Raw genomic sequence first — 49,116 nt, forward strand, 5'->3', positions numbered from 1 at the left:
CATAATCTTCCCCTTTCTAGATACAGTCTAACAGATTCAGAAACACTTTTGGCACATTTCCTCCATTCTGCACCCTTTAGATCCTCAACTGCACAAAAAAGAGAGGACAAGCCTCTCTCAGGGTTATAATTCTGCAATTTGGTTTAGGTTTACTTCTGCAACTGTGTCATTACCAAACATAGAGATAATCATTTTTACTTTGTTATTATCAATTTCTGTAATCTTACCAGTGTAGTCTGCAAAAGCACCATCAATAATACGTACAGTTTGACCAACCTCAACATCGAAATCAAATTCTTGAACAGTTTGTCCCATAGATACCAAAATGTCACGAATTTCTTGTTCCAATAATGGAGTTGGTTTTGATCTGTTCCCGTGTGATCCGACAAATCCTGTAACATTTGGTGTGTTTCTAACAACAAACCAAGCTTCATCTGTCATGACCATTTCTACAAGAACATAACCTGGAAAGCGATTTTCCTCTACTTCTTTTCTCTTTCCATTTTTTTCAACTTGCACTGTTTGTGTTGGAATTTCAACGCGTAGAATATTATCCAACATATTGTAGGTTTGTGCACGTTGTAATAGATTTTCTTTTACCTTATTTTCATAACCAGAATAAGTTTGTAAGACAAACCATCCTTTATCAAAACTATCCATGATATTTCCTTTCATAAATAGAAGATTTCTAGTGTAATTAACTCCACTAACCTTCTAAAAAATGTTAATAAATCGAATCAAACCTGAAACAATCAACTGGTCAAAAATGTAAATAATTACTACAAAGAAAGCTGTGTATTCCATGATAGAACGAAAATCTCTCCAGCTTTCCTTGCGAGTTGGCCATGTTGTGTCTTTAAGAAGTCTAAAAATATCTCCAATAAAACGCATCGCTCTCTCCTATCTCGTTTCTCTGTGTGTAGTGTACTTACCACAATGCTTACAAAATTTATTTACTTCTAGTCGTGTAGGCTTGGGGGTTCCACTAATCTTGATTGAATAGTTTCTCGAACCACAAACCGCACAAGCTAGGCTTGCTTTTTTTAGTGCCATAACGCCTCCATCTTATCTATTATAACAAGAAAGCTAGGCTTTGACAAGCATCTTAGCGAAATAGATTGACTACCGAATCCCATATTGTTTGAGCCTTTTCCTTAATCTTCGCATCCGAGATAGCCCGACTAGCCTCATCTACTAGACTTTGCGCACGTCCTCGAATATCAGACAAATTATCATCTGTCTGGCTATTATCATTGGTTTGTACTTGTCTTTTTGTATTAGCTGGTGCAATTCCGTTTTTCTTATATGCATTTTCAACTGTGAAGGTACTTCCTGGTGTATAAGGTAAAATGGTATTTGCAATATTCCTAAAGACATGGGCTGCACCGTTTGAAGTAGATCCTGCTAGATAGTGATTTTCATCAGTGATCGGAAAACCAAGCCAATGACTAATCACCACATCCGGAGTATAACCAATCACCCACTGGTCACTTGTGTATTCCGGATTAAAAACAGCTTCGGTTGTACCAGTTTTCCCTGCCATGACATAATCTGCAGGCGATGAACTAATACCGGTTCCGTTGGTGAATGTCCCCAACATCATACTAGTCATCTTGTCAGCTACAGACTTATCAAGCACCCGTTTTTGTGAATTTTTATGGCTAGCAATAACTTGTCCACTAGCATTTTCAATTCTACTAATAAAATGAGCTTCCGGCATTAAACCTTCATTGGCAAAAACAGCATATGCTTGAGCCATTTGAAGTGGGTTGGTTTCGACACCACTTCCCAAGGCAATACCAAGAACACGGTCGACCTTTTCCATGTTGAGTCCAAATTTTTCGCCCGCCTCAAAAGCCTTATCAAGGCCCAAATCATTAACAGTGGCAACAGCAGGTAGATTAAGCGATTCTGCCAAGGCTTGATACATGGGAACTTCTCGACTCGTTTTGATCCCTGCATAGTTATCAACCTTATAGCTGTCATACTGCATGGTATGGTTATCCAAGAGCTTATTCAAAGCCCAGCCTGCTTCAACTGCTGGCGTATAAACAACTAAAGGCTTAATTGTAGAACCAGGGCTACGTTTCGATTGGGTTGCATAGTTGAAATTCCGGAATCCCGTTTTATCATTGCCAGCAACTTGACCGACAACTCCACGAACTCCCCCTGTTTTCGGTTCGAGAGCGACACTTCCTGATTGAGCAAATGTTCCATCCTCTGCCCTCGGAAATAGCACTGTATTTTCATAGACAACCTGCATATTTGCTTGGTAGTTTTGATCCAGCTCTGTGTAAATGCGGTAGCCATTATTGACAATTTCTTCCTCTGTTAGATTATACTTGGAAACAGCTTCATTAACCACCGCATCAAAGTAAGAAGGATAGCGGTAATCTGAGATTTTCCCTTCATACTTATCGTGCAATTGAGAATTCATATCAACTTCTGCAGCTTCGGTTTCTTGGTTTTTATCAATATATCCTGCTGCAACCATATTTTGTAAGACAGTGTCGCGACGATTAGTCGAATCTTGTACGGAATTCAAAGGATTATACAATTCCGGTCCCTTCAGCATCCCTGCCAGAGTCGCAGCTTGATCCAGACTCACTTCTGATGCAGAAACTCCAAAGTATTTCTTACTCGCATCTTCTACACCCCACACACCATTTCCAAAATAGGCATTGTTAAGGTACATGGTTAGGATCTGATCCTTGCTATATTTTTTAGTCAATTCTAAAGCCAAGAAAAATTCTTTCGCTTTTCTCTCAACAGTTTGATCCTGCGACAGATAGGCATTTTTAGCCAGCTGTTGGGTAATAGTAGAGCCACCACCTGAACGACCAGCAGTGACAATAGCCAAGAAGAAACGACCATAGTTAATCCCGTCATTTTTATAGAAGGAACGGTCTTCTGTCGCAATAACGGCATTCTGCAAATTTTTACTGATAGCAGTCAATTCAACGTAGGTTCCCTTTTGACCAGACAAGGCACCAGCCTCCTTTTCTTCACGGTCAAAAATGATAGTCCGAGTTTTCAAGGCGTTTTGCAAATCATTGACATTGGTTGACTTGGCCACAGCAAACAAATAGGTTCCAACTAGCAAGCCTGCACTCAAACCTAGTATAAGGACAATCTTTGTTAGATGATAACGACGCCAAAATTTTCGAATTGGACCTACTTGGGCCAATTTTTTTCGATCACTACGAGAGCGACGTAGGCTAGTAGAATCAGAGTCCTCTAGTTCACTTGTTTCTTTTTTAAAAAGAGAAAGAAATTTCTCGAATAATTTATCTAATTTCATGCGTTTATTTTATCATCTTCATCATAGGAAGACAAGAATTTAGCTATTTCCTATCAAAATAGGGGGTTTTTTGTTACAATATCTGTATGAAATTCACATTTACATTACCAGACTCTCTACCTCAAATGACGGTAAAGCAATTACTTGAGGAACAACTCCTCATCCCTAGAAAAATCCGTCATTTTTTGAGAATCAAGAAACATATTTTGATAAACCAAGAAGAAGTTCACTGGAACGAGATGGTAAGCCCTGGGGATGTTTGCCAGTTGACTTTTGATGAGGAAGATTATCCCAAAAAGGAAATTCCTTGGGGCAACCCAAACCTCGTTCAAGAGGTTTATCAAGATCAACACTTGATTATTGTCAACAAACCAGAGGGGATGAAAACCCACGGTAATCAGCCGAACGAAATCGCCCTTCTTAACCATGTCAGTGCCTATGTTGGCCAAACCTGCTATGTCGTTCATCGTCTGGACATGGAAACCAGTGGTTTAGTTCTCTTTGCCAAAAATCCTTTTATCCTACCTATTCTCAATCGCTTATTGGAGAAAAAAGAGATTTCTAGGGAATATTGGGCACTCGTTGACGGAAATATCAACAGCAAAGAACTTGTTTTCAGAGACAAAATCGGACGTGATCGCCATGACCGCAGAAAGCGAATAGTTGATACAAAAAATGGGCAATATGCTGAAACACATGTAAGCAGATTAAAGCAATTCCAAAACAAGACTTCCTTGGTTCATTGCAAACTAAAGACAGGTCGAACCCATCAAATCCGTGTACACCTTTCGCATCATAACTTCCCTATTTTGGGCGACCCTCTCTATAACAGCAATTCAAAGATAAGTCGGCTTATGCTTCATGCCTTCCGACTTTCCTTTACCCATCCACTTACATTAGAAAAATTAAGCTTCACTGCCCTTTCAGATACTTTCGAAAGAGAAATAAAAAAGAATGGATGATTGTGTCATCCATTTTTCCATATAAGAAAAGCAAGACCAAGAGGCCTTGCTTTTTATCGACTCATGAATTATTTAGCAATTTTTGCGAAGTATTCAAGAGTACGAACAAGTTGTGCAGTGTATGACATTTCGTTGTCGTACCATGATACAACTTTAACCAATTGTTTACCGTCAACGTCAAGAACTTTAGTTTGAGTTGCATCAAACAATGAACCGTAAGACATACCTAGGATATCTGAAGATACGATTGGATCTTCAGTGTATCCGTATGATTCGTTTGAAGCTGCTTTCATAGCTGCGTTCACTTCATCAACAGTAACGTTCTTTTCAAGAACTGCTACCAACTCAGTTACAGAACCTGCTGGAACAGGAACACGTTGAGCAGCTCCGTCCAATTTACCGTTCAATTCTGGGATTACAAGACCGATAGCTTTCGCAGCACCAGTTGAGTTAGGAACGATGTTTACAGCACCAGCGCGAGCACGGCGAAGGTCACCACCACGGTGTGGTCCGTCAAGAATCATTTGGTCACCAGTGTAAGCGTGGATAGTAGTCATCAATCCTTCAACAACACCAAAGTTGTCTTGAAGAGCTTTAGCCATTGGAGCCAAGCAGTTTGTAGTACATGAAGCACCTGAGATAACTGTTTCAGTACCGTCAAGAACGTCGTGGTTAGTGTTGAATACAACTGTTTTAACGTCGTTTCCACCAGGAGCAGTGATAACAACTTTTTTAGCTCCACCAGCGTGCAAGTGTTTTTCAGCAGCTGCTTTCTTAGCAAAGAAACCAGTAGCTTCAAGAACGATTTCTACACCGTCGTTAGCCCAGTCGATTTGTTCTGGATCACGTTCAGCAGAAACTTTGATGAATTTACCGTTAACTTCAAATCCGCCTTCTTTAACTTCAACAGTACCGTCGAAACGACCTTGAGTTGTGTCGTATTTCAACAAGTGTGCAAGCATGACTGGATCTGTAAGGTCGTTGATACGAGTAACTTCAACACCTTCTACGTTTTGGATACGACGGAAAGCAAGACGACCGATACGTCCGAAACCGTTAATACCAACTTTAACTACCATTAGTGATTTCCTCCTTATGAAAATCATGAAATTTTTATTGTGAAAAGAGTAACTTGAATCACTACAAATCACCTTTCAACAAACCTATTATATAACTATTTGAGTTGAATTGCAAGTACGGGCATTGTTTTTCTATGTTAGTTTCTTTTTAAGACTGTAAATCAAGGAAATCCCTTACTATTCATATCGTAGCGATTCTACAGGATCCATTTTACTAATTTTACGTGCTGGGAAGTAGGCTGAGACATAGCCAAGTAAGAGAGCGAAAGCTAGAGTTCCTAAAACAGATAACAAATTTAATTCAAAAACCTTCGTGATGGATGGGTAAAAGTGACTTACAATCACATTCGCCAAACTTCCCACCCCTTGTGCAACCAAAAATGCCAGCAGCAAGGCAATGCCTACAATCCAAATAGCCTCGTAAATAAAAATCCCTTTGACATCGCGATTTTGATAACCAACTGCCTTCATGACACCTATTTCCTTAGAACGTTGCATGATATTGATGTAAATGATGATACCAATCATGACCGCTGCTACCACAATAGCTTGTGATGAAAGTACAATCAACAATCCCTGAATGACACGAATAAAAGTAATCACAATATCAAGAACCTTCTGTTGAGAAAGAACAGTATACTTCTTGTTTTTCTGCAATTCTTCTGTTATCGCTTTTGTTTGTGATGGATCTTTGAGTTCCAAGATAAAATAAGATACAGCTTTTGTAAATCCAGCCTCTTTCAAAATCGTTTCCATTTGATGAGACGGCATGAAACTGTTGCTGTCCTCCAAGTCATCTTCATCATTGATTACACGTACAATCTTTGTTTGAAATTGAGCAGTCTTGCTAGCTTCAGCATCATTTTCTACAATGCTGGCTGAGACTGATTTGCCAATAATATCACTAGCTGTCAGATTTTTTCCTGTCTGTTCATTCCAATTTTTTAGTAAACTGCTTGGAATCGTCAATCCCTGTTCATTTGAATCAGTATAGAGGGAACCGGCTAATACTTTGTCCGCCTCATTACTACTAACAGAGATACTTGTATCCTCATAGAGACTCACCACTTGAGCATAAGAAGGCATCGTTTGACTCAGATCCATTTCTTGACCATCTATAGTAATATTTGACATGATCATCCCAAAAGGACTCTCCAAATATTTAATAGTTTCTTTGCCAACTGTATCCGTGATATAGTTCTTATCATCTTGGTTCAAAAAGCCTCGTCCAACATTTTTTGTGTTTAAAGCAATCTGAACTTGAGAAGGGATTTGACCTCCATTCGTATTTTCATCAATCATCGAAATCAATGCATTTCCCAAGCCGAAAGAAATTAAGACTCCTACAAAACCGATTGAAGTTGCTAGCGCAATCAATAGGTTACGCCACTTTCTTTCCATAAAGTTATTTAAAGAAAGCTTGAATTTATTTTTCAATGATAATCCTTTATTTTTTGACTTCTTCAACGACTTCACCATCCTTCATTTTGATAATCACATCTGCATATTCGGCAACCTCTGGATTATGGGTTACAATCAGTACTGTTTTCCCTGTTTGGGCTAATTTTTTAAATACTTCCAATACCATTTCTTGGGATTGAGAATCCAGCGAACCCGTTGGCTCATCTGCTACAATCATATCTGGCTGATTTACCAGTGCACGCGCGATTGCTACGCGTTGCTTTTGCCCGCCAGAAAGCTGTTTAACATTTTTAGCTACAAAAGGCTCCATGCCTAAGTTACTTAATTGCTCCTTTGCAATCATTGTCATCTCCCTGTCAGATAAATCTTTGACATAGAGAGGTAATTTGACATTGTCCAAGACAGACTGATGAGGAATGAGGTTAAAGTTTTGAAACACAAATCCAATCTTATCTTTACGAAATTGAGTTAGTTCAATCTCTGATAAGTCACGGAGGGATTCCCCTTTAAACTCTAAATCTCCTTCATATTGTCTATCTAAACCACTGATGATGTTTAGTAGACTGGTTTTGCCACAGCCTGACGGACCATAAATCGCTGTAATTTTACCTTTTGCAATCTGCAGGTTTATATTTCTTAGAGCCTGCTCTTGATGTTTACCGTCCAAAGTGTAAAACTTTGAAATATTTTTAATGGATAAAATGGACATTCTTTCCCCCTTATTTAAAACTGTTATCGTCATACATCATAATTATAGAAAAGCCTTCAAGCGACATCAGCACTGATTGCCACTATGAACCTACTGCTTAGAATTTTTTCTCTATTGCCTAGTTTGCTTCTGGATGTATATCAAGTAATACTCTTCGAAAATCTCTTCAAACCACGTCAACGTCGCCTTGCCGTACTCAAGTACAGCCTGCGGCTAGTTTCCTAATTTGCTCTTTGATTTTCATTGAGTATAAAATTCATTGTAACAAAAAAGCGACATTTCCCCAATGACAGAAATGTCACTCCTATAAATCATTTAATAATACCTTTCTAAGTCTTCGCTCCATTCCTTATCTAAACTAACGAGTAACTTCTCATTACCAAACATCCTCGCCATCATTTTTGCTTCTTCATACTTTTGTTTGGCTGTATCATAATCGGTATGAATATAATATTTCCACTCCACCATCAAGACAATCGGTTGCTTTTGGAAATCTCGTGTTTTTTGTCCTATTTTATTTAAGGTCTCGACTGCCCTCTTAAAATAATGAAACAGCCCCATAATTTCTATACAAGCTAAAGAAGCTAACAAGGAATCTCTAAGTAAGTCCAAACAATCGAACTCTATCTTATCAACCTGAGAACTTAGTTTGTCATGAAAACAAAGAATGGTTTCATGCTCAGATTCTTTTATCTCACCCACATTTAAACCGTCCATTAACTGACAGTTGAAATACAGTCTCAGTTTCAACAAGTCCTCGGCTTTATATACATCTCTGGATAGTAAATCTTGAAGACCGTCTTCAATCACACCACTTCCGTATAAGGAATTACTAGTCGCTCTCACTGCATCTATAGCTTGAAGACAATCCACTAGCACTTTCTCATCACGGGGCAGGTCATCATAAAAACACTCAAAAATCTCATCAAAATATTCTTCCTTTTGTTCCTGCAACTCCTCGTCTCCATAGTCAGGATGATGTAAAAGAAAGTACTTTAATTCTTGGTAACGCTTGGGTAATTCCTTATAATCTGGCATCAAGACGTAGGACGGAATTTCTAATCGTTCTGCAATATATTCTAGTGTTTTTATCGTCGGGCGAAATTCTCCTTTTTCAATCCGCACCAACTGACGCACTGATAATTCAGACTCATCCCCGCAAAAAACTGGACGACTAAGTCCTTTCTCCTCTCTTAAAAGTCGCACTTTATCCCCTAACTCATTTATCTTGTTCATTTGCCCCTCGCATGATTATTAAAGATTTGATTTTCAAATAAATATATGCGATGATTATACCATTTTTCAAATAGAATTACAAAAAAAGAGACAGGATTTCTCCTGCCTCTAGGCTGATAACAATTATTTACGGCGTCCTGGTCTTTCTTTGTAACCATAGTAAGAATCTTCGATGATTTCTTGCATGTGGTCAACCATTGGAAGACGTGGGTTAGCTGGTGAACATTGATCTTCGTAAGCAAGGAAGGCCAATTCACGTGAATGTTCTTTCCATTCTTTTTCATCAATTCCTTGTGCTTTGAAGTTCATTTGGATACCTACGCGCTCACCAAGTTCGTAGACAGCTTTTGCGTAAGATTCCACACCTTCTTCTGGAGTAGAAGCTGGAAGTCCAAGCATGCGTGCGATATCTTGGTATTTTTCATCTGCACGGTAGTAGTTGTACTTAGGCCATGTTGCTGTCTTAGCTGGACGTGTACCGTTGTAGCGGATGACGTATGGAAGCAAGATTGCATTTGTACGACCGTGGATTGTGTGGAATTGCGCACCAATCTTATGAGCCATTGAGTGAGAAATACCTAGGAAGGCATTAGCAAAGGCCATACCAGCGATTGTTGAAGCGTTATGCATTTTCTCACGTGAATGGAAGTCTGCGTTCTTAACTGAGCTTTCAAGGTTTTCAAATACAAGCTTGATTGCTTGAAGTGCAAGTCCGTCAGTGTAGTCGCTAGCCATTTGTGATACGTAAGCTTCAGTCGCGTGGGTCAATACGTCCATACCAGTGTCCGCAGCAACAAATCCAGGAACTGTCAATACCAAAGCAGGGTCTACAATTGCCACAGTTGGTGTCAATGAGTAGTCAGCGATTGGGTATTTACGGTTATTTGCTTTATCAGAGATAACGGCAAATGGAGTTACTTCAGATCCTGTACCAGATGTAGTTGGGATCGCGATGAATTTAGTCTTCTTACCAAGCAATGGGAATTTGAAGGCACGTTTACGGATATCCATGAATTTTTGGACAAGGTCACGGAAGTCCACTTCTGGTTGTTCGTAGAAGAGCCACATTACTTTAGCAGCATCCATTGGAGATCCACCACCGAGAGCGATGATTGTATCTGGTTTGAAGGCACGCATAATCTCAGTACCACGATTTACAGTTGTGATATCTGGATCTGGTTCTACATCAGCAAAGATTTGGTAAACAACCTTATTGCGACGAAGGTCAAGTTGTTCGATGATACGATCAAGGAAACCAAGCTCTACCATGGCATGGTCAGTAACGATCATGACACGTTCAACGTCACGACATTTTTGAAGGTATTGAATTGAATCGCGTTCAAAGTATGTTTTTGAAGGAAGTTTCATCCATTGCATGTTATTTCTCCGTCTTCCGACTTTTTTGATATTCAAGAGGTTAATGGCACTAACGTTATCCCCAACTGAGTTGCGTCCGTAAGAACCACATCCAAGTGTCAATGATGGCAAGAAGGCATTGTAAACGTCCCCGATACCACCGAAAGTAGAAGGTGAGTTACAGATAACACGAATAGCTTTAACAGCTTTACCAAATTCTTTAGTCAATTCTTCGTCAGCTGTGTGGATGGCTGCTGAGTGCCCAAGACCGTTAAATTCAACCATTTGACGAGCTTTGGCAATACCATCTTCGCGACTTTCAGATTTCAAAACTGCGATAACTGGTGACAATTTTTCACGAGTCAATGGCTCATTTTCACCAACTTCTTTACATTCTGCAGCAAGAATGTTTGTTCCTTCTGGAACTGTAAATCCTGCTTGTTCTGCAATCCAAGTTGCTGGTTTACCAACGATGTCAGCGTTCAATTTTGCACCCGCACAGTTTTTGCTGTTTGCTTTCACGCCGAAGCAGAACTCTTCAAGAAGTGCTTTTTCTTTTTTGTTTACAAAGTAAGTGTGGTAAGATTTGAACTCTGCTACAAATTCATCGTAAATTTCTTTATCAATGATAACCGCTTGCTCTGAGGCACAGACCATACCGTTATCAAATGATTTAGACATGACGATATCGTGTGCAGCTTGGCGGATGTTAGCTGATTTTTCAACATAAGCTGGAACGTTACCGGCACCTACCCCAAGAGCTGGTTTACCACATGAGTATGCGGCTTTAACCATGGCATTACCACCAGTTGCAAGGATTGTCGCAACACCTTCGTGGTTCATAAGGGCACTTGTTGCTTCCATAGATGGTTGAGTAATCCATTGTACACAGTTTTCAGGAGCACCAGCTGCTATAGCTGCATCGCGAACGATACGAGCTGCATGAGCTGATGACTCTTGAGCTGATGGGTGGAAGGCAAAAACGATTGGATTACGAGTCTTCAATGAAATCAACGCCTTAAAGATTGCTGTTGATGTTGGGTTTGTTGTAGGAGTGATACCACAGACAACACCAACTGGTTCAGCAATAAGAGTCAAACCTGTTACATCGTCTTCTTCGATAACGCCAACTGTCTTAGTGTGGCGCATGTTGTTTACTACGTGTTCACAAGCAAACAAGTTCTTAGTTGCTTTATCTTCAAATACACCACGTCCTGTTTCTTCATAGGCATGTAAAGCCAATTCTCCGTGGGCATCCAAAGCTGCCACTGACGCTTTAGCTACGATGTAGTCAACCTGCTCTTGATCCAACTTACGCATTTCTTCAAGAGCAACTAGAGCTTTTTGCACCAATCCATCGACATGCTTTTCAGCAGCGAGTTTCTTTTCCTCTGGTGTCACAGTTTTTTTATCAGCCATATTTTCCTCCATAGCTTTCAAGGATTCAATCCCTTGTTAATTTTTTCACAAGTTTATTATAACGCATTATTTCAATTTTGTAAACAGTTTCACAAACATTTCACAAAGAATTTTTAGCACCTTGTGAAATCTTTCTCATTTTCTTTGCTTATCAAGTTTTTTCTTTAGAGTTTGTGAAATTTATTTCAAATATTTTTTATTTCACAAACTTACTTGGAAGGGGGACTTGGAAAGAAAGGGATTTGCAGGTAAGCGCTTACCTGAACATTCTAACAATACCTCCTTTGATAAGGAGGCTTTATTTTTGTTGAAAAACGCCTTGTTTAAAAGTCCCTTCATAAACGACTTCTTGTTCTGTTGTTAGTTTTCCTTTTCCTTCAGCCTGACCATTTACAAAATCACCTTCGTAGGTCCAGCCTTCTTTGGATTGAAAGGTGCCTTTTCCGTTGAAGGCTCCATTGTTGAAACCACCTGTATATTGGTCTCCATTTTGGAAGGTAATGGTACCTTGCCCATTCATTTTACCACGGACAAGACTGCCATCGTAAACAATCGTTCCATTATCAAGCTTTAGAACACCTTTTCCGGGAATATTTAGAAAAAAGACGAGTACAGCACAGAAAACAATGGTAACTACTGCCAAAAGCTCTAAACGTGGACGAGTCAGATAGACACGATACTTTTCGTAAAAATTCTTAAGATTTTCCACCTTCACTCTCCTTTTCTAAACGTTTTAACCAAGCTTGACAACCCTCCTGAACACGCTGATAGGTTTCCTCAAAATCTCCTGTATACCAAGGATCTGGAACACTTTCAGATGCAAATGAGTAAATCTTATCTTGACAGTCTACTGGACACATCTGACGTAAGTCAGAAACATTTGAAGCATCCATGCCGATAATATAATCAAAGGCTTCAAAATCTTCCTTACTAATCTGAAGCGATGTTTTGGCTTTGTTATAAGGAATCTCATACTCTTGAAAAATCCCTTGAGTTCCCTTATGAATCGGATTGCCATGTTCCCAAGAAGAAGTCGCTCGACTTTGGATTTCATAATTATCTGTCATTGATTTCATCACAAACTCGGCCATAGGGCTGCGGCAAATATTTCCTAGACAGACAAAGACTAATTTTTTCATCCCATTTCCTTTCTTTTATAGAAAAACGGGAGTTCGTAATCCCGTCTTATTTTTCAATTGCACCTTCGAGTGAAGCTGTTTCTTTAAGTGGTAATACGGTCTTGATAGCAGCTAGTTCAAACGTCAAGTAAACTCCATCTACATCAAGAACAATTGTTTTCTTCTCCGTATCTACTTCATCGACTGTTCCATAAAGTCCACCGATTGTAATCACTTCATAGCCTTTTTGTAGTTTATTCAAGCTTTCCATACGTTTTTGCGCTTGTTTCTTTTGAGAGCGTTGCGTAAAGAACATCAAGCCCACCATAGCCACAAGAATGATTAAAAATGTATATTGTGATTCCATTATATTCTCCTTTGTCTTTTACATAGGACTACTATATCAAATTTCGGCTACTTTTACAAGATTGTACCTTACTTTTCTGGTAAGAAAAACCAGAGCTTACGCCCTGATTTTTAGGATTATTTCAAGTTTTGAACCACTTTTACAAGATTTTCTACAGTAAAGCCATATTCTGCCAATACTTTTGGTGCTGGGGCAGAGGCTCCGAAGGTATCAATACCGAGAACGGCACCATCGAGACCAACGTATTTGTACCAGTTTTGACTTGCACCCATTTCGACTGCAACACGACGGCGAACTGCATTTGGAAGAATTTCTTCCTTGTAAGCTACATCTTGTTTATCAAAGACATCTGTAGATGGCATGCTGACTACGCGGACTTTTTCACCTTGACTAGCCAATTCTTTGGCAGCTGAGACAGCAAGATTGACCTCTGAACCTGTCGCAATCAAGATGGTATCAAAGTCTGCTGCATTTTCATAGACAACATAGGCACCTTTTGCAACCTTGTCGAAGTCTGTTCCCTCTTCAACAGTCAAGTTTTGACGTGTCAAGACAAGGGCAGTTGGTGTTTTCTCACTTGTCACTGCAAGGTACCAAGCTGCTTGCGTTTCACGCGCATCTGCTGGACGGAAAACGTTTAGATTTGGCATGGCACGAAGACCTGCCAAATGTTCCACCGGTTCATGCGTTGGACCGTCTTCTCCAACTGCGATTGAATCGTGGGTAAAGACATAAGTCACAGGAAGACCTTGCAAGGCTGACAAGCGGACAGCTGCCTTCACATAGTCAGAGAAGACGAAGAAAGTTCCACCGTATACACGAAGTCCACCATGAAGGGCCATCCCGTTCAAGATCGTTCCCATTGCAAATTCACGAACACCAAACTGAATGTTACGGTTCAAGCGATTGGCATCGTCTTGAAGTCCGTCAGTTTTGATATAAGTCATATTTGAGTGAGCTAGGTCAGCTGATCCACCTAGGAAGGTTGGTAACTTAGCTGCCACAACATTCAAGGCATCTTGGCTTGAATTACGAGTTGCTTGAGAGAAACCATTTTCTAAAGCTGGGAAGTCTGCTGGAGTCACTTCAACTGGATCACGTCCATCAATAATGGCTTCTACTTCTGCAGCCAATTCTGGATGCGCTTCTTTATAATCAGCAACTAATTTTGTCCAAGCTTCATAAGCTGATGCGCCACGGTCTGCAACATGTTCTTTGAAATCATCATATACTTGTTCTGGGATTTCAAATGGTTCATAGTCCCAACCAAGTGCTTGGCGAGTTGCTGCAGTTTCATCTGCTCCAAGAGGAGCACCGTGTACAGCATTAGTTCCTTGTTTGTTTGGAGAACCGTATCCAATCACAGTCTTCACTTCAATCAAAGATGGTTTGCCTGAAGCTTTAGCTGTTTCGATAGCAGCTTGGATTGCTTCCAAGTCTGTTCCATCTTCAACCAAGGCAGTATGCCAACCGTAGGCATTGTAACGGTCACGAACACTTTCTGTAAAGGAATCTTTTGTCTCACCATCCAAGTTGATGTCATTTGAATCATAAAGAACAACCAACTTGTCTAGTTTTTGCAAGCCTGCGTATGAAGCCGCCTCACTTGAAACACCTTCCATCAAATCTCCGTCTCCACAAATAACGTAAGTGTAGTGGTCAAAGATATTGTAGCCTTCGCGGTTATATTTGGCTGCCAAGAAACGTTCTGCTTGGGCAAAACCAGTAGCAGTTGAGATCCCTTGACCTAGAGGACCTGTCGTAGCATCAATCCCTGCTGTATGACCAAATTCTGGGTGACCAGGTGTTTTTGAACCCCATTGACGGAAGCTCTTGATCTCATCCATACTGACATCTTCAAAGCCAGAGAGGTGAAGAAGGGCATACAGGAGCATTGAACCATGTCCTGCTGAAAGAATAAAACGGTCGCGGTTAATCCAGTTTGGTTGGGATGGATTGATACGAAGTTGTTTTGTAAAGAGGCTATAAGCCATCGGAGCTGCTCCCATAACCACACCTGGGTGACCTGAGTTGGCTTTGTTGATAGCGTCAATACCTAGGAAACGGATTGCATTAACAGATAGATTTGACATAGAATTTCCTTTCTATTTGAGGTGATTATTGGATCACACATTCTATTTTACTATTATATGAAAATTATCCGTATCATGCAACATACGGATAACCTCCAAGGAATATTTTTATATTATAGCAAAGCTTTAAATTGAATGTTGGAGTCTTGTTCAAAACAATCATCAAAACCACGTGGATGATGGTATTCTACTAAGTGTTGATCTTGAGGATAAGTGTATTTACCGCCAACTTCCCAGATAAATGGATGGAAATCGTATTGCAGACGATCTTTTCTCATTTCCCATAATTCTAAGATTTCATTTGTAGAAGCCATAAAGTTAGACCAGATATCATAGTGAACTGGGATAATGACTTTAGCACGTAGATTTTCTGCCATACGAAGAAGATCGATAGAGGTCATTTTATCTTGGATACCTACTGGATTTTCACCATAGTTATTCAAAGCAACATCAATTTTAAAGTCTTTACCATGTTTTGCAAAGTAGTTTGAGAAGTGAGAATCTGCACCATGATATATAGTTCCACCTGGTGTTTCAAAGACATAGTTAACAGCCTTTTGAGCCATTTCTTCATCCGTAACAGCTAGTCCGGCAAGTTCACCGCCTGTCTCATCAGCACCGTTCACTGGTAGAGTAACCAAGCAAGTACGGTCAAATGATTCTACTGCATGAATCTTCATATCTTTTAATTCGATAGTGTCACCTGGTTTAACAACGATGATACGTTCTTTTGGAACACCCCATCCTTCCCAGATTCGTCCACAATGGTAGGGACCGATAAACTTAACATGCTCTAACTTAGGATTGTTGAGAATTGCTGCAGCTGTGTATGGGTCGATATGGTCACTATGAAAGTGTGAAACCAAGTAGTAGTCGAGTTCGTTGATAGCAAATGGATCAATAACCATTGGCTGAACACGCAAGTTTGGTTGCAACTTACGAACACCTGCCATATTTGCCATTTGATGCCCTCGAACCATATCTTTCACTTTTTTAGTTGATTTTCCACGATTTGACCAAAGATCCATAACAACGTTAGCACCACCTGGTGTCTTAATCCAAGTACCACAGTTGCCTAGCCACCACATGGCAAAGTTACCTTCAGGTACGACTTCTTCTTCGATTTCTTCGTTCAACCAGGTTCCCCACTCTGGAAAAGTAGCTAAAATCCATGACTCTCTTGTAATTTCTTTGACGTTTGGCATATGTTGCCTCCTTTGGATATAATTGTTATCTTTGAGATTAGTATACCACCCTTCAAAACACTAAAAAAGACCAAGAAAAACACAGGTTTGTGTTCATCATTGGACTGTCCTTCAAATATCTTCCAAAAAAGCTTGAACTACTATTTCTTGATTTATAAGTGTTTGAACCTCTTCTTGGAACTTACTAGCCAACTTACTGTCTACAATATAAGACGAAATAAGACTAGAAAGATTTTCACTGAAACTTTTGCTCTCATTACGAAATATATTGTGTTTAAGATAGTCTAGCATTTTCAAAATATCTTCTGCTTCAAGGATAGGATTAACCCTTAAAATCGGAAATCTGCTATCCAAATCATCATTAGTAGTAATCACTACATCAACTTGTGCAATATCTTCCACACTCTTAAATTGTTCTGTTGTAAATACAGTACCAATTTGCTCATTCGGCAAATAAAGCCGGCATTGCTTCAGCAAGAGTTTCGAAACCCCGACACCTTCATCACAAACAAGATAAATTTTTTTCATATCATTTTGAGAAGAAGGAGTATACTTCAGAAATCCTCCAACATGAATAGTGAGATAGGCAATATCATCGTCTGTTAGTCGAACAAACCATGTCCCCTCTAAAATTTCTGCAGATTTTCTAGTAACTGAAAATAATTCTCCATACTTAGATCGAATTTGCTTGGTCAGTGGATTTTTAGAAAAGATACCATAAGTTTTTCTAAACAACAAAGCCTTACAATGGATGATCAAATTCCGTAATAAGTCTTCCTTGTTTTCAATTTCCATCCTAACTTGCGACTCAAAATACCAGATAAATTCCTCTAGAGCAAGCTTCAACTGCCGAAAATCATCGCTCTCTGCATGGATATCCAAATCCTTACGATAGGAGAGGAGGAGAACGGCTACGAGGGAAACCTCAAGTTCTGACAAGGAAATCCCAAACTTCTGAAACAAACGTTCTCCTAATTTCTTGGACACTTGATACTCAATTCGTTTTCTTATCAAGGAAAACTCTTTTTCTATCTCCTGATGCCGTTCCTGATATCGCACCACATTATTACAACTCAACAGCAAGTAAGGAAGCACCTGTAACATAAAAGTGACTTCATGATGGTTTATTTTCTTTCCTAAATCTTGTTCAACCAGGGGAACCTGTTCCTTAAAAAATCGATGCATCTCAACAGAAAGGAAATACTCATCCTCTAGTCTCTCTTTCATCTTATCTTCTAAGATGGCAATAAACGTTGCATTTTCCTCCATAAAGATATGATATAAAAGCGATTGAAGATACTGAATTTTGTTGAGAGGATGGGCATGAAGGTAATAACCCTGCGATTTGCTAACTTGCAAGGTCACCTGGTACTGCTCCAAGGTCAGTTGGTAGCGGATGGTATTTAAATCATTGAGAACCGTATTCCGAGACACTTCTGTCAAGTCCATCAATTTTTCAAGTGTGATACGTTCTTTAGAAATACCTATCCAAAGTAACATCATTTGCATCCGCTCTTTCCCGCTCATAACATAATCATAAGAATCCATCTCCGATACAAGTTGACGACAAGCGGTACGTTGCTTCTCTGTTAAGCAGATGCCAATACGAGGACGACTAACTATAGCAAGATTCTCTTGGTCTAATAACTCGTTTATCTTATCGATGTGATAATAGATTTTCCTCCTTGATTGCCCTAAATCTTTTGAAATTGTCATAATTGTTTTTGGAACTTCCTGTTTCAAAAGATATAACAATAATTCACAGCTTGTTCTATCCAATACCATATTAAAATCCCCCTACTGGTATATGATGCAGTAACAACTCTTTCTATTTTACCATATATGTCAAACAATAAATTTCAAATACACTGCTCAACACTTCTTAAAAAACTTCTTTTATACTCTTATACTCTGTAAACCAGGTCAGCGTCGCCTTGCCCTAGGTATCTGTTACTGACTTGGTCAGTCTTATACACAACCTCAAAGCAGGGTTTTGAGCTGACTCTATCAGTCTTATCTGCAGCCTCAAAGCAGGGCTTTGAGCTATCTATAGCTAGCTTCCTAGTTTGCTCTTTGATTTTCATTGAGTATTACCAAACCTCATCTTTAGCCCTTGACTAGTTTATCTGCCCTATCGTTTGAATACAAAAAGGAGGAGCTAGAATTCTCTTCCCATCCTCCTTCCATTGTTCTTACTTTTGACCGTAATAAGCATTTGGCCCATGCTTGCGTTGATAATGTTTTTCCAGGATGTACTGTGGAGCAGGTTCAACTCTTGGATTGATCTGTTCTGTGAAGCGATTCATCTTAGACACTTCCTCTAGTACAACAGAGTGATAGACGGCATTCTCTGGATTTTTACCCCAAGTGAATGGACCGTGATTGCGTACGACAATTCCTGGAACTTCGACCGGATTAAGACCTCGACGTTCAAACTCTTCTATGATGACCAAACCGGTGTCTTTTTCATAGGACCTTTCCACCTCATCCTTGGTCAAACTACGGGCACAGGGAATTGGACCATAGAAATAGTCTGCATGGGTTGTCCCATAGAAAGGAATATCACGCCCAGCCTGGGCCCAACCAACGGCTTCTGTCGAATGCGTGTGGACTACACTACCAATCTCTGGCCATGCTTTATATAACTGCACATGAGTCGGAAGGTCAGAAGAGGGTCGTAAATCACCTTCTAGAACCTTTCCATCTAGGTCAGTCACTACCATACTTTCAGGTGTCAGCTTATCATAGTCCACACCTGATGGTTTAATAACAATGACCCCAAGTTCGCGATTGACTTCAGACACATTGCCCCAGGTGAATTTAACCAGTCCATGCTTTGGCAAGGATTGATTGGCATCACAGACTCGTTTCCGCATAGCATTCATTACTTGATTCATCTTACATCAAACCTGCTTTCTTTATAAGTGGGTAGAGAAAGGCTTGCGCCTCTTGAATGGCTGCGCGTGTTTCTTCTACCGTTTCACAATTTTCAGACCACATTTCGATCAGGAAAGGACCATTATAATTGGTCTTCCTTAAAATATCAAAGGCTTCTTCCCAATTGACACAACCTTGTCCAAAAGGGACATCGCGGAATTGACCTTTTGAGCTTTCTGTCACTGCATAAGTATCCTTAAGATGGAGAGCTGCGATAGCATGGTGACCTAGATAGAACTCACTATAGACATCATTATGCCATGCAGACACATTACCAATATCTGGGTAAACAAAGAGATAGGGTGAATCAATCTCTTTCTCTACAGCCAAGTATTTTTCAATACTATTAATAAAGGGATCATCCATAATTTCAATAGCTAGCACCACCTGAGCTTCTTCTGCCCAATCACAAGCCTGCCTCAAATTTTTGATAAAACGTTGGCGTGTCTGAGGAGACTTTTCCTCATAGTAAACGTCGTAACCAGCTAACTGAATGGTACGAACACCCAAATCCTGGGCTAATTCGATACATTTTTTCATGAGTTCCAGAGATTTTTCCTCTAGGGCTGGATCATTTGACCCCAATGGGTAGCGACGATGACCTGAGAAACAGATAGAAGGAATCCGAACACCCGTTTCATAGATGGCTTTGACAATCTCCAAGCGTTCTTCCTTGCTCCAGTCAAGCCTTGCTAAACGCTCATCACGTTCATCAATGGACATTTCAACAAAGTCAAAGCCTAAGTCCTTGGCAAAATTCAAACGTTCCAGCCAGGTGAAGTGCCTCGGCATTGCCTTTTCATAAATTCCAATTGGACGCGCCATGGCTTACCCCCAAATTTGTTTGATTTGATCCTTGAAGGCACGCGCTGCTCCTGCTGGATCAGCGGCCTCTGTAATTCCGCGCCCTGCGATAAAGGTAAAGACATCCACTCCTTCAAAAAGTTTGAGTGTATCCACGTTCAGCCCTCCTGTAACAGATACCCGGAAGCCCATGTCAATGAGTTTTTTCACCTTGTTAAGATCTTTTTCACCCCAAGTTTCACCAGCAAGTAGCGCATCACGAGATTGGTGGTAGATTGCTTGAGAAATCCCCGCATCCAGCCAGAGCTGCGCCTGTTCAAAAGTCCAGTCTCCATATAGTTCAACCTGGATTTCACCTCTATCGCCTCGTTCAGCTTGAATGGCTTTCAGAGCAGCTTCCATTGTAGGAATGGTTGCACAACAGATACAAGTCATCCAGTCTGCTCCACGAACCGCATTGTTCTTGGCAACTGTTCCCCCAGCATCGGCACATTTGGTGTCTGCCACAATAACCTTATCTGGAAAAAGACTACGCAAAACTTCAACCAATTCACTTCCGACTTGAAGTAAGCAAACTGTTCCAGCCTCAATAATGTCTACTTCGTGACCAACAGAAACTGCTGCCTTAATCGCTCCTTGTAAGTCTGAATGATCTAATGCAACTTGTAAATTTGGTATTCTTTTTGTCATCTCTATATCCCTCTTTCTAACTTTCCAAATCCAACCCTTCAAGATAGGGACTATTTTTCGATTCTTCAATCATAGCCAAGACATCTTCCTTGGTCTGACAAGCTTGTAAACGTGCAATAGAATCTTCCAATTCAAATAAGGCAATAATCTGTGGAATAGCTACACTTGTGTGAATCTTTGAACTTGTAGCGGCCAAAGCTAATAAGACAGATACTTCTTTTCCATCCGAAAAGACAACTGGTTGTTTCAAAGTGATAAGTGAAAAGGCGTCTCGCTGTACTCCTGCCTCTGGTCTAGCATGGGGCATAGCCATACCTGGCATCAAGATATAGTAAGGCCCATACTCTTCAGTCGATTCAATAATAGCATCGTAATACTCTGGCAAAATCGCCCCACTTTCAATCAAGGGAGCTACCGCTACCTTGACTGCTTCTTTCCAGTCCGTAGCCTCTAATCCTAGTCTAATCGAATCGTTTTCAATCAATGCTTGTTTTAAATTCATATTTACCTCCTTATATAAACAAGGGAGGATGTTTCCTCCCCAATCTGCTACTCCAGTGCTAGACTCAGCTTTTCAGTAATTTCTCTATCATCCATCAAATTATCCAAGCCAATTAATTTGCCATCTGTCCGTCCATCCAATTCGTGAATTAAATGAAGGGATGCAATTACAATATCATAACCTGCTGCCAAACTTTTTGCTTCACCAACACTGCAGGAATTGACTGTAAAATCAATTTGATCTAGTTTACGCAGGGCATTCTCCACTTTCATTTTGATCACCATAGATGAACCCATACCATTTCCACATGCTGCTAATACTTTAACCATTTTACTTTCTCCTTTTCTAAAAATTATGCTTCTTCTTGTACTTCACCATTGTAGTATTTTGCCTTATCTTTTGCTTTAGCAAATTGAAGTTGAGGAATGACAAGCAAGAAGAGACATACAAGTACATAACCGACAATGCCGAGATATTTAAAGATGTATCCAAATCCAAGCCATGGGAACTCAAAGTCGATATTTCCATGGTACCCACCGTAAGATGCTAAGTCGAGAAGGGCTACACAGAGAGCTCCTAAAGCAACTTGGAGGACACCTGAGATGAAGGATAAGATAACGGCTGCTTTCCAACCACCACGCTTATCAGCGTAAACTGCAATTGCTGCATTATCAAAGAACACTGGTACAAATCCTGTAATAATAAGGATAGGGTTTTTAAAGACGATGAGCAAGACAATTGTAATCAATTGACCAATCAAACCAAAGGCAAATCCAGACAAGACAGCATTTGGAGAACCAAATCCATAAGAAGCTGCAACGTCGACTGCTGGGAATGAACCTGGCAACAATTTGTTTGAAATACCTTGGAAGGCATTTGTCAACTCAGATACGAACATGCGAACACCTTGCATCAAAACGAACAAGTAAACTGAGAAGGTGAAGGCTGTTTGGATAATGTACATAAAGAAATCTTGTTTAGCAGGATTGAATAGAGTTCCTGAAGTGATGACTTCTTTATTAGACATAATGTCTGGACCCAAGATTAAAAGAATGGCTCCAAAGAAAACGAGCATCAAAGTGGCAGATGCAACAACTGTATCGTGGAAGATTGAGAGGAACTTAGGTAATTTAAGATTGTCTAGACTTTCTTCTTTCTTACCAAAACGTCCTGCTACTTTATCTACAAACCAGATTGCAAACTGTTGTTGGTGACCAATCGCAAATCCGCCACCACCAGTCAAGCGTTGAGTTGCTTCAACAGTCATATTTGAACTAACTGCCCAGTAAAGACCACAGATGATACCGATAGCTGCTGTACCATAAGCATTACGCAATTGTGGGACTAAGAATAGAACCATAAGAGATACAGTCGCAGCTTGTTGGACCATGATGTGACCAGTAATAAAGAGGGTTCTTACCTTCGTAATCTTGCGAAGAGCCACAAGCAAGATATTTATTCCAAAACCAATCAATAGAGCTGTAGTTGCAGTTCCAACAAAATCTGGAAACTCTGCCGCAATTTTGTTGTTTGCTGCAGCAAGTCCAAAGTAAGGGTCGATAACCGCTGCACCAATTTGGAATTTGTAGTTAAGAGCTGCCAAGATTGGGCGGAAGGTTGTAACCAAGCCACCAGCACCCACGTTGAGCAACATATACCCTACTGTTGCTTTAACGAAACCTGAGAAAACGTCATGAGCAGGTTTTTTCAAAAGTGCATATCCTATTAGCACCAATAAACCTACGAAAAATGCGGGATTCTGCAAAATATTGCTAGAAAACCAATTTAGAACACTTGAAACAACTTCCATAATTGTTCTCCTTTTGAATTGTTTTTGTAAGTTTATTATATACTTTGAAAGCGGAAACAAAAAGACCAAGAATTACACAGCGGACTGTTCACTCTTGGACTGTATGATTTACGATATTTTACGGATTATCTAATTTTCTCGTAGCTAGATAATAGGGAAGAATTTTAGCATAAGATTTCAATAGACCTTCTACGATTTCCTCTTCAGATGAATTGGCAGTCACAGGAACATCTGCCTTCACTAAAACTTTGCGAACTTCCTGATGGGATAGTTTTTCTCTTAACACTTGTCGATTTTCCTCAGTAGCCTCCCATCTTTGACTTTGACCATCAGAGTAAGCTAGATAATAAATCCCTTCAACGGTTGGAAGTTCTAAAACTTTGGTCTGCTTGTCTAAAGTTCGATCATCCTTCTTACGTTCGATGAAACTGACCTCTAAGGAAATACCAAAATCAGAAGGATTCCCGTACAAACGTAAGGCTAGCATAGGCTCTGTTACTTGTCCGTCTCTCTGTAGATAGACCCAGAAATGTGGTCGCAAACGTTGCGCTTGATTCATCCACTGGCTAGTCTGTTGGAGTTGCCATTCTGGATGACTTGCTTGAAAGGCTTTGGCTAGCTCTGTAAAAGCCTTTCGAGCCTCTTGGCCTTTGTGGCGCAATTCCAGCATTTTCTCTCGCTCTGCTCCTGCTTTATCAGGATTACGGTACTGCAAACCAGCAAAGTCTAAATAATCTCTTATCTTATTCAACATTAGTTTCATCTCCTCTAGCTAGCAAAAAATCAGGTCAAGCCTGATTTTACTTATTCTGTATCTACAACGACATAGCGATTTGGCTCGTCACCTTCAGAGTAACTGGTCACGCCATCCATACGTGAAATAATACGGTGGATAATCTTGCGTTCGCTATTTGACATTGGATCCGTTTGATGACTGCGACCTTCTTCTAAAACACGAATCGCCAATTTTTGCGCATAGGTCTGCAAGACTTCTGCACGGTGTTCAACATAATCATTGACATTGATAGTAATGTAGAAGGTTCTTGAATAGCGGTTATAAAGATAATTTTGAGCCAACAGCTGCAAGGCCTTCAAGACTTTACCGTGGTAGCCGATAATACGACCTGGTTCGTTAGTGTCAATTTGCAAATTGATACTACGACGGTTATAATCATTTGAAAGTGTGGCTTCAACATCCATGTCATCCACAATTGCTTGAACATAGGCAGTCACATCCGTAGCCACCTGGGCAATATCAAAGCTCGGTTCAACTTTCAAGCCCATCTCTGTCAAGTCTTGATTTTCAGTTTGGTCTTGCTCAGTTTCAAGGTCATCAGCGCCCGCTTCTTCCCTCATCGCTTCCTCGATTTGAAGCTCATTTAAAATCTCAATGTGACCAGTTTCTTCTAAGATAGTGCTGGCATGTCTTTCATGTTTTAAGATTTCAGCCTTGACTTCATCAGAAATACCTTGGCCTCCCTCTTCAATCTTTTTAATTGCTTCTACAACATGCCCCAAATCAACAGTTGCTTCACTGACTGTTTTAACAGGCTCATTCAAATCATTGATTTGTTTTGGAACTCCCTTTACAGCTTGTTGGTTTGCTTTTACAACAGTCGTTTCACTAATCGCTTCAATATCCACTTGGGCTGGTTTTTTACCAAATAAACCAAGAAAGCCTTTTTTCTCACGAGAAATGACTTTAATATGTGCCTTCTTCCTTGGAATATCTAATTCTTTCAATCCTTTTTGGATTGCTTCTTCAACAGTTGAACCTGTAAATACTACCATTACCAGATTCCTCCTTATTATTTCGTTTTCTGAGCCTTTTTCTTGGCTTTTCTTTTTCTATTTTCCAAATCTTTCTGTGCCTGTACTACCGCCTCACGTTCTGCGATAATCTTGAATGGATTGTTCAAGAAATAGGTTTGCAAGACTTGGTAAGCATTGGACACTGTCCAGTATAGGGCGACTCCACCTGGCGCATAAACTGCAAAGATAAAAATCAAGACTGGAATCCCATACATCATCGCCGTCGTAGCGCCATTACGCTCAGACAAGGCTTTGTTGGACAACCAAGTACTTAAAAAGGTGAATACTGCTGCTAAAATCGGAAGAACAAGGGTTGTATCTACACCACCAAGGTTAATCCATAAGAAATGACCTGTCTTCAAAAAGTCAACTCTTGATAGAGCTTGGAACAAGGCTAAAATAACCGGCATCTGAATCAAAATCGGCCAAAGAGAATCTGACTGTCTGACACCCATTTCTTTAAAGACTTTACGCATTTCCTGCTCTAGCTTGGTTCTGCTTTCCATATCTCGACCTGGATATTGTTCTCGAAGCGCCTTAATGCGTGGCTGAGCTTCCTGCATTTTCCTAGAAGCCACCATTTGCACTTGGAAGACTGGCAAGAGCACTGTACGAATCAAGACCGTAAAGAGAATAATCCCCACTCCGATACTGATATCAAACGATAAAAAGCGAATGATTTCCGCAAAGGAGTAAACAAATTTACTCCAAAAATCAGCCGAATCGGCTGTAATATCACTAGTTGCCCCATTAGTCGCACAGGCTGTCATGATTAACAGAGACAGTCCTAGCAAACTAGTCAACTTTAGTTTCTTTTTCACTCCCATTTCCTTCCCGGTAAATCTTTGATAATTTTAATACATGGAGTAGATTTTTCTCCATCTCTGCGTATTCCAAGGTTTCAACCCCTTTTCGAGCAATGACAACAAAGTCGACATCTTCTACCAGACTCCCTTTTGCATTCTGGATAATATGCCGAATCCGTCGCTTAATTTGATTTCTAGTGACGGCATTCCCCAGTTTTTTGCTAACTGATAGACCTACTCGAAAATGGTTTTTCTGGTTTTCTAGTTGGTAGACAACAAATTTGCGATTGGCAAAACTTGTCCCCTCCTTGAAAATCGCCTTAAAATCTTTCTCTCTTTTTACACGAAAGTTTTTCTTCAAAACTCAACTCCATCTATTAAATTACTACTATTATACCATATTTTTCAAAAAAGCCAATCATAGCAAGGTTTTGCACAATTTCATCAGAAAAAGAAGCTGGAAAAATCTCTTTCCCAACTCCTTGTACGGAATATTTTTTCTAATTTTAGTTATTTTTTCAAACGTTCAACGTCACGGGCAATGACCAATTCTTCATCAGTTGGAATAACCAATACACGGATCTTCGCTGCCTCTGTTGAGATGTCTCCTGTCACACCAAAGACGTTCTTTTCTGGGTCAACATCACAGCCAAACCAAGAGATACCTGAGATGACATCTTCACGTACATCGGTTGCATTTTCTCCTACACCCGCTGTAAAGATAATAGCATCTGCTCCATTTAAGACTGCAAGGTATTGACCGATATGTTTTTGGATACGGTCAACATACATTTCATAAGCCAAAGTGGCATCGTGGTCCCCTTCTTCCATAGCAGCAATCACATCACGCATATCACTAGATTTGCCTGAGACACCCATAAGCCCTGATTCACGATTAAGGATGCGACTAATTTCTTCAGGCGTGTTAAAGTCCTCTGTATACTGCATTAAGTAAGGAATGATAGCTGGGTCAATATCCCCTGTACGAGTTCCCATCATCACACCACCCAGTGGAGTGAAGCCCATTGAAGTATCGACAGATTGACCACCCTTAACAGCTGTAATAGAAGCACCATTACCGATGTGGCAAGTAATCAATTTCAAGTCTTCTAATGGACGTCCCAAGAGTTTTGCAGCTTCTCCTGCTACAAACTGGTGACTTGTACCGTGGGCACCATATTTACGAACCTTGTTTTCTGTGTAATATTTTGTTGGTAGAGGGTAGCGATAAGCTTTCTCTGGCATACTTGTGTGGAATGAAGTATCAAAAACAACTACACTGGTAATGTCTGGCAACAATTCCTTGAAGGCACGAACACCTGCAGCATTGGCTGGATTGTGGAGAGGAGCCAACAAGCTCAACTCTTCAACTTTTTCTAAAACATCTCCCTCAACGACTGTTGATTCTTTGAAATATTCTCCACCAGCCACAACACGGTGTCCAACACCAGTAATCTCGTCATAAGCCTTGATAATATCGAAACGAATCAAGTCATCCAATAAGATTTTAACAGCTTGTGTGTGATTTTCGATATCCAAAATTTGTTGTTCAGAACGGCCATCAAATTTTACAGTTGAAATTGAATCTTTCAAACCGATACGTTCAATCAAACCTTTCGCCAATACTTTTTCTTCTGGCATTAAGTATAATTGCCATTTCAAACTTGAACTTCCTGCATTGATTGCGATTGTTTTTGTCATTATCAATTACCTCTTTTAAGCGTTTTCAACTATTATAACAAAATCTATTTTATATTTCAGTACCTTGAGTCCATTTTTGAAAATTTTCTTTAAATTTCATTAAAACACTTGCATCTTGCAAGCTAGCAAGTGGATAAACAAAAGGCTCTACTGCTATTTCATTTTTCTTCTGTAAGATAAAAATAGTCTTAGATTGGTTGGCATTAGCAAAGAGATTTTCAGGCAGACTGATGATAGCAACCAGACTTGCCTCCTCTTTCAACCAGCCTTTCAACAAATCACTTTGAGGGCTGGTCAACAAATCACTCGGAGCGAGAAAAATAGCATATCCCTCTGACTTGAGGTACTTAAGCCCTTGTTCCATGAGCAAGTGATGGGCGTAAGTATGTTCTTGACTAGAAGCAACTTGATGGCGCGACGCAACGGCATCATCAGGATAATAGCCAACAGGCAAGTCGCTGATGACCACATCACTTTCTTTGAGCATTTGTGGACGAACGGCATCTCCTTGGACAAAGCCAGCCTGCAAACCAATTACATCTGCCATGCTTGCTGCCAAATCAATCAGCAAATCATCCACTTCCATTCCCAAGTAATCCACCTTTTTATCAAGCGAGGTCAAGAAAGTAGCGCCCAGAATTCCCATGCCAGAACCCATTTCGAGGATAGTGATTTCTTCCTCTTTAAACAACTCTTCCACAATAAACACCAAAAGTAAAGCCATAGCATCTGGTGTAAACTGGTGATTTGCCTGCAAGGGTTCTGTTTGCCCAGCCTTCATCAAGAGAAATTGGTAGGTCTTGAGCCATTCTTCTTTGCGAAGCGCTAAACGCTTAAGAGCTTGATTGTTCCCTTTGACCTGCTCTAGCTCAGTTTCACCGTCCAGATAGATGCTATTTTGCTCCACCAAGGCGTCATAAAAGTTGGTCGCCAAATCACTTTGAATGACTTGGACATTCTCTAGTAAATACGTATAAGCTTGTTCAATTTTTTCAAAATCCATATTCCTATCTTATCAAATTTCCCTTCTTTTTTCCATCCTTATAGAAAAATCACTCCCTGACTAGGCGAGTGATTTTTGGGCTACTGTAAAAAAGAGTTCTGAATAATTTCCTTGAAACAGGTCTTCAGCGCTATAGAGGATCTGACTATGCACAGATGAAAAATCATGCTCAATTAGCCTGTTTTCCAGTTCAGCTAAATCAAATCCATGATGGTTAGCTTCTGTCTTGATAAAATCAGCAACGAGGAGTTGTCCATCTTCCTTCAAATGTTGATGAAACAGTGAGAGAGCCGCATCCAAATCAGGCATATGATGAAGAACCCGACAAACAACAATGAGGTCAAATTGCTGCTCCAAGGGGTTTTTCAGTAAATCTTGCTCCAAAAACTGGATATTCTTGATGTCTTGCTGCTCCGCTTTCAAACGAGCTTGCTCCAGCATTTTCTCAGAAATATCCACCAGTGTTACAAATTGGGTTTGTTTGGCCAGAGGCAAGGCTAATAGACCCGTGCCACCACCGAAATCCAAAATTTCTTTGTCTGATAGAAGATCAATCTGTTTCTCGACTGCTTGACAAACCAAGTTTGCAAGGAAGATATTTTTAGGGGAATCAAAAGTTTCTGCTTTGTTGTTAAAATCATGTTTCATATTTTTAGTTTAGCACAAAGTAGCTTGATTAGCTAGGAATTCTCTTTCTTTTCAGGCTTCTCTTCTGATTTTTTCTTCTCCGCTTTTTCGCTTGAATCGGTCGCTACCTCTTCCTTTTTATCCTTTTTCTCTTCTTTGATTTTGACTGAAGGAAAGATGAATTCATATTGTCTCTTAGGCGTACGAACCCTTGTCACCAAGCTTGTTTTCTTGTTTTGATAGCTTACCTGACCTAGATTAAAAACCTGTTCCCCACTTTCTTGCTCGGCTTTATCCTTGGTTCGTTTGGCCATGGCAAAAGCAATCAGTTTTTCTTTATTTAAAGCATAGTCTTGATAGTGGGCGACTTGTCGGTTCAAGTAAAATTGTAACAAAAGACTAAAGATGGCTGCCATGGTGACTGCATAGAGGAGAACACCTGCCTTAACTTTTTTCTTTTTCCACACGATAGATGAACTCCCTTTCTAAACCTTTTTGGAACTGGAAACGAAAGCGAATCAGTTGATTCTCCTCTGTAATCTGCGCAGATTTGAGTCCATAAACCATAGGCTGATAACCCCGTCCACTGGCATCAGTTTTTCGAAAATCATCCGATTTTGACTTACCTATCGCAATTTCCTTGCCATCTTGCTTCATATAGAGGCGATTGCCCTCCACTTTTTCGAACTGCGAACGGTCTAATTCTGCCTCCAACTGGTCCACAAACAAGAGCCACTCTTTTTGTTCGCTTTGCTGCTGGTAGCGAACTTCTGAAATGAGGAGCTGACTCATGGCTTGAAAGAGGAGTAAGCTTCCACTGATGACAATGAGGGCAATCAGGGATTCCAACAGGGTAAAAGCCTTGACCTTATGGCTCTTTGATAGCCAACAACTGTTCTGAACCATGATAAACCTCCAATCCCTTTTCACTAGAAAACACCTGAATCTCAACTCCATTTATGTTTACCTGATTTTGACCTGTCTGCAGGGCCATCTTAGCGACACGCACAACTTCTTCCTTTTGCAAGATTTTTGCTTCCTCTTGCCTATTTTTCTGAATTTGTCCCAAAAGGAGGGTCGCAATGCTGGCAAAGATAGCTAGAGCGACTACTGCTTCCAGTAAAATCACTGCCCTAATTTTTTGTTTCCTTAATGCGTTTAATTTTTCCATTTCCTAGATATAATTGATAGCGAATCGCTCCTTTACTGGTCTGAAATTCAACCTTAGCCAGGGACGAATTGCCCCCAGCTCGGTCAAATGTGATACTTTGTCCCGATGGTGCCTGAATTCCTTTAGGAACTGTCAACTTTTGACTGCCATTACTGATTGTCTGCCCATCTAAGTTTAGACTAGTCTTTTGCTGACTAGCTACACTGCGTTTTTGGGTTTCCCGATAGAGTTCTTCAAACTCCATAAAGAAAATCTGCTCCTCTACCGCTGCAAAAGTGGACTGAACAGAGCCTGACAAGCCCAAGGCTACGATACTCACAAGTCCCAAAACCAAGAGACTTTCCAGCATGGTAAAGGCCTTAATCTGCAACGGTTTGACTGGTATTTTGTTTAGCATGGTATTCTTTATAAGCTTTAGCCTGTTCTTCTGTGATTCGCCCATCTGCTTGTAACTTGCTTAGGCTAGCATCTTCATTTTTATCCAAGCTATAAAGCTCTGCCTGGCTTTCCACCACCTTAACAACAGCAGCTTTTCCTTTGTCGTTGACTGCTTCTTTTTGTTTGGTCAGATTAGGTACAAAGAGCAAGAGAAGCACGCTGATGATGAGCAAGACCACCAACATTTCCACAAGTGTGAAAGCCTTCACTTTCACTTTTTTCAAGAATGTCATCATTTTTTTCATTTTAAAAATTTACCTCCATATTGTGATACATGGGCATGAGCATTGCCGCATAAAGTAAAACGATAATCAGAGCCACAAAGATAAAGACCAGTGGCTGCACCAAATTCATGGTGCGGTTGACTCGGGTAAAAAAGGCTTCCCAAGTTTTTTCAGCATAGATTTCCAACTCACTACCCAGCTTGGACTTGACTTCCCCATACTCGATGATGAGACTCAATTCCTTCCTAAAGAAAGGATAGGTTCCTATAGTTTGAGAAAATTCTCGACCATTTTGGAGAGCATGAGCCAAATCTTGACCGATTTCTTTAAAGAGCTGGGAACCTTGTTCCTGCATCATCTGAAAAATCTGCGTCAACTCCATTCCCTGCGAAATCATATTCCCCCACTCACGCGCATAATAGGCTGTCAAATAAGTCTGCACAAAGATTCCAAGTAAGGGAAGGCGTGCTAAGATAGAAAAGACACGCATCTTAGAACTTCTTTTATAAAAAGTGAGTGCTAAAAGGACACCTACTGAAACAAACCCTACCATTCCTAGAAAGATTTGTGGCAGATTTCCGATAATTTGGGTGGCAATATTGCTGCTATCCAGTTGTGGTAGTAGATAGTTCCGTAGTCCCAGCATAATTAAGAGAAGAAAACCCAGCAAAATCAAGGGATAGGTCGCTACTTCAATTAATTTTTTCTTTACCTTGGCCAGATTGTCTAGATATTCTTCTATCTTTCCCAAACTCAGGTGGAGATTTCCATGGACTTCCGCTAGGGATAACTGAGTGACAATGGCACTTGAAAAACCCAAACTTTCCATCATTTCTGAGAATGATTTTCCCTGAGACAAGCCTGTACGCATCTGGGTCACACACTGCTTGTCCAACAAGGCACTCCTATCTAAAAAGGAGATGGTCTCCACCAGATGAAAACCGCTGGAAAAGAGATTGTTAAACAAGGTGATGATATTTTTTTGCTTAGCTGTAGCTAATTTTTTCCGTTTCAGCCTGAAGACTTGTGATATGTCCATCTTTAAGAAGCTGGTCAATCTGTTCATTCCAGCTAGTTGGCTGGTGTTCTTGATAGTCTTTGTTGGCAAAGTCAACGATTCCTCCCCCCCCGATTAATCTCTGGTAGCAGACTCCTTGCAGAACGACTGCCAATTCCTCCTCACTCACACCCAACTCCAACAGGCGCTCATAAACACCTCGAATACTCTTGGCGTGAATGGTTGAAAAGACTGTCGCCCCTGTCAAACTAGCTCTGACCACTGCACGCGCCGTTTCGCTGTCTCGAATTTCTCCGATAATCAAGAGGTCAGGACGATGACGCAAAGAAAGTTTGATTAGATTTTCATAGGTTAGTCCAATCGCCTCATTCAACTGCAACTGGAGCATGTCCTCCTGCTTGATTTCGACAGGATCTTCAATGGACATGACTTGCTGTCCTTTAAAGAGAGATTTAGCCAATTCATGCATCAAGGTTGTCTTGCCACTACCGACTGGACCAGCAAAGAGATAGAGACCACGTTGCCTGTACTGCTTGCCCAGTTCATCAATATCCTGAAACCAAAAATGCAAATCCTGCTCCTCATCATGCAACAAGCGAATAACTAAACTCTCCTGCCCTCGATAATCGCCTACAGTAGATAGACGTAGAGACGCCATCTTCTGGTCATAGGCATAATCACAGGAACCCAGTTGGCTACGTCGCTTTTCTCCAACATTCATACCCGCCACAAACTTAAAGTGACTGATAACAGCCGCAAATTTTTCGAAATCATAACAACCGATTTTACAGCGCTTGTCTCCTATCCTCATATAAAGCTCATAGGCGTCTAACTTAGGGACAAAATAAATGTCTTGTGCCCCTTTTTTCCGAGCCGAACGAATGATTTCTTGTGCAATTTCTTGAACCATACTTACCTCCTCACCTATACTATTCGCAAAGATTTGGAAAAATAAAAAAAGCAACTCCAAAAAAGTTACTTTTTCTCTATTTTAATTTCATACGGCAAGAACGGTGCCTTTCCTTACCTGTTTGTTTTTCATAGCCTGGGCGTAGTTTTTCATCTGGGATAACCTGCTCATCCTGCAAAAGAGCCAAAGAATGGTATTGTTGTAAATACTCATCACATTCATCACACCAGCGTTGGTCTTCCGGATCCCAAAAAATGGTCATCAAGTCACTTCTGCTTTTATAAAGAGGGGATTCTTGTTCTAATTTAAACCAGCAAGTTTTGTAGTATTTGAGAGCATCATAATACTGGTCAAATTTCTTACTAGCTACAATATCTTCTTCCCAACCTTCTAAGAACCACCACGGTTCAAAATCTCCGTACATTTCTATAACACGATACATATTCATTCATTCCTTTGTACCGTATATTATAACCAATTCCGCTAAACAAGGAAAGAAATATGCTCATTTCTTAATTTCTTGATAAAAAATCCAGCCATCTGATGGATGACTGAATTTCTATGTGCTTATGTTCCAAAATGTTTTTACTACTTAAGCTTCTGAAATATCGTTTTCGATAATGACCTTAATTGCATGGTGGTCTGCTGCCTTACTGAAAACTTCATAGGCTTTTTCAATTTCACTTAGTTTGAAATAGTGAGTTACCAATTTTTCTGGTTCAATCTTATGACTTTCAAGAGCTTTCAACAATTGTGGAGTTGTATTTGTAGATACCAAACCAGTTGTTACATTGATGTTGCGAATCCAAAGCTTGTCCAAATCAAATTCAACTGGTTTACCATGCACACCACAGTTGGCAACTGTTCCGTCTACACCGATAATCTTTTGACAGAAATCAAATGTTGCAGGAATACCAACAGCTTCGATAGCAACATCTACACCACGACCATCTGTCAAATCATAAATTTCTTTAATGGCTTTTTCAGGGTCTGAAGAATTAACTTTATGAGTCGCACCAAATGATACAGCAGTTTCCAAGCGGTTATCGTCTAAGTCCACCATAATCAATTTAGCTGGTGAATAGAATTGGGCTGTCAAAAGAGCAGCCAATCCAACAGGTCCTGAACCAATAATGGCTACGCTGCAACCAGGTTCTACTTTCCCTTTTAAGACACCAATTTCATATCCAGTAGGTAGAATGTCTGATAGCATAACCAAGGCTTCATCTGACAAGTCTTCTGGAGTGTGGTAAAGAGTGTTATCTGCATGAGGGACACGTAGATACTCAGCCTGCATACCATCAATCAAGTGACCAAAAATCCAGCCCCCTTCGTCTTCACAGTGGGCATAAATTCCTTTTTTACAGTAGTAGCATTTACCACAGGCACAGACACAAGAAATCAAGACCTTATCGCCTTTTTTGAAGTTAGAAACTCCTTCCCCAACTTCTTCCACAATCCCAATCCCTTCGTGACCAAGAATGGTACCACTTTGGCAAGCGGGAACATCCCCTTTGATAATATGGAGGTCTGTTCCACAAATAGTGGTTTTTACGATACGCACAATAGCGTCAGTTGGCTTGCGAATAACTGGTTTGTCTACGTCAACAAAAGAAGCAAGTCCTGGTTTAACATAAGTATAGGCTTTCATAAAGCATTCCTCCGTTTTTTTATTTGTACTATTTATAATATAATTATAAGCCTTTTCATTTGTTTCTTCAAGTTTTTTTGTGATTTTTTTAACTTTTTTATTTACCGGTAAAGCAATATAGATAAAAAAGCAGAAGCTAATCTCTAACTTCTGCTTTCTCTCTTATGCTTGATAACGTTTCACACCATCTAGGTAGGTTGCTACCAATTCCAAATCTTTATCTAGTACGATAAAGTCAGCGTCGTAGCCTTCACGGATTTGGCCACAGACGTCATCGATGTGAACGGATTTTGCTGGGTTAAGGCTAGCCATCATGACCGCTTCATGCGGATTAGCAATACCCCACTCGACTACATTTCTCATACCATCTTTAAGTTTGAGGATAGAACCTGCCAAATTACCAGTAGATTTGAGACGTGCAGTTCCATTTGCTACTATAACAGGGAATTCTCCCAACATATAGTCACCGTCTTCAAGCCCACCAGCTGTCATACAGTCCGTAATAAGAGCGATGTTTTCTGTCCCCTTTTGCTTAAGTAAAATCTCACAAGCTTTTGGATCTACGTGATAACCATCACAAATCAATTCTGCGTAAGTATGTGGGAGCTCATACATAGCTCCTACCATACCTAGTTCGCGGTGTGTTAAACCACGCATCCCATTATAGGCATGTACCCATACACTAGCTCCAGCATCAACTGCCTTCTTAGCTTGTTCAAATGTCGCATCTGAGTGTCCAAGTGCAACTGTCACACCTTCACCTGTAATAGTACGTACAAAATCTTCCACCCCATCACGTTCTGGTGCAATAGCGATTTTATTTAGCATCCCTTTTGCAGCATCTTGCCAAGAATGAAACTCCTCAACACCCGGATCTCTCATATAAGTCGGATTTTGTGCCCCCTTAAAAGTTTCTGTGAAATATGGACCTTCATAATAAATCCCACGAATCTTAGCACCTGTTGCTTCTTTATAATGGTTTCCAAGATTTTCAGTGACTGCAAGCAATTGCTCATAAGTGGCTGTTAAAGTTGTGGGCAAGAAACTGGTAACACCGGTACTAAGAAGTCCTTCACTCATAGTATGCAATGTACCTTCAATGTTGTTGTCCATCACATCTACACCTGCATATCCATGAATATGAGTATCCACAAGACCTGGTGCAATGCTATAACCAGTATAGTCAAGAACCTCTGCTCCTTCAGGAATTTGATCCACATGTTTCCCAAATTTGCCATCAACAAGTTCTAGGTACCCACCGCGACGAATGCCAAATGGATAGAAAAACTGATCCGCTTTAACGTAATTAGGCATAATAATGACCTCCTTAAAAGATTACTTTTGATATTTATTATGTCAATTACATTATAAACCTTTCTGATTCATTTGTAAATGGTATAGACCTATTTTCTAGAGATATTTTAAAAGAGCTGGATTTCTCCAACTCTTCTCTTTTAAATATACGTTATTTTGATTTGACTGGTTTGTCTTGAGCTGTTTGCAAGGCTGCAGCAATGGTATCTGCATACAATTTAGCTCCGGCTTCAATTTTGCTAGTGTCACTTCCGAAATGGACTTGGTCTGTTCCTGTCCAGATCTCTGGATGTTCCTTAGCAACTTGATTCCAATCAGCAATGGTGATATAAGGAGTCTTCTCTGCCAATTCTCTCATATAGGCAGCCGCCTTCTCAACGATTGCATAGGTCTCTTTTGTCTTATCTCCTTCATAAGGAGTCACCAAAACCATATGGTGGCCCTTAGGAAGATTTTTTACGATACTATCCCAATCTTCCTTGTAATTTTCAGGATTATTTACCCCTGTTGCAATGACCACCATCTTAGGTAAAAATTTATTCTGGCTATTATTTAGCATGATTTCATTGGCGGTCTTGGTTGTTCTGCTGACTTGTGCGTTAATCTGTGCTCCAGGAAGGGCTGTCTGCAGGGCTGTATTTGCCCTTAAGGCCACCGAGTCACCAATTAACATAGTGCCATCAGCAATCCCCAAACTATTTGCATCTGCCCGTTCTGTCATCATCTTGGTCTGGCTAATATTTGTTGCAGCTTGCTTCAAACCATTGACAGTTAAGTCTGTCTCAAACGCTCCCACTTGTGGTGCCAACAAAGTCACTAAGAGGACAATGAAGGCCAAGATTCCTGTACTTGTCGCAAGAATTGCGTGAATATAAGGCAGGGGACGAAGGATTTGTATAATAGGTGTGTCCTTTCCTGCAATCCAAGGTTCCAACACATAAAATGATAGGCTGGCGAATCCATAAGAAAAAATCAAAGTCAGTAACACAGCAAAAAGATTTGAGGTCAACTGTGAGAAAATAATGTAGAAAGGCCAATGGAAGAGATAAACTGCATAGCTAGTATCCGCTAAAAAGCTAATCATCTTCGGCTCCTGTATATTAGGAGTCTTTTCATGTAAAACACGCGCCGCTAAAATCATAGCAAGGGCTGCAAGACTGGCAAGCAAGAAGCCTATAAGATAGGCAAAGAGATAAGTAAATTTGACAAAGAAGGTCAAAATGAGTAGGAAGCCAAAACCTCCTGCAAAAATCAACAGGGTCTTTCGTAAATCCCAGATTTTATCCAACTGCTTAACTAAAGAAGTTGTCTGACGAACGCCTACAATCGTTGCTAGGATACTTCCCAAAAAGAATGGATAGACATGAGTTAAACTGGAGAAGTAAACAGAGGAATAAGAGGTTACTAGAAAACTACCAATAAACATGGAGAAGAAGCTAATTAAGAAGGCAGCAGCTGATAAGAGAAAAACCATTCCCCTCAACTGACCATTTGATTTGGACTGTTTAGATAAGAACCAAACTGCCAATCCCCAAAGAATATAGTAGTGAACCTCAACGGCCAAACTCCAATTATGAACAAACAAATGAGGAATGAACTGAGATTCATAACTCCCACCTGTTAGGAGTTCATAGAAGTTGGTCATAAAGCCTAAGACACCCGCAATCTGACCTCCAATTCCAGCCACATAGTCTTGGCGAACTAGGAGGGTAAAGGGCATGGTTACTAAGACCATCAAAACCACAGGTGGCACAATCCGATAAAAGCGTCTCCTAAAAAATCCAACCAAATCAATCTCATGGTTTTTAGAAAATTCTTCGATGAGTAGAGCCGTAATCAGGAAACCTGAAAATGTGAAAAAGACATCTACCCCGAAAAATCCTCCAGGAAAGATAGTCTGAAAGAAATGATACAAGAGTACCAAAAGTAAACCTGTAATCCTAATCAAGGAAAACCATTTAATGCGCATACGAGTTTATTCTTCCTTTCATTGTACACTTTATTCTATCAAAAAAAGAAGAAAAATCCCAAGAGAAAACTTAGGATTTTTAGCTTATATCTATTCCGTTTTAGAAATTACGCCCTGACTTATTATAGCCATATTTTTCAATAAAATACTCACGGAATTCCAAGAGATTGTCATCCATGATGGCTTGTCGCACTTGCTTCATCAGGTTAAGCAAGAAGTAAAGATTATGGTAGCTAGTCAAGCGGATACCAAAGGTTTCATCGGCCTTGAGCAGGTGACGAAGGTAGGCGCGTGTATAGTTCTTACATGTGTAGCAATCACACTCAGGATCCAGTGGCGTAAAGTCCTCAGCAAACTGAGCATTTTTTACAACCAAACGTCCCTGACTGGTCATACAAGTCCCGTTACGAGCGATACGAGTTGGCAAGACACAGTCAAACATATCTACACCACGAATCACCCCATCAATCAAACTATCTGGTGCTCCCACACCCATCAAATAGCGAGGTTTATTTTCAGGAAGCAGTTGGGTTGTGAAGTCCAAGACCGCATTCATCTCCTCGTGGGTTTCTCCCACTGCCAAACCACCGATAGAATAGCCTGGGAAGTCCATGCTGACAAGGTCATGAGCCGATTGGCGGCGAAGATCTTCAAATCCTGCCCCCTGCACAATCCCAAACAATCCTTGGTCATGCGGACGACGATGAGCCTTCAAACCACGCTCAGCCCAACGACTGGTACGCTCGATTGATTTCTTAACGTAGTCATAAGGCTGATAAAACTGAGGACATTCGTCAAAGGACATCATGATGTCTGAACCCAAATTATTCTGAATAGAGATGGCTTTTTCTGGCGATAGGAACATCTTAGAACCATTGAGATGGTTTTTAAAGGTTACTCCTTCTTCTGTGATATTGCGACTATCTGCTAGAGAATAAACCTGAAAACCACCACTATCTGTCAAGATAGGCTGGTCCCAATTCATGAACTTGTGGAGACCACCTGCGCGAGCAATGAGTTCATCTCCAGGGCGAAGCCAGAGATGATAGGTGTTTGATAGGATAATCCCTGAACCCATCTCCTTCAATTCTTCAGGTGACTGAGTTTTGACAGTGGCTTGAGTCCCAACTGGCATAAACATAGGCGTCGGGAAGGTGCCGTGAGGAGTGATGATTTCTCCCAGACGAGCTCCTGTGTGTTTTTCTTTCTTAATCAAACGATATTTGATTGGTGAATCTGACATTTTTTACCTCCGAAGCTGGGAAAAACAGTCCCAGTTCATACTTTGTGCCCAAGGGCATACTGTATGATTTTATCAAAAAAAGCCGGAACTGTCACGAACTATGGTATAATGAGAGAATGAAATACCCAAAAATTGATTTAAAAACCATTCGTCTGCAAGCCAGACAATTTCAGGCTGAAAATCCCCGCCTCTTTCTCGTCTATCTCTTACCTAGCATGCTGGTCATATTGTCTGGCTTTCTTAATCCCTTAGAGCGCATCAACGAGAGTGTTTTAGAACAACCCTTTTTAAGCGTGTTTGGTCATATATTCCAAGCTTACCTTTTTCCACTATTAGTCTCCTTTATCGGAACAATACTTCTAACCAGTTCAGTTTATACAACGCTGAAACTCATCAAGAATCCAGATACAGAACTATCCGTCAAAAATAGTCTGGCTCTATTTGACGAAGAGCACTTTTCACAAACCTTTTTGACTCTTCTTCTCAAACGTTTCTATCTCTTTTTATGGGGCATTCCTAGTTTGCTTGGAATTTACTTCCTTTTTTACAGTAGCTTTTTAGCCAAGAAATTCGTTGCCCTTCACCCTGAGTTTCCCAATCTGGATCTCACGTCAGTTGAAACGGAACGCTTCCTCATGGTCTTTGGACTCTACTTTCTTGCAAGTCTCATCTTGATCATTGTAGGAAATATCCTCTATATTCCACAGTATTATGCCTATTCACAGGTGGAATTTCTTCTCTGTTATAGTCTAGACCTAGGACAGGCCTCACCAAGACGAATCCTAAAAACTAGCCGTTCCTTTATGAAGGGCTACAAGTTCCAGCACTTTGTCCTAGACTTACAGCTTCTTCCTTGGTACTTCCTCAATTGGATTACCTTTGGCATTGCTAGTTTTTTACTCCTACCTTATATCCAATGTACTAAAATCAGCTTTTATAGAGCAGTACTTAGAGCAGCACTTAGTAAAAAATACCAACTAAACTACCCCTGGTAGGGCTAGTTTTTCACTCCTACCCTACATTCAAATTAATAAAATGATTTTTTACCGAGCAGTATTGGCTCGAAAACGTCCAAAAGCTTGAAGGTTTTCCCTCAAGCTTTTTTCTATCAATGAGTTTCTCCGCCTACCAACTTGAGATCCTGATCTCCATGTTCTATCATGGCGCCGATTGCCGCTTCTATCCCTCGCCTAATATCCACTAAACTCATAGCTGGGGTAGTCGGTCGATTCACCACCTGTTCCATCATATAAGGAATATGCATAAAACCTGCCTTAACATGTGGAAATTTCTTTTCTACCAAATAGAGTGCCTGATACATCAAATGATTGCAGACAAAAGTCCCTGCCGTATTGGAAACAGAGGCCGGCAAGCCCTCTTTTTTTATAGCTTGAACCATCGCTTTAATCGGCAAACTGCTAAAGTAGGCCGAAGCACCATCTGGGCGAATGGAAAGGTCAATCGGTTGATTACCATCATTATCAGGAATGCGTGCATCGTCTTGGTTAATGGCCACTCGTTCAGGCGTCAAGCTAGTTCTTCCACCCGCTTGCCCGATACAAAGGACAAAATCAGGTTGATAACGACTCATCTCTTCTTCCAACACTTGGGCCGATTTGTGAAAGACTGTTGGCACTCCTAGCCAACGGACCTCAGCGCCATGGATTTCAGCTGGTAAACCTTTAACGGCCTCTAAAGCTGGATTAACCTTTTCCCCTCCAAAGGGCTCAAAACCTGTCACCAATACTTTCATTTCTAACTCCTTACAACCAATTCCATGAAACTCTTTTTCCGACAATAAAACAAGTATAACATATTTCCCTTATTCTGGAGTAAAAAGGACTAGAGAGACTAAGATTGATCTTTAAACTTATTTAAAGAGAAAAATACTAATCAAGGCCAAAATAGCTGGCCCTCCTTGATTTAAAATAATTTTTTTATCTGCTGTGAGAGAGCCATAAGCCGCCGCCCCAATCACAAATAAAACAAAAATAGTCACAATTTCTAAATTCTGTGAGAAATAAATCCCATACAGGAGAAAGACTCCTAGCAGAACATTATAAATCCCTTGATTTTTAAACAATGAACTTACTGACCGACGAGCCAGTTCTTCCTTTTCCATGTTAAAGACACGACTAGTCGCATCTGATTGCGTTGCAATACTTTCCAAATAAAAAATGTAAAAATGCTCCAAAGCAACAACCGTTGCTAAAATGATTGTCATAATTGACATCTATTTCTTCTTAAATTTCTATATTTTCAATACCTAAAACCAATTTATTTAATAAACGGCTGAGATCTGTTCTCTCAGAATCTGTTAAGATACTTTCCATCGCTTCCTTAACCTTGATATGCTGCAGAGGCGGATTCATCACTAACTGCTCCTTGGCATACTTCGTAGCCTCTACCAACACTTCTCGCTGATTGTCAGGATTGCGATGACGCTCCACCAAACCTTCCTTTTCCAAAATCTTGAAATGTCGTGTCAAGGCAGCCTGATCAATCTGCAAACGCTCCTGAACTGCCATTTGATTACAGGGAGAATTCTCCAGTAAAAACAGTAAAATCTGATACCGTGTCAAACTAATACCAAGTCTTTTTTCAAACAATTGCGTACTCGCTTGCTCAGACAAGCGGAGTTGATACAGTAAATCTTGAATCTCTAACATTTCTTTCCTCTTTTTCTTGATTTATCAATAGTTGACTAATCAATTATAATACGAAGTAAAATAAATTGCAAGAATGTTGCTTCAATCATTACAAAATGGTAACTTTCATTCAAATTGACAAAGAAAAAACGAACGAGACTTGCTCCCTATCACGAAAGCTAGATCTCATTCGTCAAAATGATATTACCAAGTCTGGTTTATCCATTCATTGAAACGTGAACATGGTCATAGTGGTTTTCTGTCACACTACCACGGTCTGGCATTGGATTCCAAGTATTAGCTGGTCCATATTTGCTATCGAATGGAGCATAGAAACGTTGTTTCCAGATGATGTAACTAATTCCACGGCTAGCCATATTTTGAATAGCGTATTCTGCAATCTTATCCCCTAGTTCTGAGCTTTCTGGTACCATAAAGTCGATAGCCAAACCTTTTCCGTGATCTCCGCTGTCTCCTGGACGGTAACCACTAAAGGATGTGATGCCAAACAAGTTGGCGATTTCTTCTTTAAAGGCAGCTGTTTGTGGTTGGAGGCCTGCATTTTCAGATTTCGCTACCGCAAGTCCAGCATAATCGGGCGCAGCTGGAGCTGCGTAAGTTGTTGAAACTGTTTTCTTCTCTTCTGGTTGATAAGTAGAAACTGCTGGTGTAGCTTCACTTGATGCTACTTCTTTTACTTCTTCTAAACTTGTTGCAGTTGTTTCTATTGCTTTTTCTTCTACTGGAGTTGTAGTTGTTTCCACTGTTGACTCAGCCTGAGGGCTTGCTTGAGTTTCATCTTTCTCAGCTGGAGTCGTTGCCTGAGGAGTTGCTTCTTCAACTGGACTGCTTGTTTTGACTGTTTGCTCCGTTGACGTAGAAGTGTTTGTAGATGATGCCACTTCTTCTGCAGTAGTCACTGTCTCTGTAACTTCTGAACTTGTTGCTACTTCTTTTGCACTTGTAGTCTCTACCGCTTTTGGCGCTTCTGCAATCGGTTGAGAAAGATCTGCAATTTGAACAGTTTGATCATCTACGGTCACTTGATTGGTTGTCAAATCTGCTGTAGCAGTTGTCACTTCTTCACTAGAAGCCGCTTGAGGTGTTTGGATTTCAACTTCTGTTACTTCTTCAGCTTCATTGACAGTCGTTGTCAAAACAGTTTCTGGGAAAATCAAGTCCATATTAGTGATTTTATTCAAACTCGCAAGAATTGTGACATCTACACCCAAGGCTTCTGCAATTGTGCTCAAGGTGTCACCATACTGAACGGTATAGCTTGTTTTGTTGTCTGTTTTAGTCAAATCGTTTTGGATTTGCTCAACACTACGGGCAGTCCAAAGAACTTCTTCTGCTTGAGTTGCCAATACTGGGGCAAATGACAAGGCTACTGTTGAGGCTAATAACATTCTTTTCTTCATTCTTTCAAATTCCTTTCAAATGAGTACCTGTCTATCATAACACAAAAAATGCAGAAAAAAAGCCCTCTCGGGCCTATTTAACAGAACTGTCTGTTCCTTGTAACAAACTCGGTTACTTGAAACAGTTTGTTAGGTCTCTGTCACAAAACTGACACAATCTTATCGTTCCCAATCCCCAAAAATGTAAGGAATATCTGCTAACCCTTGAATCCTGTGATTTCCTTCATAAGTCGACTCTAAAAAGTTGATACTTTGAATCCCACTATTCTGGGCAAATTCCACATCCAGAGTCCGATCTCCTATATAATAAGTATTATCAGGATTCAACTGATACTTATCTAGCAGATAGGTAGCCACTTCTGGACTGGACTTCCGAGCAAAGCCACTCTGACTGGTTAAAATCTCTGTGAAATAGGATTCCAACCCCAAGTCTCTGAGAATGGTAAAAGCATTGTCCCCTTTATGAGTGTAGACAAACTGTTGAATCCCCGCTGCGTCTGCCCACTTTAGAACCTCACGCGCACCTGGCATCAAAACTACCTGAGCATTCTTCTCAGCCAAACTCTGGGCACGCACCTGATTTAGCACTTCCACATCCAGTTTTCTCTCTTCCGCCACCTGCACAAGCAAATCCTGAACAGAATACTTGAGAATAAACTCCCTCACCTTCCCTTTATCATAAGGAATAGCAAACTGACCAAAAGTTTCCTCAATCCCTGACAAAATCGCTTCATAAGAGTCCAATAAAGTCCCGTCTAAATCCCAAATAAAAGCTGTTTTTTGCATTTCCTATCCTTTCAAGCTCATATAATGCTGGTAACGGTAACGTAGAAATAACCATCGAAAACCATTATCCAAAAGGGTTCCGGCCCAAATACCAGGCAAGCCCCAACCAAGCACAATCCCCATCAGATATCCTGTTCCAATGCGGATACACCACATTCCTATACTTGTCGCATAAAAGGGAAGCCGAGCATTGCCCAAACCCTGCCAGACTGCTGTATAGATGACTGTTCCTATCGTCATAGGAGTACCAAGTAGTGAAAAAAGTGTCACTAGAACACTAGCCTCCACCGCTAGAGAATCATTCGTATAGAGATGAGTCAGTGGTATACCCAAGGCATAGACACTAAGCGTCAAGGGCAACATGAGAAGCAGAGAAAGCCAAAAAGTTTGCTTGCTCAAACTAGCTACTCTTTCCCAATTATCCTCTCCAACTGCTCGAGCCACCAGCATGACCGTTGCCGTAGCTACGCCAAAGGCAGGCATATAGTTAAACTGGGTCAAGACTTCTCCGACCGCATTTCCCGCCACTGCCTCCGTTCCAAAAGAAACGACCAAGGCAATGATAACGACATCACCAGCCCGCATCATAAGCCGCTCTCCAGCTGCTGGCAAAGCTAAGGTCAATAGTTCCTTATCTAAACCAAAAGTCGGTTTCTCAAAAGGCAACTTTAATTGTGACCACAAAATCATAAGACCGACCAAACGAGACAGAATAGTCCCCCAAGCAACACCAGCTATCCCCATATCCAGAACAAAAATAGCTAGACTGGAAAAGAGAATATTCAAAGCATTTGACAAGAGACTAACATAGAGGGGCAGACGTGGATTATGCGTTGCACGAATCAAGGCACCCAGACTGGTCATGAATCCCAAAAGAACAATCGAACCACCAACTAAAGATAGGTAGAGTCCACCACTCTCAGCTACAGTTCTCTCCGTCCCCAAAAGTCCTATCATCTCTTGCCCAGCGAAGATGGACAAAGCTCCCAAAAGGAAACTTAAGAGTAAAGTAATTTTCAACGCCTCAGTCACATGGTAGGCTAGCTTAGACTGATTCTTCTCCCCTAAACTCTTTGAAATAACACTGGAAATAGCAGCTCCCAGAGCTATGAAAATCGCCTGATAAATCGTGATAATATTGCCAGCTACTGAAACACCTGAAATAGCGATTAAGCCCAAGTGAGCAACCAGATAACTGTCCACCATTCCCATGAGCATCTGCAAAAAGTTTTCGCCCATAGCTGGCAAGGCAATATTAAGAATGTCTTTATTTTTCTTAAACAATCCTTCCTCCTGATGAAAAGAAACTCAGTTGGTTTCCCAACCGAGTTTACTCCCCCTGTCTTAAAGTCCTAGATAAGCCTCAACCGCTACTTGCATGTCTGTTGCTGCAACAGTTGTCTTATGACGAACAGGAGCTGTTTCAAGCCCATCAACTGCTGGCGGCACTGCGACTCCTGAAATGTCATGTAATCGAGCCAAGGCTTCAAAGTCGCCAAGCCCTGATTTTCCAGTTACAGCTTCTACTGCAACCACTGGGAACTTGTATGGACTCGCTGTTGAAGCAATCACTGTCTTAGTCACATCGCCAGTAGCCGCTTGGTATTTCTTATAAACTGCCGAGGCAACAGCTGTGTGTGGGTCCTCAATATAGGCATCTGTTTGATAAACACGCTTGATTTCTGCCGCTGTTTCTTCCTCAGTCGCATATTCAGCTGCAAAGAGGTCCAAAATCTCTGCATCAAAATTAGTCAACTCATATTGACCTTGGCTATTCAAAGCATTCATGAGTTCAGCTGTCTTGACCGCATCATTTCCCAAAAGATGGAAAATCAAGCGCTCCAAGTTTGAAGATACCAAGATATCCATAGATGGACTAGTTGTTACCTTAAACTCACGCTTCTTGTCGTAAACACGTGTCTTGAAGAAGTCTGTCAAAACATTGTTGTCATTTGAAGCACAGATTAATTTGCCAACTGGTAGGCCGATTTGTTTGGCATAAAAGGCAGCCAAGATATTTCCAAAGTTTCCTGTTGGTACTGTGAAGTTGACCTTATCACCAGCCACAATCTCACCAGTCTTAACCAACTGAGCATAGGCATAAACATAATAAACAATCTGTGGTACCAAACGACCGATATTCATAGAGTTTGCAGATGAAAATTGCAACTTGTTTGCAGCCAATTTTTCACGAAGTGCTACATCGTTAAACATATGTTTGACGTTAGTTTGCGCATCGTCAAAGTTACCATCAATAGCAATAACATGAGTATTGTCGCCAGTTTGAGTGGTCATTTGCAACTCTTGTACCTTGCTGACACCATCCTTTGGATAAAAGACGATAATCTCAGTACCAGGAACATCCGCAAATCCTGCCATAGCAGCTTTCCCAGTATCACCAGATGTCGCTGTTAAGATGACAATCTTGTTCTCCAAACCATGCTTCTTAGCAGCTGTTGTCATAAAGTATGGCAAAATAGACAAGGCCATATCCTTAAAAGCAATTGTTGAACCATGGAACAGTTCCAAGTTGTATTGGCCATCTAATTTCACCAAAGGCGCTATAGCTGGAGTATCAAACTTACTATCGTAGGCATTGTTGATACAGTAGTCCAACTCCTCAGCTGTAAAGTCATCTAAAAATGCTGACAAAACTAACTTAGCAACTTCCTGATAAGAAGCATCTTGCAATTTGTCAAAGTCCAAATCTACCTTTGGATAAGTAAGCGGTGTAAACAAACCACCGTCCGTCGCCAAACCTTGCAAAATTGCTTGGCTAGCAGTTACTGTATTATTGGCATCACGCGTTGATTGATAAACTAATGTCATTACTCTCTATCCTTTATCTATAGTCTCTTCCATTATATCATGATTTTTCAGAAAATTCTCCCTTTATAAAAGAAATTATAGTCCCAATTCTTTCTTCAAAGGCTCTAAATAAATCATTTCTTGTTTATTTCTCATCTCCAGTCCTTCCTCGGCTAGCAGGAGTAAGTCTTTGGAAAACTCTATAATCGCAGTTTTCTCCTCATCTGTTAGCTTTTTCTTAGAAAATTGTCGTCTTAAAAACTTATAATCACAACCAAATTTCTTAAAGAAAGGTGCTGTTTCTAAGTAAGCTACTAACTTATCTAAATTAACCAACAATCCCAAGTGAAAGGCTGCAGAAGCAAAAGTCCTATCAAGTGGCTGTGTACACACACTACGAAACTCAACTGTTCCTCGAGTCGTTAAGTCTTGGTACTGGTAACTACGATGAGTTTCAAAATCCTTCTCTTGGGGGTAAATAAGAATCTCATCCCCATTCAGAGCAAAAGCTTGGATTTCAGATGTAGGCAAATAGTCCCTAGCCTGAATCGGATAAAAATAATAGGTTTGTCCATCACGTTCCGCAGTAAAAATTGCAGAATGATCTAGATAATCAAAAAAATCATCCTCATCTTTAAAGAGGCTAGCATTGACACCAACATTCTCTGGATATATACCATGCATCGATTCTTCCCAGAAAATATCTCTTGAGATTTTTGTATCCCAATCCGCACCTGTAAACTCAGAATTAGCAAATAAATAAGCCTTAACTGCTTCAATTTGGGTAAAAGCATTAATCACTCGTAAGTAGTTAGACTTTGAAATATCCAGCTGAACCTGACTCCCACAGATAAAAGAACCATATTCAGGGAAATGATGTAAGTTTGATTTAGTAACATTTCTACTCAAATTCAAATAGTCCATCAACATCTGATAACGTGGGGAAGCCACTGGACAATTCTCATTTTTATCCCAGTTGGGATGAATACCACAGCCAACAATAGCATGGTTTGATTCAGCTAACTTTTTCTGAATTACATCCATATAATTGTTGAAACGATTTTCGATCTCTTGAATCGTTTCAGCCTTGCCAAATGCAAACTCAATCGTAGTATAGGAAACTTCAAATAAAATAGCATCCTGACTTACTGGATCTACTAACTGGATAGGATTCCCAAAATCATCTACCTTTTCGATAGTAAAATCAAAAGAAGAAACTAAATATCGGAATAAGTGCTTGGTAACTTCAACATCTGTAGCAGCTCCTTCCAAGTTTACAACAGGATATTCCAGCTCAATCCCGACAAACAATTCAGGATTTTCTTTAATATTTTTCAAATATCGATGTTTTAATAAATCGATAGAACGAGACATACTTCCCTACACTTTCATAATCTAAATAAATTTTGAATAACTATTATTATACCAAAAATAATATAAAAAGGAACGAAGATTTACAACGTTCCTTAATGCTATACTATACCGGCGGCCGGGGTCGAACCGGCACGTCCTTGCGGACACTGGATTTTGAGTCCAGCGCGTCTGCCAATTCCGCCACGCCGGCAAATAGTAACTGGGGTAGCTGGATTCGAACCAACGCATGAGGGAGTCAAAGTCCCTTGCCTTACCGCTTGGCTATACCCCAATAATATAAAATAGGCGAGTGATGGGGATCGAACCCACGCATGCCAGAGCCACAATCTGGTGTGTTAACCACTTCACCACACCCGCCATAATTCTATTAACACGGGCAGTAGGAATTGAACCCACACTGAAGGTTTTGGAGACCTTAGTTCTACCTTTAAACTATGCCCGTAAAATGGAAGGGGAGGGATTCGAACCCCCGAACCCGAAGGAGCGGATTTACAGTCCGCCGCGTTTAGCCTCTTCGCTACCCTTCCAAAATATATAAATGGCGCGAGACGGAATCGAACCGCCGACACATGGAGCTTCAATCCATTGCTCTACCAACTGAGCTACCGAGCCTTATTGCGGGAGCAGGATTTGAACCTACGACCTTCGGGTTATGAGCCCGACGAGCTACCGAGCTGCTCCATCCCGCGCTAATACAAAAGGAGGATGTGGGATTCGAACCCACGCACGCTTTTACACGCCTGACGGTTTTCAAGACCGTTCCCTTCAGCCGGACTTGGGTAATCCTCCAAAATAGTTTATACGGGAATAAACCCGTGTCCTCTTAGCGAACAGATAATATTACAATTCTCTAGTAATGGACTAAACACTATGGGCACGAGTGGACTCGAACCACCGACCTCACGCTTATCAGGCGTGCGCTCTAACCACCTGAGCTACGCGCCCAAGTCAAAAACTTGGTACAAAGAACAAAGTTCAAAGCGGGTGACGAGAATCGAACTCGCGACAACAGCTTGGAAGGCTGTAGTTTTACCACTAAACTACACCCGCTAAAATGGGAGTTAACGGGATCGAACCGCTGACCCTCTGCTTGTAAGGCAGATGCTCTCCCAGCTGAGCTAAACTCCCTAGAGCTAAGCGACTTCCATATCTCACAGGGGGCAACCCCCAACTACTTCCGGC

The 49,116-nt window shown here is 40.6% G+C and carries 51 protein-coding genes, 11 tRNA genes and 1 pseudogene; 3 read left to right on the forward strand and 60 right to left on the reverse strand.

Annotation, left to right across the window (positions count from 1 at the left end; genetic code table 11):
• Nucleotides 1-123: 123 nt before the first annotated feature.
• Genes nusG through pbp2a form a run of 4 tightly spaced genes read right to left on the reverse strand, consistent with a single transcriptional unit; the run spans nt 124 to nt 3,301 of the window.
• On the reverse strand, nt 124-660 hold the full coding sequence (gene nusG / locus OVN23_RS09525; RefSeq protein WP_000376739.1) for a transcription termination/antitermination protein NusG: 537 nt from the start codon (nt 658-660) through the stop codon (nt 124-126).
• 54 nt (nt 661-714) lie between these two features.
• Nucleotides 715-891 carry a preprotein translocase subunit SecE gene (secE, locus tag OVN23_RS09530; RefSeq protein ID WP_001210991.1) on the reverse strand — a complete coding sequence of 59 codons (177 nt, stop codon included), beginning with the start codon at nt 889-891 and terminating at the stop codon, nt 715-717.
• Nucleotides 892-900: 9 nt separating this feature from the next.
• A complete protein-coding gene (rpmG, locus tag OVN23_RS09535; protein ID WP_014017356.1) occupies nt 901-1,053 on the reverse strand; it encodes a 50S ribosomal protein L33 in 153 nt (50 codons plus the stop codon).
• A gap of 52 nt (nt 1,054-1,105) precedes the next feature.
• A complete protein-coding gene (pbp2a, locus tag OVN23_RS09540) occupies nt 1,106-3,301 on the reverse strand; it encodes a penicillin-binding protein PBP2A (protein WP_173220050.1) in 2,196 nt (731 codons plus the stop codon).
• Between the two features lie 86 nt (nt 3,302-3,387).
• On the opposite strand from pbp2a, the gene OVN23_RS09545 reads away from it, so the two are divergent.
• Nucleotides 3,388-4,263 carry an RluA family pseudouridine synthase gene (locus tag OVN23_RS09545; RefSeq protein ID WP_240147149.1) on the forward strand — a complete coding sequence of 292 codons (876 nt, stop codon included), beginning with the start codon at nt 3,388-3,390 and terminating at the stop codon, nt 4,261-4,263.
• 68 nt (nt 4,264-4,331) lie between these two features.
• Here OVN23_RS09545 and gap read toward each other — a convergent pair whose 3' ends face one another.
• The 37 genes from gap to tgt form a co-directional block, all read right to left on the reverse strand.
• Nucleotides 4,332-5,342: a type I glyceraldehyde-3-phosphate dehydrogenase gene (gene gap / locus OVN23_RS09550; RefSeq protein ID WP_000260662.1), complete on the reverse strand. Its 1,011-nt coding sequence runs from the start codon at nt 5,340-5,342 to the stop codon at nt 4,332-4,334.
• 177 nt (nt 5,343-5,519) lie between these two features.
• Nucleotides 5,520-6,821 (reverse strand): ABC transporter permease, encoded by a 1,302-nt coding sequence (locus OVN23_RS09555; RefSeq protein ID WP_173270347.1) that lies wholly within the window; start codon nt 6,819-6,821, stop codon nt 5,520-5,522.
• Nucleotides 6,790-7,473: an ABC transporter ATP-binding protein gene (locus OVN23_RS09560; RefSeq protein WP_049522022.1), complete on the reverse strand. Its 684-nt coding sequence runs from the start codon at nt 7,471-7,473 to the stop codon at nt 6,790-6,792. The genes OVN23_RS09555 and OVN23_RS09560 overlap by 32 nt, the downstream gene beginning before the upstream one ends.
• A 315-nt stretch (nt 7,474-7,788) precedes the next feature.
• Nucleotides 7,789-8,709 (reverse strand): helix-turn-helix domain-containing protein, encoded by a 921-nt coding sequence (locus OVN23_RS09565; protein ID WP_023945661.1) that lies wholly within the window; start codon nt 8,707-8,709, stop codon nt 7,789-7,791.
• A gap of 123 nt (nt 8,710-8,832) precedes the next feature.
• Nucleotides 8,833-11,484: a bifunctional acetaldehyde-CoA/alcohol dehydrogenase gene (gene adhE, locus OVN23_RS09570; RefSeq protein WP_267241027.1), complete on the reverse strand. Its 2,652-nt coding sequence runs from the start codon at nt 11,482-11,484 to the stop codon at nt 8,833-8,835.
• A gap of 298 nt (nt 11,485-11,782) precedes the next feature.
• Complete coding sequence (locus OVN23_RS09575) at nt 11,783-12,193, reverse strand: MORN repeat-containing protein (protein WP_020902388.1); 411 nt, start codon at nt 12,191-12,193, stop codon at nt 11,783-11,785.
• Nucleotides 12,180-12,623 carry a low molecular weight protein-tyrosine-phosphatase gene (locus OVN23_RS09580; RefSeq protein ID WP_112445379.1) on the reverse strand — a complete coding sequence of 148 codons (444 nt, stop codon included), beginning with the start codon at nt 12,621-12,623 and terminating at the stop codon, nt 12,180-12,182. The genes OVN23_RS09575 and OVN23_RS09580 overlap by 14 nt, the downstream gene beginning before the upstream one ends.
• Nucleotides 12,624-12,669: 46 nt before the next feature.
• Nucleotides 12,670-12,969: a preprotein translocase subunit YajC gene (yajC, locus tag OVN23_RS09585; protein WP_000445810.1), complete on the reverse strand. Its 300-nt coding sequence runs from the start codon at nt 12,967-12,969 to the stop codon at nt 12,670-12,672.
• A 116-nt stretch (nt 12,970-13,085) separates the two neighbouring features.
• Entirely contained in the window at nt 13,086-15,062 is a 1,977-nt protein-coding gene (tkt, locus tag OVN23_RS09590) for a transketolase (RefSeq protein ID WP_262081183.1), read from the reverse strand.
• A gap of 113 nt (nt 15,063-15,175) precedes the next feature.
• A complete protein-coding gene (gene ulaG, locus OVN23_RS09595) occupies nt 15,176-16,267 on the reverse strand; it encodes an L-ascorbate 6-phosphate lactonase (protein ID WP_001134228.1) in 1,092 nt (363 codons plus the stop codon).
• Between the two features lie 111 nt (nt 16,268-16,378).
• Nucleotides 16,379-18,052, reverse strand: coding sequence for a BglG family transcription antiterminator (locus tag OVN23_RS09600; protein ID WP_262081182.1), 1,674 nt, complete (start codon nt 18,050-18,052; stop codon nt 16,379-16,381).
• 119 nt (nt 18,053-18,171) lie between these two features.
• On the reverse strand, nt 18,172-18,351 hold the full coding sequence (locus OVN23_RS09605) for a hypothetical protein (protein WP_262081181.1): 180 nt from the start codon (nt 18,349-18,351) through the stop codon (nt 18,172-18,174).
• A gap of 108 nt (nt 18,352-18,459) precedes the next feature.
• Nucleotides 18,460-19,164, reverse strand: coding sequence for an L-ribulose-5-phosphate 4-epimerase (locus OVN23_RS09610; protein ID WP_262081180.1), 705 nt, complete (start codon nt 19,162-19,164; stop codon nt 18,460-18,462).
• A 1-nt stretch (nt 19,165) separates the two neighbouring features.
• Nucleotides 19,166-20,029 (reverse strand): L-ribulose-5-phosphate 3-epimerase, encoded by an 864-nt coding sequence (locus tag OVN23_RS09615; RefSeq protein ID WP_262081179.1) that lies wholly within the window; start codon nt 20,027-20,029, stop codon nt 19,166-19,168.
• 3 nt (nt 20,030-20,032) lie between these two features.
• Nucleotides 20,033-20,698: a 3-keto-L-gulonate-6-phosphate decarboxylase UlaD gene (locus OVN23_RS09620; RefSeq protein WP_262081178.1), complete on the reverse strand. Its 666-nt coding sequence runs from the start codon at nt 20,696-20,698 to the stop codon at nt 20,033-20,035.
• A gap of 16 nt (nt 20,699-20,714) precedes the next feature.
• Complete coding sequence (locus OVN23_RS09625; protein ID WP_262081177.1) at nt 20,715-21,200, reverse strand: PTS sugar transporter subunit IIA; 486 nt, start codon at nt 21,198-21,200, stop codon at nt 20,715-20,717.
• A gap of 47 nt (nt 21,201-21,247) precedes the next feature.
• Entirely contained in the window at nt 21,248-21,529 is a 282-nt protein-coding gene (locus OVN23_RS09630; protein WP_173262322.1) for a PTS sugar transporter subunit IIB, read from the reverse strand.
• 23 nt (nt 21,530-21,552) lie between these two features.
• Complete coding sequence (locus tag OVN23_RS09635; protein ID WP_262081176.1) at nt 21,553-23,010, reverse strand: PTS ascorbate transporter subunit IIC; 1,458 nt, start codon at nt 23,008-23,010, stop codon at nt 21,553-21,555.
• Nucleotides 23,011-23,128: 118 nt separating this feature from the next.
• Nucleotides 23,129-23,764 (reverse strand): ribonuclease P, encoded by a 636-nt coding sequence (locus tag OVN23_RS09640; RefSeq protein ID WP_262081175.1) that lies wholly within the window; start codon nt 23,762-23,764, stop codon nt 23,129-23,131.
• A gap of 50 nt (nt 23,765-23,814) precedes the next feature.
• Nucleotides 23,815-24,801 carry an RNA-binding cell elongation regulator Jag/EloR gene (gene jag, locus OVN23_RS09645; protein ID WP_262081174.1) on the reverse strand — a complete coding sequence of 329 codons (987 nt, stop codon included), beginning with the start codon at nt 24,799-24,801 and terminating at the stop codon, nt 23,815-23,817.
• Between the two features lie 17 nt (nt 24,802-24,818).
• Nucleotides 24,819-25,643 (reverse strand): membrane protein insertase YidC, encoded by an 825-nt coding sequence (locus tag OVN23_RS09650; RefSeq protein WP_262081173.1) that lies wholly within the window; start codon nt 25,641-25,643, stop codon nt 24,819-24,821.
• Nucleotides 25,618-25,989 carry a ribonuclease P protein component gene (rnpA, locus tag OVN23_RS09655; protein WP_112445373.1) on the reverse strand — a complete coding sequence of 124 codons (372 nt, stop codon included), beginning with the start codon at nt 25,987-25,989 and terminating at the stop codon, nt 25,618-25,620. Before rnpA ends, OVN23_RS09650 begins: the two co-directional genes overlap by 26 nt.
• A 149-nt stretch (nt 25,990-26,138) precedes the next feature.
• On the reverse strand, nt 26,139-27,329 hold the full coding sequence (locus tag OVN23_RS09660; protein WP_262081172.1) for an acetate kinase: 1,191 nt from the start codon (nt 27,327-27,329) through the stop codon (nt 26,139-26,141).
• Between the two features lie 49 nt (nt 27,330-27,378).
• The gene (locus OVN23_RS09665; protein WP_262081171.1) at nt 27,379-28,332 is read right to left on the reverse strand and encodes a class I SAM-dependent methyltransferase; all 954 of its coding nucleotides are present in this window, start codon (nt 28,330-28,332) and stop codon (nt 27,379-27,381) included.
• A 60-nt stretch (nt 28,333-28,392) separates the two neighbouring features.
• Nucleotides 28,393-28,980, reverse strand: coding sequence for a class I SAM-dependent methyltransferase (locus OVN23_RS09670; RefSeq protein ID WP_267241028.1), 588 nt, complete (start codon nt 28,978-28,980; stop codon nt 28,393-28,395).
• Between the two features lie 32 nt (nt 28,981-29,012).
• On the reverse strand, nt 29,013-29,426 hold the full coding sequence (comGG, locus tag OVN23_RS09675; protein ID WP_262081169.1) for a competence type IV pilus minor pilin ComGG: 414 nt from the start codon (nt 29,424-29,426) through the stop codon (nt 29,013-29,015).
• Nucleotides 29,404-29,865 (reverse strand): competence type IV pilus minor pilin ComGF, encoded by a 462-nt coding sequence (gene comGF, locus OVN23_RS09680; protein WP_173229674.1) that lies wholly within the window; start codon nt 29,863-29,865, stop codon nt 29,404-29,406. The genes comGG and comGF overlap by 23 nt, the downstream gene beginning before the upstream one ends.
• The gene (gene comGE / locus OVN23_RS09685) at nt 29,828-30,130 is read right to left on the reverse strand and encodes a competence type IV pilus minor pilin ComGE (RefSeq protein ID WP_071478895.1); all 303 of its coding nucleotides are present in this window, start codon (nt 30,128-30,130) and stop codon (nt 29,828-29,830) included. Before comGE ends, comGF begins: the two co-directional genes overlap by 38 nt.
• Nucleotides 30,093-30,527, reverse strand: coding sequence for a competence type IV pilus minor pilin ComGD (gene comGD / locus OVN23_RS09690; RefSeq protein WP_173214457.1), 435 nt, complete (start codon nt 30,525-30,527; stop codon nt 30,093-30,095). Before comGD ends, comGE begins: the two co-directional genes overlap by 38 nt.
• Nucleotides 30,490-30,813 carry a comG operon protein ComGC gene (gene comGC, locus OVN23_RS09695; RefSeq protein ID WP_112445359.1) on the reverse strand — a complete coding sequence of 108 codons (324 nt, stop codon included), beginning with the start codon at nt 30,811-30,813 and terminating at the stop codon, nt 30,490-30,492. The genes comGD and comGC overlap by 38 nt, the downstream gene beginning before the upstream one ends.
• A gap of 1 nt (nt 30,814) precedes the next feature.
• The gene (gene comGB / locus OVN23_RS09700) at nt 30,815-31,831 is read right to left on the reverse strand and encodes a competence type IV pilus assembly protein ComGB (protein WP_262081190.1); all 1,017 of its coding nucleotides are present in this window, start codon (nt 31,829-31,831) and stop codon (nt 30,815-30,817) included.
• Nucleotides 31,779-32,720 carry a competence type IV pilus ATPase ComGA gene (comGA, locus tag OVN23_RS09705; protein WP_262081168.1) on the reverse strand — a complete coding sequence of 314 codons (942 nt, stop codon included), beginning with the start codon at nt 32,718-32,720 and terminating at the stop codon, nt 31,779-31,781. Before comGA ends, comGB begins: the two co-directional genes overlap by 53 nt.
• Before the next feature lie 76 nt (nt 32,721-32,796).
• A complete protein-coding gene (locus tag OVN23_RS09710; RefSeq protein WP_045606653.1) occupies nt 32,797-33,162 on the reverse strand; it encodes a DUF1033 family protein in 366 nt (121 codons plus the stop codon).
• 150 nt (nt 33,163-33,312) lie between these two features.
• Nucleotides 33,313-34,371 (reverse strand): zinc-dependent alcohol dehydrogenase family protein, encoded by a 1,059-nt coding sequence (locus tag OVN23_RS09715; protein WP_000649461.1) that lies wholly within the window; start codon nt 34,369-34,371, stop codon nt 33,313-33,315.
• Between the two features lie 162 nt (nt 34,372-34,533).
• Entirely contained in the window at nt 34,534-35,685 is a 1,152-nt protein-coding gene (gene nagA / locus OVN23_RS09720) for an N-acetylglucosamine-6-phosphate deacetylase (RefSeq protein ID WP_262081167.1), read from the reverse strand.
• A 151-nt stretch (nt 35,686-35,836) separates the two neighbouring features.
• On the reverse strand, nt 35,837-37,654 hold the full coding sequence (locus OVN23_RS09725) for an acyltransferase family protein (protein ID WP_262081166.1): 1,818 nt from the start codon (nt 37,652-37,654) through the stop codon (nt 35,837-35,839).
• A gap of 100 nt (nt 37,655-37,754) precedes the next feature.
• Nucleotides 37,755-38,897 (reverse strand): tRNA guanosine(34) transglycosylase Tgt, encoded by a 1,143-nt coding sequence (gene tgt, locus OVN23_RS09730; protein WP_020903627.1) that lies wholly within the window; start codon nt 38,895-38,897, stop codon nt 37,755-37,757.
• Between the two features lie 116 nt (nt 38,898-39,013).
• Here tgt and OVN23_RS09735 point away from each other — a divergent pair, with 116 nt between their 5' ends.
• Together OVN23_RS09735 and OVN23_RS09740 are read left to right on the forward strand one after the other, a co-directional pair.
• On the forward strand, nt 39,014-39,892 hold the full coding sequence (locus OVN23_RS09735; RefSeq protein ID WP_267241030.1) for a DUF975 family protein: 879 nt from the start codon (nt 39,014-39,016) through the stop codon (nt 39,890-39,892).
• Nucleotides 39,888-39,980, forward strand: a pseudogene (locus tag OVN23_RS09740) (beta-carotene 15,15'-monooxygenase); the annotation flags it as partial. The gene OVN23_RS09735 and the pseudogene OVN23_RS09740, both read left to right, overlap by 5 nt.
• Before the next feature lie 25 nt (nt 39,981-40,005).
• Here the strand turns inward: OVN23_RS09740 and pcp are convergent.
• From pcp to OVN23_RS09835, 19 genes are all read right to left on the reverse strand, one after another.
• Nucleotides 40,006-40,650 carry a pyroglutamyl-peptidase I gene (gene pcp, locus OVN23_RS09745; protein WP_267241031.1) on the reverse strand — a complete coding sequence of 215 codons (645 nt, stop codon included), beginning with the start codon at nt 40,648-40,650 and terminating at the stop codon, nt 40,006-40,008.
• 117 nt (nt 40,651-40,767) lie between these two features.
• Complete coding sequence (locus tag OVN23_RS09750) at nt 40,768-41,130, reverse strand: DUF1304 domain-containing protein (protein ID WP_173234900.1); 363 nt, start codon at nt 41,128-41,130, stop codon at nt 40,768-40,770.
• 10 nt (nt 41,131-41,140) lie between these two features.
• Complete coding sequence (locus OVN23_RS09755; RefSeq protein ID WP_173234902.1) at nt 41,141-41,566, reverse strand: MarR family winged helix-turn-helix transcriptional regulator; 426 nt, start codon at nt 41,564-41,566, stop codon at nt 41,141-41,143.
• A gap of 197 nt (nt 41,567-41,763) precedes the next feature.
• Complete coding sequence (locus OVN23_RS09760; RefSeq protein ID WP_173275494.1) at nt 41,764-42,966, reverse strand: LysM peptidoglycan-binding domain-containing protein; 1,203 nt, start codon at nt 42,964-42,966, stop codon at nt 41,764-41,766.
• Nucleotides 42,967-43,125: 159 nt separating this feature from the next.
• Complete coding sequence (locus OVN23_RS09765; protein ID WP_164226426.1) at nt 43,126-43,752, reverse strand: HAD family hydrolase; 627 nt, start codon at nt 43,750-43,752, stop codon at nt 43,126-43,128.
• Between the two features lie 3 nt (nt 43,753-43,755).
• Nucleotides 43,756-45,036 (reverse strand): MATE family efflux transporter, encoded by a 1,281-nt coding sequence (locus OVN23_RS09770; protein WP_267241032.1) that lies wholly within the window; start codon nt 45,034-45,036, stop codon nt 43,756-43,758.
• 60 nt (nt 45,037-45,096) lie between these two features.
• Nucleotides 45,097-46,581 (reverse strand): threonine synthase, encoded by a 1,485-nt coding sequence (gene thrC / locus OVN23_RS09775; RefSeq protein ID WP_262081159.1) that lies wholly within the window; start codon nt 46,579-46,581, stop codon nt 45,097-45,099.
• A 75-nt stretch (nt 46,582-46,656) separates the two neighbouring features.
• A complete protein-coding gene (locus tag OVN23_RS09780) occupies nt 46,657-47,934 on the reverse strand; it encodes a glutamate-cysteine ligase family protein (RefSeq protein WP_267241033.1) in 1,278 nt (425 codons plus the stop codon).
• A gap of 106 nt (nt 47,935-48,040) precedes the next feature.
• Nucleotides 48,041-48,124: transfer RNA gene (locus OVN23_RS09785), tRNA-Leu, on the reverse strand.
• Between the two features lie 9 nt (nt 48,125-48,133).
• Nucleotides 48,134-48,205 (reverse strand) — tRNA-Gln (locus OVN23_RS09790).
• A 13-nt stretch (nt 48,206-48,218) separates the two neighbouring features.
• Nucleotides 48,219-48,291, reverse strand: a tRNA-His gene (locus OVN23_RS09795).
• A gap of 14 nt (nt 48,292-48,305) precedes the next feature.
• Nucleotides 48,306-48,376, reverse strand: a tRNA-Trp gene (locus tag OVN23_RS09800).
• A 4-nt stretch (nt 48,377-48,380) separates the two neighbouring features.
• A tRNA-Tyr gene (locus OVN23_RS09805) sits at nt 48,381-48,461 on the reverse strand.
• 12 nt (nt 48,462-48,473) lie between these two features.
• Nucleotides 48,474-48,546 (reverse strand) — tRNA-Phe (locus OVN23_RS09810).
• A gap of 3 nt (nt 48,547-48,549) precedes the next feature.
• A tRNA-Met gene (locus OVN23_RS09815) sits at nt 48,550-48,623 on the reverse strand.
• Nucleotides 48,624-48,633: 10 nt separating this feature from the next.
• Nucleotides 48,634-48,723: transfer RNA gene (locus OVN23_RS09820), tRNA-Ser, on the reverse strand.
• Between the two features lie 82 nt (nt 48,724-48,805).
• A tRNA-Ile gene (locus OVN23_RS09825) sits at nt 48,806-48,879 on the reverse strand.
• A 34-nt stretch (nt 48,880-48,913) separates the two neighbouring features.
• Nucleotides 48,914-48,984 (reverse strand) — tRNA-Gly (locus tag OVN23_RS09830).
• Nucleotides 48,985-48,989: 5 nt separating this feature from the next.
• Nucleotides 48,990-49,062: transfer RNA gene (locus OVN23_RS09835), tRNA-Val, on the reverse strand.
• Nucleotides 49,063-49,116: the final 54 nt, after the last annotated feature.

This window comes from Streptococcus sp. Marseille-Q6488, assembly GCF_946902925.1.
Taxonomy (GTDB): domain Bacteria; phylum Bacillota; class Bacilli; order Lactobacillales; family Streptococcaceae; genus Streptococcus.

What these genes read in the sequence shown, in the direction of transcription:
- nusG (WP_000376739.1), bottom strand. Translation starts at nt 660, where the DNA reads ATGGATAGTTTTGATAAAGGATGGTTTGTCTTACAAACTTATTCTGGT.
- secE (WP_001210991.1), bottom strand. Translation starts at nt 891, where the DNA reads ATGCGTTTTATTGGAGATATTTTTAGACTTCTTAAAGACACAACATGG.
- rpmG (WP_014017356.1), bottom strand. Translation starts at nt 1,053, where the DNA reads ATGGCACTAAAAAAAGCAAGCCTAGCTTGTGCGGTTTGTGGTTCGAGA.
- pbp2a (WP_173220050.1), bottom strand. Translation starts at nt 3,301, where the DNA reads ATGAAATTAGATAAATTATTCGAGAAATTTCTTTCTCTTTTTAAAAAA.
- OVN23_RS09545 (WP_240147149.1), top strand. Translation starts at nt 3,388, where the DNA reads ATGAAATTCACATTTACATTACCAGACTCTCTACCTCAAATGACGGTA.
- gap (WP_000260662.1), bottom strand. Translation starts at nt 5,342, where the DNA reads ATGGTAGTTAAAGTTGGTATTAACGGTTTCGGACGTATCGGTCGTCTT.
- OVN23_RS09555 (WP_173270347.1), bottom strand. Translation starts at nt 6,821, where the DNA reads ATGGTGAAGTCGTTGAAGAAGTCAAAAAATAAAGGATTATCATTGAAA.
- OVN23_RS09560 (WP_049522022.1), bottom strand. Translation starts at nt 7,473, where the DNA reads ATGTCCATTTTATCCATTAAAAATATTTCAAAGTTTTACACTTTGGAC.
- OVN23_RS09565 (WP_023945661.1), bottom strand. Translation starts at nt 8,709, where the DNA reads ATGAACAAGATAAATGAGTTAGGGGATAAAGTGCGACTTTTAAGAGAG.
- adhE (WP_267241027.1), bottom strand. Translation starts at nt 11,484, where the DNA reads ATGGCTGATAAAAAAACTGTGACACCAGAGGAAAAGAAACTCGCTGCT.
- OVN23_RS09580 (WP_112445379.1), bottom strand. Translation starts at nt 12,623, where the DNA reads ATGAAAAAATTAGTCTTTGTCTGTCTAGGAAATATTTGCCGCAGCCCT.
- yajC (WP_000445810.1), bottom strand. Translation starts at nt 12,969, where the DNA reads ATGGAATCACAATATACATTTTTAATCATTCTTGTGGCTATGGTGGGC.
- tkt (WP_262081183.1), bottom strand. Translation starts at nt 15,062, where the DNA reads ATGTCAAATCTATCTGTTAATGCAATCCGTTTCCTAGGTATTGACGCT.
- ulaG (WP_001134228.1), bottom strand. Translation starts at nt 16,267, where the DNA reads ATGCCAAACGTCAAAGAAATTACAAGAGAGTCATGGATTTTAGCTACT.
- OVN23_RS09600 (WP_262081182.1), bottom strand. Translation starts at nt 18,052, where the DNA reads ATGGTATTGGATAGAACAAGCTGTGAATTATTGTTATATCTTTTGAAA.
- OVN23_RS09605 (WP_262081181.1), bottom strand. Translation starts at nt 18,351, where the DNA reads ATGAAAATCAAAGAGCAAACTAGGAAGCTAGCTATAGATAGCTCAAAG.
- OVN23_RS09610 (WP_262081180.1), bottom strand. Translation starts at nt 19,164, where the DNA reads ATGAATCAAGTAATGAATGCTATGCGGAAACGAGTCTGTGATGCCAAT.
- OVN23_RS09615 (WP_262081179.1), bottom strand. Translation starts at nt 20,029, where the DNA reads ATGGCGCGTCCAATTGGAATTTATGAAAAGGCAATGCCGAGGCACTTC.
- OVN23_RS09620 (WP_262081178.1), bottom strand. Translation starts at nt 20,698, where the DNA reads ATGACAAAAAGAATACCAAATTTACAAGTTGCATTAGATCATTCAGAC.
- OVN23_RS09625 (WP_262081177.1), bottom strand. Translation starts at nt 21,200, where the DNA reads ATGAATTTAAAACAAGCATTGATTGAAAACGATTCGATTAGACTAGGA.
- OVN23_RS09630 (WP_173262322.1), bottom strand. Translation starts at nt 21,529, where the DNA reads ATGGTTAAAGTATTAGCAGCATGTGGAAATGGTATGGGTTCATCTATG.
- OVN23_RS09635 (WP_262081176.1), bottom strand. Translation starts at nt 23,010, where the DNA reads ATGGAAGTTGTTTCAAGTGTTCTAAATTGGTTTTCTAGCAATATTTTG.
- OVN23_RS09640 (WP_262081175.1), bottom strand. Translation starts at nt 23,764, where the DNA reads ATGTTGAATAAGATAAGAGATTATTTAGACTTTGCTGGTTTGCAGTAC.
- jag (WP_262081174.1), bottom strand. Translation starts at nt 24,801, where the DNA reads ATGGTAGTATTTACAGGTTCAACTGTTGAAGAAGCAATCCAAAAAGGA.
- OVN23_RS09660 (WP_262081172.1), bottom strand. Translation starts at nt 27,329, where the DNA reads ATGACAAAAACAATCGCAATCAATGCAGGAAGTTCAAGTTTGAAATGG.
- OVN23_RS09665 (WP_262081171.1), bottom strand. Translation starts at nt 28,332, where the DNA reads ATGGATTTTGAAAAAATTGAACAAGCTTATACGTATTTACTAGAGAAT.
- OVN23_RS09670 (WP_267241028.1), bottom strand. Translation starts at nt 28,980, where the DNA reads ATGAAACATGATTTTAACAACAAAGCAGAAACTTTTGATTCCCCTAAA.
- comGF (WP_173229674.1), bottom strand. Translation starts at nt 29,865, where the DNA reads ATGGTTCAGAACAGTTGTTGGCTATCAAAGAGCCATAAGGTCAAGGCT.
- comGE (WP_071478895.1), bottom strand. Translation starts at nt 30,130, where the DNA reads ATGGAAAAATTAAACGCATTAAGGAAACAAAAAATTAGGGCAGTGATT.
- comGD (WP_173214457.1), bottom strand. Translation starts at nt 30,527, where the DNA reads ATGCTAAACAAAATACCAGTCAAACCGTTGCAGATTAAGGCCTTTACC.
- comGC (WP_112445359.1), bottom strand. Translation starts at nt 30,813, where the DNA reads ATGAAAAAAATGATGACATTCTTGAAAAAAGTGAAAGTGAAGGCTTTC.
- comGB (WP_262081190.1), bottom strand. Translation starts at nt 31,831, where the DNA reads ATGGACATATCACAAGTCTTCAGGCTGAAACGGAAAAAATTAGCTACA.
- comGA (WP_262081168.1), bottom strand. Translation starts at nt 32,720, where the DNA reads ATGGTTCAAGAAATTGCACAAGAAATCATTCGTTCGGCTCGGAAAAAA.
- OVN23_RS09710 (WP_045606653.1), bottom strand. Translation starts at nt 33,162, where the DNA reads ATGTATCGTGTTATAGAAATGTACGGAGATTTTGAACCGTGGTGGTTC.
- OVN23_RS09715 (WP_000649461.1), bottom strand. Translation starts at nt 34,371, where the DNA reads ATGAAAGCCTATACTTATGTTAAACCAGGACTTGCTTCTTTTGTTGAC.
- nagA (WP_262081167.1), bottom strand. Translation starts at nt 35,685, where the DNA reads ATGCCTAATTACGTTAAAGCGGATCAGTTTTTCTATCCATTTGGCATT.
- OVN23_RS09725 (WP_262081166.1), bottom strand. Translation starts at nt 37,654, where the DNA reads ATGCGCATTAAATGGTTTTCCTTGATTAGGATTACAGGTTTACTTTTG.
- tgt (WP_020903627.1), bottom strand. Translation starts at nt 38,897, where the DNA reads ATGTCAGATTCACCAATCAAATATCGTTTGATTAAGAAAGAAAAACAC.
- OVN23_RS09735 (WP_267241030.1), top strand. Translation starts at nt 39,014, where the DNA reads ATGAAATACCCAAAAATTGATTTAAAAACCATTCGTCTGCAAGCCAGA.
- pcp (WP_267241031.1), bottom strand. Translation starts at nt 40,650, where the DNA reads ATGAAAGTATTGGTGACAGGTTTTGAGCCCTTTGGAGGGGAAAAGGTT.
- OVN23_RS09750 (WP_173234900.1), bottom strand. Translation starts at nt 41,130, where the DNA reads ATGTCAATTATGACAATCATTTTAGCAACGGTTGTTGCTTTGGAGCAT.
- OVN23_RS09755 (WP_173234902.1), bottom strand. Translation starts at nt 41,566, where the DNA reads ATGTTAGAGATTCAAGATTTACTGTATCAACTCCGCTTGTCTGAGCAA.
- OVN23_RS09760 (WP_173275494.1), bottom strand. Translation starts at nt 42,966, where the DNA reads ATGAAGAAAAGAATGTTATTAGCCTCAACAGTAGCCTTGTCATTTGCC.
- OVN23_RS09765 (WP_164226426.1), bottom strand. Translation starts at nt 43,752, where the DNA reads ATGCAAAAAACAGCTTTTATTTGGGATTTAGACGGGACTTTATTGGAC.
- thrC (WP_262081159.1), bottom strand. Translation starts at nt 46,581, where the DNA reads ATGACATTAGTTTATCAATCAACGCGTGATGCCAATAATACAGTAACT.
- OVN23_RS09780 (WP_267241033.1), bottom strand. Translation starts at nt 47,934, where the DNA reads ATGTCTCGTTCTATCGATTTATTAAAACATCGATATTTGAAAAATATT.